We start from the raw sequence: 57,671 nt of genomic DNA on the forward strand, positions 1-57,671 counted from the left end.
TCACGCCGCCGCTTATCCTTTTCCGTTTGCACCGGACAGGGCGTTGCTGGTATCTGTACGCATAACCAGTATTCGCTCCCCATGGCCCTGTTTTCCTGTGACCCAGAATCCGCTCGACGATCCGTTCTATTACTTGAACAACTTCACGCAAGTGCTTGATTGGCTTGAGCACCGCTATGCCGATGTGCTGACGGTCGAGGAGCAAACCTTCATCCGTGAATTCAACCGGTTGCCCCGCGAGTCCAGGGCGCTGCTGGTACGGATGGTGATGCGCAAGGGGATTCATTTCCGGGCTGGCAAACTGCATTACCTCGAGATTGGCGACATCGCCAGCGCCGCCGCGCCATTACTGGAACTGGGCTGGATCGATGAGCAGGCGCCGCTCTCACTCGAAACGCTATTCGACGTATTGCTCAAGGCGGAAATCGTGCAGTGCTTCGGCACCGTCATTGATCAGCCCAAAGGAAAAAAGACCGAGTGGCTCCCGCCCCTGAGCGAGCGATTTCCCGAAGCACTCAGTTTTAGCCAATGGTGCGCCCCCCTGGAAGACCGGTTGTTCAGCCTGACCATCATGGGTCTGTGTGATCGTCTGCGCCTGATGTTCTTCGGCAATCTTTATCAGGACTGGTCGGAGTTCGTACTGGCCGACCTCGGCATCTTTACCTACGAAAAAGTCGAGTTCTGCGCGGAATCCCGAGGCTTGCGCAGTCGCGAGGACGTGGATGCCTGTTTCTTCCTTCACGAATGCCAGCAGCGATTGGAAGCGGGCGAGGCGGTGGCGGGGATTGTCGAGCAGATCAACGGGCTGACACTCACCAATCCCTGGTTGCAGAAACGGCGCGGCAAGCTGTTGTTCCAGATCGGTCAGCACTGCGAGCGCGTGGCGGATTTTGCCAATGCGCTGGGGATTTACCGCAACTGCGCGTGGCCCGGTGCGAGGGCGCGGTTGATTCGTGTGCTGGAGCGCTGTGGCGAGTATCAACTGGCCATGGAACTGGCCACAGTGGCTGGCCAATCGCCGGAAAGCGCTGCCGAACAACAGCAACTGCTGCGCGTATTGCCCCGGCTGCGTCGCAAGCTTGGCGGGCCGCCAGCAAAACGTTCGTCCCCAAGGGAAATGCTGCGCCTGGAGCTGCAACTGCCCAGAGTCGATCCAGCGCTATCGGTGGAGTTCTACGTACAGGCGCATCTGGCGGAGGATTCGGCACCGGTGCACTACGTCGAAAACAGCCTGATCAACTCGCTGTTCGGGTTGCTGTGCTGGCCGGCGATCTTCGCGCCCTTGCCCGGGGCGTTTTTCCACCCGTTCCAGCGTGGGCCGGTGGATCTGCTTAATGAAGACTTCCATGCACGACGCGCCGATCTGTTCAAGGCCTGCCTCGCCGAGCTCGATGACGGGCGTTACCTCCAGACGATCCGGGAACGGTATGCCGCCAAGTGGGGCGTGCAATCGCCGTTTGTGTTCTGGGGCGCGTTAACCGAAGACCTGCTCGACCAGGCGCTTGATTGTCTGCCGGCCGAGCACCTCAAACACTGGTTCAACCGTTTACTGCTGGACATAAAGGCCAACCGCGCCGGCATGCCGGACCTGATTCAGTTCTGGCCGCAGCACAAGACCTATCGCATGATCGAAGTCAAAGGCCCTGGCGATCGCCTGCAAGACAACCAGTTGCGCTGGCTCGAGTTCTGCCATGAACACCAGATGCCGATTGCCGTCTGCTACGTGCAATGGGCGGAGCAGAGCGCTTGAGCTACAGCATCGCAGTGCGGGCGTTGTGTGAGTTCACCGCCAAGGTCGGCGACCTCGACTTGCGCTTTACACCCTCGCCGACTGCGCTGGAAGGCATCGTCGGCCACCGGACGGTGGCGTCCCGGCGCAGCGACGGATATCAGGGTGAAGTCGCGCTTGAAGGCCAGTATCAAACGTTGAAGGTCAAGGGCAGGGCGGACGGCTACGATCCGGTGCAAAACTGCCTGGAAGAAGTGAAAACCTACCGCGGTGACCTGAGCAAACAACCGACCAACCACCGTCAGCTGCACTGGGCGCAGGCCAAGGTCTACGGCTGGTTGATGTGTCAGAAACTGGATCTGGCGCAGATCAACCTGGCGCTGGTGTACTTCGACATCGTCAGCGAAAAGGAAACCTGTCTGGTCGAAGCGTTCAGCGCTGAAGAACTGAAGGGGTTTTTCGAGCATCATTGCCAGCTGTTCCTGCGCTGGGCTGAACAGGAGATGGCCCATCGCGAAGCACGCAACGGCGCGGCTCAGCAACTGGCATTTCCCCATGCCGATTTTCGTCCGGGGCAACGGCATCTGGCGGAGTCCGTGTTCAAGGCCGTCAGCACCGGCCGTTGCCTGATGGCCCAGGCGCCGACAGGTATCGGCAAGACCGTCGGCACGCTGTTTCCAATGCTCAAGGCCCTGGCGCCGCAGCAGCTGGACAAGGTGTTTTTCCTCACGGCGAAAACCCCCGGGCGCAAACTGGCGCTCGATGCGACGCAGGTCATTCTCGACAGCGCGACTGCGCCACCGTTGCGTGTTCTGGAAATGATTGCCCGGGACAAGGCCTGCGAGCATCCGGACAAGGCCTGCCATGGCGAATCCTGCCCGTTGGCCCAGGGTTTCTATGATCGGTTGCCGGCTGCGCGCCAGGCCGCCAGCGAGCTGTCACTGTTGAATCAGAACGCCTTGCGCGACGTCGCCCTGAAACACAGTGTCTGTCCTTACTACCTGAGCCAGGAAATGGCCCGTTGGGCCGACGTGGTGGTCGCTGACTACAACTACTATTTCGATTTCAGCGCGCTGCTGTTCGGGCTGGCCCAGGCCAACAACTGGAAAGTCGCGGTACTGGTGGACGAAGCCCACAATCTGGTGGAGCGCGGGCGGCAGATGTACAGCGCCAGCCTTGACCAGTCGACGCTCAACGGTGTGCGCAAAACCGCTCCCGAGCCATTGAAGAAAGCCTTGCAACGGGTCAATCGTGAATGGAACGCCCTGCATAACCTGCAACTCGCGCCATACCAGGCCTACGACAAACCCCCGGAAAAACTGCTACAGGCATTGTCGTCATGCAGCGCGAGCATCGGCGACTATCTCAATGATCATCCCCAGGGCCTGGACAGCGCCTTGCAGAGTTTCTATTTCGACATGCTGCAGTTCTGTCGCGTCGCCGAGCTTTTCGATGAACAGTTCCTGTTCGACATCAGCAAACGCGACCTTGACCGCAAACGCAACCTGTCGCAATTGTGCCTGCGCAACGTGGTTCCCGCCGGTTTCATCCGACCCCGCCTGACGGCGGCACGCAGTACCGTGCTGTTTTCCGCGACGTTGAGCCCTCGTCATTACTATGCCGATTTGCTCGGGACGCCCGCGAGCACAGTCTGGATCGACGTCGAATCACCGTTTCACGCTGACCAGTTGAAGGTCCATATCGTCAGCCAGATTTCCACGCGGTTTGTCCATCGACAGTCTTCTCTGGCGCCGATCGTCGAGCTGATCGCCAGGCAGTTCACCCAATGCCCCGGGAACTACCTGGCGTTTTTCAGCAGCTTCGATTACTTGCAGCAAGTGGCGCAGTTGCTGGCCGAGACACATCCACACATCAATCTCTGGTCGCAATCCCGAGGCATGGGGGAAGGGCAGCGTCAAGACTTCCTCGATCAGTTCACCGCGCACAGCCAGGGCATCGGCTTCGCGGTGCTGGGCGGGGCGTTTGGTGAAGGCATCGACTTGCCCGGTGCCCGGTTGATCGGCGCCTTTATCGCCACCCTCGGACTGGCGCAACTCAACCCGGTCAATGAACAGCTGAAACATCGTATGGCGGCGATTTTCGGAGCCGGTTATGACTACACCTACCTGTTTCCCGGCGTGCAGAAAGTCGTTCAGGCAGCAGGGCGCGTCATCCGTACCCAACAGGATCAAGGGGTGGTGATGTTGATCGATGATCGCTTTGGCGACAGCAAGGTCAAACAGCTGCTGCCGCGCTGGTGGTCGGTGGCCCCGTCGATTTTGCTCTCTGTCGAGTAGGAACTTTTACCCCAAAAAACATCGACATACCTTGAAAGCTCTCACCGTTTGAACAATGGGTGAGTACACGCTTTATTGATTCGGCAAGCCATCACTTTCAAGCCCGACTTTGATAAGGAAATCAAGGCATGTCAGCAGCAAAAATGTATGAGTACACCCCCGACCAGGTCACGCAGGCATTCGATGAAATCATCGCGACGATTTTCAGCGGTATCACCGTCGAAGCTGTACCCAAAATGCTGGTCGTGGCTGGGATCGAGGCGTCAGGCAAAACGTACTTGCTGGAAAAGAGCCTGCTGCCTACTGGCCGCTATAAAAACTACGTGCGCCTGTACCTGACCGAGTACAGGAAAAAGCACCCTCAGTACGCGCAGATAATCAAAAAGGGCGTTTTGCATGCTTACGAGCACACTGAGGAGTTTGTTCGGGAAGTCTGCGCAAAGATCTTTGCGCAGGCGTTCGACAGTAAATACAACATCATCATGGAAAGCGCCTTCGACAGCCTGGATTTCGCTGCCTTTCCGCCGTTGGCGACCGCTGCCGGGTATCAGTTCGAGACTCACATTGTTGGCTGCACTCAAGAATTCGCTCATGTATCGAGCATTAAACGAGGGCTAAAGAGCCTGGAAGTGCAGGACCTGGAAAGATTTCTCACGGCGGAGAAGCTGGATATCAGCACAGGCCTTTCGCAAGCGATCATTCTGGCCTTCGAAACGGCGGCAAAAGCGGTCAGCGGTTCGCAAATGTTTGTCTATGAGCGTGGATTCGGAGCGTTGAACGAACGTATCCTTCGTGCACATAGCGCCTATATCAAAAACAATGATGGTTCCGTCACCACAACGACTACCGGGATGAATTTTACCTATAGCATCTACTCCAACATTATTCAGAACCTCGTCTTCGCAAGAAACGATCGCAACGAAATAATTAAAGAATGCCATTTGGCATTGCTCAAAGCCTCTACCCATGCCGCGGACGTCCCACAATTTGTCTATAACGACTTGTACGCCTACCTCGTCAGGTACGTGTATCGATAGCTTCGGGGAGGCAAGCGTCTTATTGCCGGCTTCTTACCATCCTGATTTGTCCCATACTCCAAAAAACATTCCTGACGTGAGGGCTCAATGAGCGAAGATCGAACCAAGGCCAGCACCATCGAGGACGGGCGTTTTCGCCTGTTGATCGACGCGGTGATTGACTACGCGATCTACATGATTGATCCCGACGGCATCATTACCAGCTGGAATGCTGGCGCCAAGCGCTTCAAGGGGTATGAGGAAGCCGAGATTCTCGGCCAGCATTTCTCGCGTTTCTACACCGAAGAGGATCGCCTCAAAGGAATGCCCCAACGGGCGCTGGACACGGCGATCCGCGAGGGACGGTTCGAGGGCGAAGGCTGGCGGGTTCGCAAGGACGGTACGCATTTCTGGTGCCATGTAGTGATCGATCCGATTTTCGATGCGGCGGGCACCTTGTTGGGATTTGCCAAGATCACCCGGGACCTGACCGACCGCAAGATGGCCGAAGAAGTCCTCAAACAAAGCGAGCAGCAGTTCCGGCTACTGGTTCAAAGCGTCACGGACTACGCCATCTACATGCTCGACGCCGATGGACGCCTGACCAACTGGAACCCTGGTGCCCAGCGCATCAAGGGGTACCTGCCCGAAGAAGTCATCGGCCAGCATTTTTCGATGTTCTACACCCCGGAAGATCGCGAAGCCGGCGAACCGAAGCGCACGCTGGACATTGCGGTACGTGAGGGGCGATTCGAAAACAAGGGCTGGCGGCTGCGCAAGGACGGCACACGGTTCCTGGCGCATGTCGTGGTCGATCCGATCTGGGGCGAAACCGGCACGTTGCTCGGTTTCGCCAAGATCACCCGTGATATCACCGAAGCGACCCACGCCCAGCAGGCCCTGGAACAAACCCGCGAGGCGCTTTTTCAGGCGCAAAAGATGCAAGCCATCGGGCAACTCAGCGGAGGCATTGCCCATGACTTCAATAACCTGCTGACAGTGATCCTCGGCAATCTGGAAATCGTCCGCAAGCGCGTGGGGGACGATCCGAAAATCACCCGGTTGCTGGACAACGCCACTCAGGGTGCCCAGCGCGGAGTTTCGCTGACCCAACGCATGCTGGCCTTTGCCAGGCGCCAGGAACTGAAGACCGAGCCTGTCGACATCCCGATGTTGGTGGAGGGCATTACCGGACTGTTGCGCAGTTCCCTCGGGCCTTCCGTGGTGCTCGAAACCCGCTTTTCGCAAGCGCTCGAACCTGTGCTGGCCGACGTCAACCAGCTCGAACTGGCGGTCCTGAACCTGGTGACCAACGCCCGGGATGCAATGCCCCACGGCGGGAAAATCCTGATCAGCGCCAAGTCTGAAGAGGCCGGGGATCACTCTTCGCTCGCGCCAAAGTCAGGCCGCTATGTCTGCCTGAGCGTCGTTGATACGGGGGAGGGCATGGATGACGCCACTCTTTCCACGGCGATGGACCCGTTCTTCACCACCAAGGGGGTGGGCAAAGGCACGGGGCTGGGATTGTCGATGGTGCATGGCTTCATCGAACAATTGGGCGGGCGATTCATTCTGAAAAGCCAAGAGGACAAGGGAACCACGGCCGAACTGTGGATACCCGTCGCCACAAACGGTTTGGCTGCCAAGCCTGCCCAGGAGGACGCCGCGCTGCCGGTGCCGCGCCTGTGCGTGCTGGTGGTGGACGACGACAATCTGGTGCTGACCAGTACGTGCCTATTGCTCGAAGATTTGGGGCATCGGGTGATCAGTGCAGTCTCCGGGGCTCAAGCGCTGAAGGTGTTCGACAGCGAGCAGACCATCGATCTGGTCATTACCGACATGGCCATGCCACAAATGGATGGCGCGCAACTGGCGCAGGCAATCCGAAGCATCAAACCGGACCTGCCGATCATCCTCGCCACGGGTTACGCGGAGCGGCTGGAAGGCTTTGCGACCAGACTCCCGCGCCTGTCGAAACCATTTACTCAGCTGAATCTGGTGGAGGTCATTGCCTCGACGATGAAATGACTCATTGTCCGGTCGCGGAGCCTGCGTTCTTTTTGAACCCGCGCAAGTTCATGGCACACAGGCAAAATTGCAACACGATCAACGCGTAGGCCTGTGTGTGATAGCCCCAGATCACCCATAAAATGTTGCTGAGGATAAAACAGATGAACCCCCAGACCCGGCGCCTGGGGTTTCGTGAACCGATCAGCCAGGCCGCCAGCACCGTGACCAGCATTGCTGGCCATTGCACCCAATCAAGATCGTCCATTGCAGACCCCTTGCAGTTTCAATCCAGCTGAACTTGTCAGTAGGCGTTTCTTCTAAAGGTTTTCCATTCTGTGTGTGACTCCCTTGCCAAGAATACTGACTGAAACCCCAGCCGAAGAAGCCTTGACCGAACACAACGCCAAGATGTTCGGCTCGCCCAAGGAACGTCTGGATTTCTACCGCCGGGAAATCCAGTACGAAACCAGCATTCTGGCCAATCGCACCGATGCCTACCTCGCGGCGCAATCGTTTCTGGTGATTGCCTTCGCATCGTGCATGTCCAACCTTAATCCCGAGTGGGGCAAACTCTTCACCCTGGTGGTGCCGCCGTTTCTGGCGCTGCTGGGGCTGCTCAGTTCACTCAACGCCTGGCCGGGCATTCGCGCGGCGTATGACATCATCGATCACTGGCACTTCAAGCAGAGTGAACTGCTGCGCAGCGAACCCCTGATGGGACTCGCTTACGACGAGTCGCCGTTGTTCAGCGAAATGGAGTCCTCCCACAAGGGCTATCGCAAGTCGCTGTTGTTCTCGGTGCGTACACCCTGGATTTTTGCCACGTTCTGGGTATTGCTGGGCAGTTACGCGGTTTTTATCCAAGTGACCAATCCTGGCGCATAAGACGCAAAAGTAAAAAGGCCCGGCAAGCGTCGGGCCTTTTTTTGCCTGTCACTTTGATCAGGCTGCCAGATTGGCTGCACTCATTTCTTTCTTGTACTGAGCCTTAAGACTCTCCATTTGCGCCCCCAATTCTTCGAGGGTGGCTTTGCCCAGCAGTTTTTTGGCCTGAGGAAACATTTCCGTTTCTTCCTCTTCGATGTGGTGCTCCAACAGCTCCTTGACCACTTTCACGCGGCCGGCGAACTCCACAGAGGACGGATCGGTGACTTTCAAGTCAGGCAGCACCAGCGAGTCAACGGTGCGGTGTTCTTCCTTGGCTTCGTAATACATGACGTCCTGTTCCTTGCCGCCCGCTTTTTTATACGCGGGGTACAAGACTTCCTCTTCGAGACGGGTATGGATAGTGATCTCCATTTCAAGCTTGGCCAGCAGCTCGGTGCGTTTCTTTATACCGCGTTCAGTGGTTTCGCTCAGTTGGGTCAGGATGCCCTTTACGCGTTCATGGTCGGCTTGCAAAAGGTCAATGGCGTTCATGGTCGATTCTCTCGAATAGTCACGGGGATGAGCGCAAACGGTCTCAAGGCCGAAGGTCGCTCATAGTCCTGGAGCATTTGTCGTGCCGACTGGCCATTGAAACAAGTGCCTTTAAAATCAATAGCTTGAAGTCGCTGATGGCGAACTGTAGTCATGCAGGCTGCATGAGTCCGGATTTTGACTCATGCAGTTCGCGGCTTTCTTTTTACAGCGCGATCCGCCCGGTTTTTTCAGTGCGACCACTGATCAGATTCGCCACTCACGCAACTGAACTCGCCGTGAACCCTCGCTCCCTTAATACAGACACCGATGCCTTTCTTTATCGAACAGCGAGGATGCAGCCCGGGTTGAAGCATTGCGATCTATGGCGCAGGACCGGTGGGTTTGTTGAGTGCAGCCTGCGCAAAAATGCTCGGTGCCGAGCAACCCGGTTCCAGTGATGTACCGCTGACCGAGAACCTGGAAACCACCCCGATACCGGCACTCTAGATTCGCCCCGTTGTGAACGCGGGTTTATGTGTCGAGGGAGCAAGCTCCCTCGCCACACCGGTTTGCTCCGACTGCTCGCTTTAGCTCAAGTCTTTTGTTTTTTGCGATGCTCGTACCACGCCAGCATCGGTTGCGTGCTGATGCCATGGATGAGGATGCTCAGCGCAACCACCGACAACGTGAGGTCAGTGCAAATAGCTGCGATTGAAGGCGCGAGCCCATGGTTAAGGGCATAGAAAAGGTAATACAGGCTGCCGATGCCGCGAATGCCGAACCAGCCGATCAACAGGCGCTGGCGCCCGTCCAGCAATCCACGCCAGGGCAGGGCGGCGACGCTCAGCGGTCGGATCAGGCAAAACAACACGCCGCCGATCAGCAGCGCTCGCCAGTCCCAGCGCCCAATCAGCACGACACCAAGCAGCGTCACCAGAAACACTTCCATGGCGCGTTCGACCAGACCGCCGAAGGCGAGCATGTCGCCCATCATGATACCGGCGGCGACCTGCGTGTCTTCAAGACCTTCGGTGTCGCCATGAACGGCCTGGTGCGGTTCGACATTCTGATGGCCGACCACCGGCTGGACTCGATGCTCGGCGGGCAGTTCGTCGTCGCCGGTGGATTGGACTTCCACATGGCGAAGCCCCAGGCCCGCGGCGAACACGGACAAAAAGCCGTAGCCATGAATCGATTCGGCAGCGACGTACGCCAGGGCGATCAGCGCGAGGGCCAGGTAGTCGTTGGGGGAAAGAGTGCTGTCGTCATTTTTGATCCGCAGTACCAACGTCAGGCGACCAATGCCGCGCCCCATCGCATAACCCGTGAGCAAGCCGGCAGGGACGGCCCAGAGCAGGCTGCGCAAAGCCCAGTCGCCCAGCCAGCCGGGGTTGCCGTCGTGTTGCAACAACAGCAACCCGAGGATCACGAACGGAAAGGCAATTCCGTCGTTGAGCCCCGCTTCACCGGAGAGGCCAAATCGCACACTGTCGTCATCCCGGGCGTCGTTGACTTGCACCAGCGCGGCGAGAACCGGGTCGGTGGGTGCCAGTATCGATCCAATCAACACGGCCGCGCCCCAAGACAATTCGAAACCGTAGTGCAGCAGCAGCGACACGCCGGTAATGGTCAACACCATCACCGGGCCAGCCAGTCCCACGGCGATGCGCCAGTTTTTGTCCTTGAAGGGCGAACGCAATTTCAGGCCGCACACAAACAACGAAAAGAGCACCGCGACTTCCGTCAGGTGCTCCATCCAGGTCGAGGCGTCGTTCATGTCCAGCTTCAACAGGCCGAGTGCTGCCGGCCCGATGGCGATTCCCAGCATCAGGCACACCGCCGAGGTGGTCACCGGCATCCAGCGCAGGTACGACGACGTCAACGCCAGTGTCAGCAGCACCGCACCCAACACCGCCACCCAGAGAATGAAGCTCATGCGCTGTACTCGCCGGACAGGTGTTGCGATGTTGGGCCGTGGGCGATCAACCGGCAGTCGCGCGCAGGTATTCAGGTGTCAGGACGTTGAACCACACCAGGATCATTTCCACCAGGACAGTGACCAGCACCAACAACCCGACACCCCACACGCAGGCGGCATTCAGCAAGCCCTGTTCCTTGCGTTCGTGCATGAAGGTCGGCATGCCGACAAACAGCAAAAACGTCGAGTAGATCGAGGCCGCCCCGAGCACGGCGATCGCCAGCCAACGACTCGGGTACAGACCGGCAAAGCCTGCAAGGAAAAACGGGGTGACGGTATACGCGGCAAAACCGATGCACTGGTTGACCGTCGGCCGGGCATCGAACGTACGGGACATCCAGCGTATGAACAGCCCCATCAGCGCCACGCCGGCGACAATGGTCACGTAAAGCAGCACGCATAATTGCAGCGCGCTACTGCTGCTGAGCTTCACCGTTTCGTTTTCGGCCAGGCTCCATCCGACGTAGGTGGTCCCGATAAACAGGCACACGGCAGGGATCAAGGCGAGCAGCAACAAATGAGCGAGGTAGTGGCGCGGGTGGGCTTCCTCTTCCTTGCGGATATCCGTCCACGCGAAATTCGGTTGGGTAAACAGTTTGACGATAGGTGCGGACATGACGACCTCCTGATCGGGGGGCGGCCCCGTGACAGGGGCCCCTAAACGTATTGAGGGGCGCGCATTGTCAGGGGTTCACTTTTTCTGGCCGCCGCAGTGGAGTGTTCCGATAGAGGGAATGTTTGCTGGCGGGGAAGGTCAACCGAGCAGCTCTGTGTCGGGAGAATTGCCATGAGCGTCAGCCAGTCCGTGGTCGAGTATTTGCGTCAGAACGATTTGCTGCTGACCACTGCAGAGTCCTGCACCGCCGGAAAAATCGTCACGCTTCTGGCGGAGGTGCCGCACAGCGGTGAGTTGATCGAGAGCGGCTACGTGGTCTATTCCCCCGAAGCGAAACAACGTTTGCTCAACGTCAGCCCTTCGACAATCGAAACGTTCAACCTGACCAGTTGTGAAGTCGCCCGGGAAATGGCAGAAGGGGCACTGCGCGACAGCACCGCCAATGTTGCCGTGGCGACCACCGGCATCCTTGGTCCGGAAGACGTCGATGGCATACCGGCCGGCACCATTTGTTTTGCCTGGGCCTATCAGACCCGTCATGGGCGCAGTGTCTTCAGTCAGCAGGAGCGGTTTTTCGGCACTCGGACTCAGGTGCAACTGATGGCCGCAGAACATGCCCTGAAGCTGCTGCCGGACTTCCATCGGCGTGCGTTGGCCGGTGAGCGAGGCGCAGGAGAAAGTTGTGGGCGATGAGTGTTCCCTGGCCAATTCGATGCCGGTCATCGTCACGTTGATTGCGATTGATGCTGAGCTGTCGCGCCCTGAGCCGCTTCTGTGGCGAGGGGGCTTGCTCCCGCTGGGCTGCGAAGCAGCCCCCAAATCCGACATCCAATGCCATTTTTGTAAGCGCAGCGCACTCAAGCGCGAGCAAGCACCATGTTGTTCCTTCAAAGCATCGGTTTGCCACCGGTAATCCCATAGCGCTGACCGGTGATGTAGCTGGCCTCATCCGACGCCAGCAGCACATAAATCGGCGCCACTTCTACCGGTTGTCCCGGCCGTCCCAGGGGTGTCTGCCCGCCAAAATTCTGCACTTCCTCATCCGGCATGGTCGAGACGATCAACGGTGTCCAGATGGGCCCCGGCGCCACGCAGTTCACCCGGATGTTTTTCGGCCCCAGCATTTGCGCCAGGCCGGCTGTGAAATTGGCAATCGCGCCCTTGGTCGTGGCGTAGGGAAGGAGCGTCGGCTTGGGCATGTCCGAATTGACCGAGCTGGTGTTGATGATCGAACTGCCGGGTTTCATGTGCTTCAGCGCCGCCTGGCAGATCCGGAAGATGGCGGTGATGTTGACGTCGAAGGTCATCACCCATTCTTCGTCCGGGATGTCCTCGAAGTTTTCGTGGGTCATCTGGAACGCGGCGTTGTTGACCAGAATGTCGATACGGCCAAAACGCTCGACGGTTTTGTCGACCAGCGCCTGGCATTGCGCTTTGTGCGCGATGTCGCCGGGCAGCAACACGCACTGACGCCCGGCCTGTTCGACCCAGCGCGCGGTTTCCTGCGCATCTTCATGTTCGTTGAGGTAGGCCACGGCGACGTCCGCGCCTTCACGGGCGAAGGCGATCGCGACTGCGCGGCCGATCCCGCTGTCGGCGCCGGTGATCAGGGCAATTTTGCCGTCCAGGCGGCCGGAGCCTTTGTAGCTCTGCTCGCCACAATCCGGATACGGGTCCATTTTCTTCTGGGAGCCGGGGACCGGCTGGCCCTGTTTCTTGAAAGGTGGTTTTGGATAGTCAGTCATCGGAAATCTCCGTTCTCAAGGCAGAAGAGTCAAAGGGTGGACCCCGCTCTTTTGTCTTGAGTTCGGTTGGATTTCGGACGGTTGCTGAAACCTTCAAATCAACCCGACCTCCTGTGGGGCTAGCCTGCTAGCGATGGCGTCGGATCAGTCAGCGTCTATGTCGACTGACACTCCGCCATCGCTAGCAGGCTAGCTCCCACGGGGGGGATTGTCTTTACCTTCAGATGGAATCAGGCCTTGAGATTGATCAGGCTGCGCTCCATCCGCGCAATCCCTTCTTCCAGCAACGCGCGCGGACAACCGAAATTCAGGCGGACGAACTGTTTGCAGTCATCGCCAAAATCCAGGCCTGGGCTGAGCCCGACCTTCGCCTGTTCAAGGAAGAACTGCTGCGGATTCTCCAGACCCAGCGCCGAGCAATCGAGCCACGCCAGATAAGTGCTCTGCGGTACGTTAATGGTGACGCCCGGCAGCCGGGTGCGAACGGCATCGACCAGGTAATCGCGGTTGGCTTGCAGGTAACCCACCAGCTCGGTCAGCCACGGCCCGGCTTCGGTATAAGCCACGCGTGTCGCTTCCATACCCAGCGGGTTGACGCTATCGACCATGCCGCAACGGGCGTGGTTGACTCGCTCACGCAAAGCCCGGTCCTGAATGATCATGAACGAGGTCTTCAGGCCGGCGATGTTGTAGGCCTTGCTCGCCGACATCAGCGTAATGGTGCGCCGGGCGATTTCAGGGCTCAACGACGCGGTGGGAACATGTTTGCGCCCGTCGAAGCACAGTTCGGCGTGGATTTCGTCGGAGATGATCCAGGCGTCCTGTTCGCGGCAGATGTCTGCCACCGCTTGCAGTTCGTTCCGTGGGAACGCCTTGCCCAGCGGGTTGTGCGGATTGCTCAGCAGCAACGCGCCGCCACCGGCCAGCGACTGGCGCAAGGTATCGAGCGGCGTGATGTAGGTGCCGTCAGCCTGTGTGTCGAAATTCAGTTCAACCTTGTTCAGGCCCCAATGGCCGGGGGCATGCCGCAGCGGCGGGTAGTTCGGAACCTGGACCACGACGTTCTGTTGCGGTTGCACCAGTGCGTTCAAGGCCATGTTGAAACCCGACTCCACACCCGGCAGGAAAATCAGTTCCTGCGGCTCGACGCGCCAGGTGTATTTGTTCCAGAGGTCGGCAACGATGGCGTCGCGCAAGTCGTCCTGCGCCACGCTGTAGCCGAGCAATGGATGCTCCAGACGTTTTTGCAGGGCCTGGATAATCACCGGCGGCGCGGCGAAGTCCATGTCGGCGACCCACATCGGCAGAACCTCGGCCGGGTAGCGGCTCCACTTGGTGCTGCCGGTGTTGTGGCGGTCGAACACCTGATCAAAATCGAAAGTCATGCTCATCTCATAAAGGCCGGGATTAATTCGGCAGACATGATAAGGCCAAGCCCCTGTGGGAGCGAGCCGAGTGGAGAGGGGATTTGTGGTGAGGTTTTTTGTGGCGAGGGGATTTATCCCCGTTCGGCGGCGAAGCCGTCGTAGATCCTGTCAACCCGGTATGACCGAAAGAATGCAGGGGGCTGCTTCGCAGCCCAACGGGGATAAACTCCTCGCCACAAAGGCTCTCCCACGGCGGAAAAACCTGGGCCGGCGGTCGGTTTTCACACAGTCTTCGACTGCATTGTCTAGAGTTTGAAGTGTCGGTAGCTACGCTGCCGCCGCCGTGATTGCCCCGAAAAACCCGGCACAAGTACCGGGTCTTCACCTGATCAGGAGTGCACGATGGATCTCAACCGTCGTCAGTTCTTCAAGGTCGCCGGTATCGGCCTTGCAGGCTCGAGCCTGGGCGCGCTGGGCATGGCCCCGGCGCCGGCCTTCGCCGAGCAGGTGCGCCACTTCAAGCTCGCCCACACCCATGAAACCCGCAACACCTGCCCGTACTGCTCGGTAGGCTGCGGCTTGATCATGTACAGCCAGGGCGATGCCGCCAAGAATGTCGCGCAAAACATCATCCACATCGAAGGCGATGCCGACCATCCGGTCAATCGCGGCACGCTGTGCCCGAAAGGCGCGGGCCTGCTGGATTTCATTCACAGCCCCGGCCGCCTGCAGTATCCGCAGGTGCGCAAGCCGGGCAGCACGGAGTGGACGCGCATTTCCTGGGATGAAGCGCTGGATCGCGTCGCCGACCTGATGAAGGCCGACCGCGACGCCAACTTCATCGAGAAAAACGCCCAGGGTCAAACGGTGAACCGCTGGCTGACCACTGGTTTTCTTGCGGCTTCGGCGGCGTCCAACGAAGCGGGTTACATCACCCACAAGGTCATTCGCAGTCTCGGCATGCTGGGGTTTGATAACCAGGCGCGTGTCTGACACGGCCCGACGGTGGCAAGTCTTGCCCCGACGTACGGCCGTGGTGCCATGACCAATACCTGGACCGATATCGCCAACGCGAATCTGATCCTGGTGATGGGCGGCAACGCAGCAGAAGCGCACCCATGCGGTTTCAAATGGGTGACCGAAGCCAAGGCGCACAATGCCGCGCGGCTGATCGTGGTCGACCCGCGATTCACCCGCACTGCGTCCGTGGCCGACTATTACGCGCCGATTCGCACCGGCACCGACATCGCCTTCATGGGCGGGCTGATCAATTATCTGCTGACCGAGGACAAGATCCAGCACGAGTACGTGCGCAATTACACCGACGTGTCATTCATCGTCAAAGCCGGGTATGGCTTCGAGGACGGAATCTTCAGCGGGTACGACGTGACCAAACGCGCGTACACCGACAAGTCCGGCTGGGGTTATGAACTCGGTGAAGACGGCTTCGTCAAGGTCGACCCGACCCTGCAAGACCCGCACTGCGTCTATCAATTGATGAAGCAGCATTACAGCCGCTACAACATCGAGCTGGCCAGTCAGATTTGCGGCATGCCCGTGGACGCCATGCAAAAGATCTGGGAAGAGATCGCCACCTGCTCGCAACCGGGCAAGACCATGACGATCCTCTATGCCTTGGGCTGGACGCAGCACTCGATCGGTTCGCAAATCATTCGCAGCGCCGCCATGGTGCAGTTGCTGCTGGGCAACGTCGGCATGCCGGGCGGGGGCGTCAATGCCTTGCGCGGGCACTCCAATATCCAGGGGTTGACGGACCTCGGGCTGCTGTCCAATGCGCTGCCGGGCTATCTGACGTTGCCGCAGGACGCGGAGCAGGACTACAACGCCTACATCACCAAACGCACGCAAAAACCATTGCGGCCGGGGCAGCTGTCCTACTGGCAGAACTACAGCAAATTCCACGTCAGCCTGATGAAAGCCTGGTACGCCGGCAACGCTACGGCCGAGAACAATTGGGCGTACGACTATTTGCCGAAACTCGACATCCCCAACTACGACATCCTCAAGGTGTTCGACCTGATGGGGCAGGGCAAGGTCAACGGTTACATGTGCCAGGGCTTCAACCCGATTGCCGCGTTGCCCGACAAAAACCGGGTGATGGCGGCGCTGGCCAGGTTGAAATGGCTGGTGGTGATGGACCCGCTGTCCACCGAGACCTCGGAATTCTGGCGCAACGTCGGGCCGTATAACGATGTGGAAACCGCCGGCATCCAGACCGAAGTGATTCGCCTGCCTACCACCTGTTTCGCCGAGGAAGACGGCTCTCTGGTCAACAGCAGTCGCTGGCTGCAATGGCACTGGAAAGGCGCCGACGGCCCTGGCGAAGCGCGCACCGACGTGCAGATCATGAGCGAGCTGTTCCTGCGCCTGCGTCAACGCTATCAAGCCCATGGCGGCACTTATCCCGACCCGATCCTCAAACTGTCGTGGCCCTACAGGATTGCCGACGAACCGGCGCCGGAAGAGCTGGCCAGGGAGATCAACGGCTACGCCACCACCGACTTCACCGATGCGACGGGTGTGGCGATCAAGGGCAAGGCGCAACTGGCCGGCTTTGGTCAACTCAAGGACGACGGCAGCACCGCGTCAGGCTGCTGGATCTTTTGCGGCAGCTGGACCGAGGCCGGTAACCAGATGGCCCGGCGCGACAACAGCGATCCGTATGGCATGAAACAGCACCAGGGCTGGGCCTGGGCCTGGCCGGCGAACCGGCGGATTCTCTACAACCGCGCCTCCTCCGACCCGCTAGGCAAACCGTGGGACGAGAAAAAACGCCTGGTGTGGTGGAACGGTAAAGTCTGGGGCGGCACCGACGTGCCGGACTTCAAGGCCGACTCGCCACCGGAAGCCGGGATGAATCCGTTCATCATGAACCCTGAAGGCGTGGCGCGGTTCTTTGCCGTCGACAAGATGAACGAAGGTCCGTTCCCGGAACACTACGAGCCGTTCGAGACGCCCATCGGCATCAACCCGCTGCACCCGGAAAACAAGAAAGCCACCAGTAACCCGGCGGCGCGGATCTTCGATTCGGTATGGGATTCCCTCGGCGTGGCCAAGGATTACCCGTACGCCGCCACTAGCTACCGGCTGACCGAGCATTTCCACTTCTGGAGCAAGCATTGCAAGCTCAACGCCATTTCCCAGCCGGAGCAGTTCGTCGAGATCGGCGAGGTGCTGGCCAAGGAAAAAGGCATCGTTGCCGGTGACCGGGTGCGGGTCAGCAGCAAACGCGGGCATATCGAAGCGGTGGCGGTGGTGACCAAGCGGATACGCCCGCTGCAGGTCAACAATCAGGTGGTGCACCAGATCGGCATCCCGTTGCACTGGGGATTTACCGGGCTCACGCGTCACGGTTACCTGACCAATACCCTGGTGCCGTTCCTCGGCGATGGCAACACCCAGACCCCGGAATCCAAGTCATTCCTGGTCAACGTGGAGAAAGTCTGAATGGCCAGCCAAGACATCATTGCCCGCTCGGCCACCACGACGGTTTCGCCGTCTGTGCGCAATCAGGAGGAAGTGGCCAAGCTGATCGACACCACCAAGTGCATCGGCTGCAAGGCCTGCCAGGTCGCCTGTTCGGAATGGAACGAACTGCGCGACGACGTCGGTCACAACCTCGGCACCTACGACAATCCCCAGGACCTGAGCGCGGAAACCTGGACCCTGATGCGCTTCACCGAGCACGAAACCGACGCTGGCAACCTCGAATGGCTGATCCGCAAGGACGGCTGCATGCATTGCGCCGAGCCAGGCTGCCTGGCGGCGTGCCCGAGTCCGGGGGCGATTATCAAGCACGCCAACGGTATCGTCGATTTCGATCAGGACCACTGTATCGGCTGCGGTTATTGCATCACCGGTTGCCCGTTCAACATCCCGCGGATCTCGCAAAAGGATCACAAGGCCTACAAGTGCACGTTGTGCTCGGACCGGGTCGCTGTAGGCCTGGAACCGGCCTGCGTGAAAACCTGTCCGACCGGGGCGATTGTGTTCGGCACCAAGGACGACATGAAGGAACACGCCGCCGAACGCATCGTCGATCTCAAGAGCCGCGGCTTCGCCAACGCCGGGCTGTACGATCCCAAGGGCGTGGGCGGCACCCACGTCATGTATGTGTTGCATCACGCCGACACGCCGGTGCTCTATGCCGGTCTGCCGAATAGCCCGACGATCAGTCCGCTGGTGGAATTGTGGAAAGGCGTGAGCAAACCGTTGGGCTTGCTGGCCATGGGGCTGGCGGTGTTGGCCGGGTTCTTCCACTACGTGCGCGTTGGCCCGCAGATCGTCGAGGAAGACGAACTTCCGGTCCTCAAAGACCCTGCGGTGCATGAAGTCGATCCGGCGGTGCACACCTTCGATCCGCGCGGGGAGGACAGACCATGATCCGCAGACAGATCCTGCGCTACACCTCGAACCAGCGCACCAATCACTGGCTGGTGGCGATCTTTTTCTTCATGGCGGCGTTGTCGGGGCTGGCGTTGTTTCATCCAGCGTTGTTCTGGCTCAGTCACCTGTTCGGCGGCGGGCCATGGACGCGCATCCTGCATCCGTTCATGGGTGTGGTGATGTTCGTGCTGTTCCTGGGGCTGGTGATTCAGTTCTTTCGGGCGAACTTCTTTATCAGCAATGACCGCTTGTGGCTGCGCCGCGTCGGGCGAGTGATCCAGAACGAGGAGGAGGGCGTGCCGCCGATCGGCAAGTACAACCCGGGGCAGAAGCTGCTGTTCTGGACCTTGCTGCTGTGCATGCTCGTGCTGCTGTTCAGCGGGCTGGTGATCTGGCGGGCATATTTCAGCGAGTATTTCGGCATCACCTCGATTCGCTGGGCGATGTTGCTGCATGCCTTGGCGGGATTTGTATTGGTGTTGAGCATCATCGTGCACATCTACGCCGGTATCTGGATCAAGGGCTCGGTCAGCGCCATGGTGCATGGCTGGGTCAGCCGTGCCTGGGCAAGGAAACACCATGAGCTCTGGTACCGGGAAGTCACGCGCGATGAACACCCCGAACGGCCGGTCAGCAAAAAAGGATAAGCCCCTTGGCGACAATTCTTCAGCCTGGCGAGATTGAAGCGGCGGCGAGTTCTCCGCCGTTCCTGCACTTGCCGCCGAACAACCTGTTCGCGTTGCGAGCACAGCGACTGGAACGGTTGGCTGAGGGGCATCCTTTGGCCGATTACCTGCTTCTGGTGGCTGGCCTGTGTGGTGTTCAGCAGCAGTTGATGGACGATCCCCCCGTCGCTACGTTGCCGGACCCCGAACGTCTGCGGGTTTGCCAGCAGCATGGCTTGCCGCCGTTCGCTGCCGACGGTCTGGTGCGCGAGGACGATTGGTTGCCTTGGCTGCATGCGCTGTTGCAGCGTTATCGGCCACCGTCGCAAATGGAAGTCGAGAGCACGATAACCCGTTTGCGAAATGCCAGCGTCGGCCAACTCAAAGCCTGGGCAATTGCTTTGGTCAGCGGCCAGTTTGCGTTGCTGCCGGCGGAGTTGGTGCCATTTCTGGGCGCCGCGTTGCAGGCCGCCTGGAGCCATTGGTTGCTCAGCACGCCTGATCTGGCCTTGAAACCCGGCGACAGTCTCAGCCAGTGTCCGGCCTGCGGTTCTCCGGCGATGGCCGGGGTGATTCGGCATCGCGGCAAGCACAACGGCTTGCGCTATCTGGTGTGTTCGCTGTGTGCCTGTGAATGGCATGTGGTGCGGGTCAAATGCGTGTATTGCGAGCAGAGCAAGGGTCTGGAATATGTCAGTCTTGATGATGATCGCCATGCTGCCAATCAGGCGCCGTTGCGCGCCGAGGTTTGTCCCGGTTGTCGCAGTTATCTGAAATTGTTGTATCTGGAAAATGATGCTGAAGCTGAAGCGCTGTCGGGGGATTTGACCAGTCTGATGCTGGACATGCGCCTGGAGCAGGAAGGGTATCAGCGGGTGGCGCCGAATCTTTTGTTTGCGCCTGGGGGGGATTGAAGCTTTCTTGCTGGGGCCTCTCGGCGACATCTCCATTTCTTCGGTAACGGCCGCCTATGGTTCCGCTCTTACAGCGGGTTACTTGGAAAAGCGCCAACTAACCAAGCGCTATTGCCCCGTTCGTTCGGAACCCGATCTCCTGTGGGAGCTAGCCTGCTAGCGATGATCGTTAACGATAAAGCGGGCGATCTGAATCAACGCGGTGTCTGGACGTCCATCGCTAGCAGGCTAGCTGTGTAAACCCACCACGTTGTTCACGGATGCTATTCGGCTAATTGGTGGCAAATAACTCAGGCTGGCATGCGGGCGATGCCAGTTGTACTCGTGCAACCACGACGTCAGGTAGGTCGCACGTTGGTCTGAGCTTTCGTAACTTCTGGCGTAGGCCCATTCGCGCAGAGCGGTTTGGATAAATCGCTCTGCCTTGCCATTCGTTCGTGGTGTGTAAGGTTTGGTATAGATGTGTTTAAGCCCCAGCCGTCGACATAGACGCTTGAAACGTCCGGACTTGTAGCAAGGGCCGTTATCGGTCATTACCCGCTCGAAGCAAACGCCAAGGCTTGCGTAGTAGCGCAGGGCCCGGATCAGCGCGAGGCAGGCGCTACGCCCACTTTGGTCTGCGTACAAACCGCTGTGTGCCACTCGACTGTTATCGTCGATGGCAACATGGGCGTATTCCCAACCGACATGGTAAGAGCGGCCTTTTAGGCGGTCTCGTGTCACTCGATGACCTGGTTTGTTAAAACGCCCCAGCTTCTTGATGTCCAGGTGAAGCAGACCTCCGGGCTGAGAATATTCGTAGCGAATCACTGGCGGTGGCGGCTCCAGGTATGCCAAACGGTTGAGGCCGTTACGGCTCAATAACCTGCCCACAGTGCTGTGTCCCACCTTCAAGTCCTGGCTGATTTGGCGATAGGTTTTTCGCTGGCGACGTAGCTCAAGCACTTGTTCCTGGCGCATCTCAGGAAGCGCATGCGGACAGAACTTGGGCCGGGACGAACGATCCTGCAGTCCTTCCTCGCCTTCAGCACGATAGCGATTAAGCCACTTGTAGGCAGTGCGAACACTGACTCCTTGAGACTGAGCTACCTCAACAGGTCTCAGGCCTTCCTTAAGGATTCGTTGAACAAGAAGGGCTCGACCGGAAACGGTTAATCGGGCATTTTTATGAGCGTTCACTCGGGGCCTCCGGGTGCTTGGTTTGGTTCGCACCTCCAATTTCCCGGAAAAGCCCCGAGTGAACAACCTACAGAGAGATCACAGCTAGCTCCCACAGGGGATTGTTGGCGGGCATGACACGGGTGTTTCCCACCAATGATCCTGACAAACTTCAGGCCGGCTATCAGGCCGCCTCGCTTTTGCTTTTGATCTTGATCTGCCCCGTCGGAAGGCCGAGCGCAGGTTCTGCGCTCAGTCCAAAAAAAAGGTCGGCTGTCAGGTCGCCATCGTACGAGCGCCAGGCATACGCAAATTCATTGCGGGAGCGAGCCCGCTCGCAAAGAGTCCCAGCGACTACACTCAGGCGGTCAGCCGTTTACGGGAGCCCCTGATGCCCTCCAGATCCGCCAACCCGGCCTTGCGATTGCCTTCCATCGACAGTTTGCTGCGCCATCCGGCATGCCAGCCACTGTCCGAGCGCTATGGGCGCGAAGCGCTGCTGGGCAGTTTACGGCAACTGCTGGATGACCTGCGTGAACCGGTCATTTCAGGGCAACTCGACGCCATCGAAATCACCCCCGACACGTTGGCGGGCAGGGCTGGCGAACGCCTTGCCCGGCAGCATCGCAGCCATGTCCGTCGCGTATTCAATCTCACCGGCACCGTGTTGCACACCAACCTCGGTCGCGCGTTACTGCCGCAGGAAGCGATTGACGCGGTGCAGATGGCCGCCCGCTATCCGCTCAACCTGGAATTCGACCTGCACAGCGGCAAGCGCGGCGACCGCGACGACCTGATCGAAGGCCTGATCCGCGAACTGACCGGTGCCGAAGCGGTCACCGTGGTCAACAATAACGCCGCCGCCGTGCTGCTGACGCTCAACAGCCTGGGCGCGCGCAAGGAAGGGATCATTTCCCGGGGCGAACTGATCGAAATCGGCGGTGCGTTCCGCATTCCCGACATCATGGCCCGGGCCGGGGTGAAGCTGCATGAAGTCGGCACCACCAATCGCACCCACGCCAAGGATTACGAAGCCGCCATCGGCCCGCGCAGTGGATTGGTGATGCGCGTGCATGCCAGCAACTACAGCATTCAAGGCTTCACCACGAGCGTGCCAACTGCCGAATTGGCGGAGCTGGCGCACAAACACGGTTTGCCGCTGCTCGAAGACCTCGGCAGCGGCAGCCTGCTGGACTTGACTCGCTGGGGCTTGCCCGCCGAACCGACGGTGCGCCAGGCACTGCTCGACGGTGCAGACATTGTTACCTTCAGCGGCGACAAACTGCTCGGTGGCCCGCAGGCCGGGCTGATCGTGGGTCGCAAAGACCTGATCGCGAAGATCAAGAAGAACCCCCTGAAAAGGGCGTTGCGCGTCGACAAACTGACCCTGGCCGCCCTCGAAGCCGTGCTGGGGCTTTACCGCGATCCGGATCGCCTGGCGGAACGCCTGCCGAGTTTGCGTCTACTCATCCGCCCGCAGACAGACATCTTCGCCCAGGCCGAGCGCCTGCAACCATCGCTGGCCAGGGTGTTGGGCGAGGGCTGGCGCGTCAGCGCAGTGCCATCGCTGGGCATGATCGGCAGTGGCAGCCAACCCGTGGCGCGCCTGCCGAGCGCGGCACTGTGCCTGCGACCGGAGGTCAGCAAGCGCCTGCGCGGTCGACGGTTGCTTGAGCTGGAGGCTGCCTTCAGAAAGCTGGCCATTCCCGTGCTCGGTCGCCTCGATGATGACGCGCTGTGGCTGGATCTGCGGCAACTGGACGACGAGCCGGCATGGCTGGCGCAGCTCGATCAACTGCAGGTGACCGGGTGATCGTCGGCACCGCAGGGCATATCGATCACGGCAAGACGTCCTTGCTGCAGGCCTTGACCGGTCAGGCGGGCGACCGTCGCCGGGAAGAGCGTGACCGAGGCATGACCATCGACCTCGGTTATCTGTATTCGGCGCTCGAACCCGGCGCGGCCCTGACCGGTTTTATCGACGTGCCCGGTCATGAACGCTTCACCCACAACATGCTGGCTGGAGCGCAAGGCATTGATCTGGCGCTGCTGGTGGTGGCCGCCGATGACGGCGTCATGCCCCAGACCCGGGAACACCTGGCCATCGTCGAACTGTTGGGCATTCCCCGGGCGCTGATTGCGATCACCAAATGCGACCGGGTCGATACTTTTAGAGTGCAGGCCGTGCGCGAACAGATCGCCGCTTTGCTCGCGCCCGGACCTTATGCCGGCGCACCACAGATTGCGCTGTCGAACACGACTGGCGAGGGTATCGAAACGCTGCGCCAGGCCTTGCTGGATGCGCAAAAAGAAGTGCTCCTGCGCAGTACCCACGGCGGATTTCGCCTGGCAATTGATCGGGCTTTCAGCGTCGCTGGTGCGGGAATTGTGGTGACCGGCACGGCGTTGTCCGGGCAGGTGGCGGTCGGCGACACACTATCGCTCGGTCCACAGGGCAAACCGGTGCGGGTGCGTGGCCTGCATGCGCAGAATCAGGCAGCCGACAGCGCCACGGCGGGCCAGCGAGTGGCGTTGAACCTGAGCGCCGAGCGCCTGTCACTGGAGCAGATTCACCGAGGGCACTGGCTGCTGGCCGAGTGGCTGTATGCGCCGACCCAGCGGCTGGACATCGACCTGCATCTGTTGATCAGCGAAGCCAGGACGTTCGAACATTTTCAGCCTGTGCACGTGCACCTCGGGACTCAGGACGTAACGGGGCGAGTGGCGTTACTGGAGGGTTCCAGCCTGGCGCCGGGTGAGCGCATGTTCGCGCAACTCCTGCTCAATGCCCCCGTGCAGGCGGTGCACGACGACCCTTTGATCCTGCGTGACCAAAGCGCTCAGCGCACCCTCGGCGGTGGCCGGGTGCTGGACCCGTTCGCGCCATCGCGACAGCGCCGAAGCCCAGAGCGACTGGCGCAATTGCAGGCGCTGGCCTCGACGACACATCTGGAAGAGGTCTTGCCGGCGTTGCTGGCCAACAGCGACACCGGGCTAGACCCGCAGCGTCTGGAACGTCAGTTCAACCGCCCGCGCAGCACCTGGCATTTACCCGAGGATGTCCGCCTGATCGATACGCGCCAGGGACAACTGTTGTTCCGCACACTGCGCTGGGAAACGCAAAAAGCATTGCTGCTGGAACATCTGGCGCGCTTTCATCAACTGGAACCGGATCAAATGGGCCCGGACCGGGATCGCCTGCGCCGGTTCGCCGGCACGGCGCTGGACCGTGCGACGTTCGTCAGTCTGATCGACGAACTGCTGGCCGCTGGCACTCTCGCTGCCAGCGGACCGTGGCTGCACTTGCCCGGTCATCAAGTACGCTTGAGCGCGGAGGACGAAGCCCTGTGGCAACACTTGCAACCGTTGTTCGAACAGGCCGGATTCGATCCCCCGTGGGTGCGTGACCTGGGTTTCGATGAGGTGACGGTGCGCTTGCTGCTGCGCAAGATGGCGCGCCTGAGCCTGGTGCATCAAGTGGTCCGCGACCTGTTTTATACAGACGCAATGCTGCGTCGTATGGCGGCTATGCTCTTGCAACTGGCGGCGCAAAACGAGGTGATTCAAGTCACGGCGTTTCGCGATGCGGTGGGCCTGGGGCGCAAGCGCAGTATCCAGATTCTCGAATACTTCGACCGGCTGGGCCTGACCCGACGCTTTGGCGACAAACGTCATATCCGCCTCGACAATGCCCTGGCGCAACGAGCAGAAAACTGACTTCAAGGAAGGCAATCGCGCCCGGTGGCGCGGCCGGGCTTCAAACCCGGTTGGGGACGGCATCCGTTCCCGGGCAGGTTCGACTCCGGCTGCCTTCCGCCAATTTCCCTTCACAGATGCCCGAAGTTCAGCGGGTACTGGATGACCACGTACACCCGGTCGATGTCATCGCCTGCCTGGGCGGTGTTGGCTCGATGGGACACATGGGACAATTGCAGGGACAATCCTTTGGCCGTGCCGGACTGCACGACGTAGCGCAGGTCTATGTCGCGCTCCCAATGCCGGCCGCCATCGCCTTGTTGCGGCATGTAGTCACCGACGGACTCATCAAAAGGGTTGTAGGCGCCGCCCTTGGGCGCATGGGTGCCGTCGATCTGGCTGCCCATGACGTAACGCGTCATGAAATTCAGGCCGGGAATCCCTAAGGTGCCCAAATCGAGGTCGTAACGTGCCTGCCATGAGCGTTCATTGGCGCCGTTGAAGTCGGCGTACTTGATCGAGTTGGCCAGGTAGATCGAATCGCCGCCGACAAAATCGAATGGCGTGTCGCCCGTGATTTTTTGATACGCCAGCGTGAAGGCATGTGCAGCGACGGTGTACTTGCCCGAGAGACTGAACGCGGTGTTATCGATGGCGCCGGCCAGCGCTTTGCCGGTGTCCTGCGTATGGTAGAGATTGGCGTCGAGGAATACCCCGGGCTGCTTCAGGTGCAGGTTGGCGTAATACTGACGCCAGGTGTCGCTGAGTTCGGAGGCGTAAAGCGCACCGCCGACGGGGCGTTGGGTGAACAGGTCGGTGCCGAGAAATGTAATGCCGCCAGCCTCTGTGTTGGCGCCATAGCCATAGAAGTCGCCTTTGCCCGACGAACTGTCCTGGTTCTTGAACGCCGTGAAATGACCGGCCACCAGATTCAGGTCGTCGATTTCGCGGCTGTTCAGCAGCAAGCCTGTGGCGTACTCCGGTTGCAGGCGTTTGTCCGCGGTGTCGAATACCGGGGTTTCGACCATCATTTCACCGAAGGCCAAGGTGGTTCGGGAGGCTCTGATTTTCAGCGCGCCACCGCCACTGGAGTAGTTGCCTTCGCTACGACCGTCATCATTTACGGGCAGCAATCCGGTCCCGGAATGCCCCTTGCCGCCATCCAGTTTCAATCCCACAAAGGCATGAGCATCCAGGCCAAACCCAAGCGTACCGGGTGTGAAACCGGATTCAAAAGCGCCGATAAAGCCTTGAGCCCATTCCGCTTTATAGCTTTTGCCTGTCGGCGAAGGGGATCGGTAATCGCTATTGAGGTAAAAGTTGCGGCTGAGCACGTCAAGCGTCGCGCCGTCCAGAAACCCTTGTGCGGGTTCATCAGCCAGGGCTGTTCCGGCGAACAGCATCGATAACCAGAAGGGCAACCCGGCGCGAAGATCTTGCTTGCGAAACTTCATCGTCAATGACCACGCACCAGCGACTGCGGAATGTCCACAGTCGCTTGCTATTAAAAGGAAACCGCTTAGTGGCCTTCCGAAGCCCCGAACATGGTCTTGGCGTAAATCAGCCCCAGACCGTAGGAACCACCGTTGGCAATCGAGGTTTTTACGGTTTCGTCATAGGTCTCGGTACGTGCCCAGTCGCGCTGCAGTTCAAGCAGGTATTGCAGCGAGGTCATCGGCCGCGCGCCGATCTGGATCATGCGCTGCATGGCCATTTCATGAGCTTCGGTGCTGACGTCGCCACAGGCATCGGCAATCACATAGACCTCGAAACCCTGGTCGATGGCCGACAGCGCCGGGCCGACGATGCACACGGAGGTCCACAGGCCGGCGAGGACGATTTTCTGTTTGCCGATCTTGTTGACTTCGACGGCGATGCGTTCGTCTTCCCAGGTGTTCATGCTGGTACGGTCGATGACGTTGTGTTCCGGGAATACCGATTTGATTTCGTCGAAGATCGGGCCTGAGAAGCTCTTCTCGGCAACCGTGGTGAGGATGGTCGAGACCTTGAAGCCACGTGCAGCCTTGGCCACCAGCGCGGCGTTGTTGCGCAGGGTCACGGCGTCGATCGACTTGGTCGCAAAGGACATCTGCGACTGGTGGTCGATCATGATCAGTGTGTGGTCGGTCGGGGTCAGCAGGGTTTTGCCGGGAACTGCTTTTGCGATAGCCATGGCGAGGTCCTTACGGGTGAGTGAGGAGGCCATGGTTGCGTAAATTCATTCGGGGATATTGAACCGGTGTGCTGTGTTTTGACTTTCTTGCGGGGCGGGATCACCGCGCCGCCCCGCGCAATAAAAGCTATCGCACGGGACAGTCCATCATTGCTTCACGTACCGACCGGGGGCCGATTCAAGTGCAGGATACTGCGCATTGCCGCTGTGCGGCGCCGAAGGCTGGCGTTCGCCGCCGTGTTCGGCGAGCCAGGCGAACCAGTCGCTCCACCAGCTGCCGGGATGTTGCTCGGCATTCTTGAACCAGGTATCGGGGTTTTTCGTGACCCGGTTATTGGTCCAGTAATGGCGCTTCTCCTTGGCGGGCGGGTTGATGACCCCGGCAATATGCCCCGAAGCACCCAGCACGAAGCGCTTGGTGCCGGACAGCAGTTCGGTGCTGGCGTAGGCGCTTCGCCAAGGCACGATGTGATCGTCATGGGTAGCGAGGATGTACGCCGGCGCGTCGATGGCGCGCAGATCGAGCCTGGCGCCGCAGCAGTCCAGCTCGCCGGATTTCAGATCGTTCTGCAAATAGGTGTGGCGCAAATACCAGCAATACATCGGGCCGGGAAGGTTGGTGCTGTCGTTGTTCCAGAACAGCAAATCGAGAGGGATCGGCTTCTGGCCCTTGAGGTACTTGTCGACGTTGTAGTTCCACCACAAATCATTGGGGCGCAACAGCGAGAAGGTGTTGCCCATGTCCTCGCCCTTGAACAGGCCGATGGGGCCGTCAACGCCACCGATGGTGCGCTCGCGGTAAGCCACCAGTTGCTCGTCGACGAAGATGTCGATAGGGCCGGTGTCGAGGTAGTCCAGGAACGTGGTCAACAGGCTCACGCTGCCGATTTCGCGATCACCGCGGGCCGCCAGCACCGCCAGCGCGGTGCTCAGCAGCGTGCCGCCGATGCAGAAACCGACGCAATTGGGCCGTTGCTCGCCGCTGATTTCACGGGTCACTTGCAGGCCTTTGATGATGCCGGTTTCGATCAGGTCGTCCCACGTGGTGCCTGCATGTGCCTTATCGAAGTTGCGCCATGACATCAGAAACACTGGATGACCTTGTTGCAACAGGTGGCGAACCATCGAGTTGTCCGGGCGCAGGTCAAGGATGTAGTACTTGTTGATCGACGGCGGGACGATGAATACCGGTCGCCGGTATTGGGTGTCGCTTTGCGGGTAGTACTGAATCAACTGGAAGAGGTCGTTCTCGAATACCACTTCGCCGGGCGTGCTGGCCAGGTCGACGCCGACCTTGAAGGCGCCGCTGTCGCACTGGCGCATCTTGCCTTCCTGCAGGTCGCTGGCCAGGTGCAACAGGCCCGTGAGCAGGCTGGCGCCTTGAGTGTCCGCGGCCCGCTGCAGGGCATCGGGATTGCTCACCAGAAAATTGCTCGGCGCACCCGCGGCGATGGCTTGCTCTACGAGGTACAGCAGGCGCTGGCGGGGTTTCTTGTCTTTGATCGGAAGTTTGTCGAGCAGTTTGAGCAGGAACCCGGCGTTCAGCAGGTAAAACGCGGCGAGGGAGCCGAACAGCGGCTCGCGCCAGTTGCCACTGGCAAAACGTCGATCCTCAAAGGTGAAGGGCTGGCCGCTCATCAGGCGGTGCCCGAGGTCCGCCCATTGCAGCTGATAGTCCGACTGGAGGCTGTCCAGGGTGTCGCGCGGCAAGTCGAACCACTCGTTGTATTCCTGCCCGGTAAACCACGGATTGGTGCTGACCCATAAACGTAATTGTTGCACTGCAAAGGAGGCAATGAACGGTACCTGGCCGGACCAGAAGGTATTGAAGGTGTGCGCGTTATTGTCCATGGAACTCCTTGCCCACATCAGTAAACCGGGCAGAAAAAAACCGCGGTGCCGGAATTCGGCACCGCGTCAGCAGTCAAGCAAGCAGTCCTGTGTTTCTTCTTATCGTTCGATGACCAGACTGACGCCTTGGCCGCCGCCAATGCACAACGTGGCCAGGCCCTTTTTGCCGTCACGGCGAATCAGTTCGTGCACCAGCGACACCAGAATCCGCGCGCCCGACGCGCCGATCGGATGGCCCAGTGCAATCGCGCCACCGTTGACGTTGACCTTGCGGGTGTCCCAGCCCAGTTCCTTGCCAACTGCCAGTGATTGCGCGGCGAACGCTTCGTTGGCTTCGATCAGGTCGAGGTCGTCCAGGCTCCAGCCGGCTTTCTCCAGCACCAGACGGGTGGCCGGAACCGGGCCGATGCCCATGATCGACGGGTCGACGCCTGCGCTGGCGTAAGCCTTGATGCGTGCCAGCACCGGCAAGCCGAGGGCCTGGGCCGTGGTGGCGCTGGCCAGCAGCAACACGGCGGCGCCATCGTTGAGGGTCGACGAGTTACCGGCGGTCACGCTGCCGTCTTTCTGGAACGCCGGTTTCAGATTGCTCAAGGCTTGCAGCGTGCTGCCCGGGCGCGGTTGTTCATCCGTATCGAACACCAGCGGATCGCCCTTGCGCTGAGGGATCAGGATCGGCGTGATTTCACGCTTGAAGTAGCCTGCTTCGACGGCGGCAGCCGCTTTCTGTTGCGAGGCGGCGGCGAAGGCGTCCTGGTCTTCGCGGGTGAGGCTGTACCGCGTGGCCAGATTTTCAGCGGTGATGCCCATGTGGTAGTCGTTGAAAACGTCCCACAAACCGTCCTGAATCACGCTGTCTTGCAATTGCGCATGACCCAGACGCAGCCCGGTGCGTGCCTTGGGCAGCACATAGGGCGCCAGGCTCATGTTTTCCTGGCCGCCGGCAATCACCAGTTCGGCGTCGCCGCAACGGATCGCTTGAACAGCCAGTTGCACGGCCTTGAGGCCCGAGCCGCAGACCTTGTTCAGGGTCAGGGCCGGGGTAGTAAAGGGCAGGCCGGCCTTGATCGCCGTCTGGCGTGCCGGGTTTTGTCCCGAGCCTGCGGTGAGGACCTGGCCGAGGATCACTTCATCGATCTGCGCGCCGTCCAGACCGGTTTCTTCCAGCAGACGGCGAATCACTGTGGCACCCAGCTCGGTGGCTGGAATCGCGGACAAGGCACCCTGAAAACTGCCAATGGCGGTACGAGTAGCGGCAACGATTACGACTTCGTTCATGCATGACCTCATTAAAATTTTGTCCTGCGGGAGCAGGGCGTCCGTGCCCTGATCGGTCTACTGCATGTTCATGCCGCCGTTCACCGAGAAGTCGGCGCCGGTGCTGTAGCCCGATTCATCGGAAGCCAGCCAGGCCACGATCGAAGCGATTTCTTCGGGTTGGCCGAGGCGCCCGACCGGGGTGGCCGCAATCATGGTGTCGAGGATGTCCGGGCGGATGGCGGCGGTCATGCTGGTCTGGATGTAACCCGGCGAGACGGTGTTGACGGTGACGCCCTTGCCGGACACTTCCCGCGCCAGTGCCATGGTGAAACCGTGGATGCCGGCTTTGGCCGCGCTGTAATTGGTCTGGCCGAACTGGCCGCGTTGACCGTTGATCGAAGAAATGTTGATGACCCGTCCCCAGCCCTTGGTCAGCATGCCTTCGATCACCTGTTTGGTGGTGTTGAACAGGCCGCTGAGGTTGGTGCCGATCACCGCGTTCCAGTCTTCGGGGGTCAGTTTGCGAAAGGACGCATCGCGGGTAATGCCGGCGTTGTTGACCAGCACGTCCACCGCTCCGAATTGTTCGTGGGCCGTCTCGAAAGCCTTGCGCGTCGACTCCCAGTCGGTGATGTCGCCGTAGATGCACTCGAACTGGTAACCCGCTGCCAGCTGGGTGGCAATCCAGTCGTTCTTGCGGGCGGAATCGGCGCTGCAACCGACGATGACCTTGAATCCTTCCTTGTACAGGCGCTGGCTTATGGCCGTGCCAATCCCACCCATACCACCCGTGACCAACGCAATACGACCAAGCGACTTCATAAGCTCCAATCCTTTTTTGTTTTTGCGCTGCAAGATGGGCGATTGTTCGGTATTGGCAGGGGATGCGGAAGTGTTGGGAGGTGACGGTGTGGTGTCCAACGGTGCCATGCGCGGTTTGGCGACTCCGATGCGACGAATGGCCTGAAACAGTGGCTAAAGGTGAGGACTACCTATACTGGGATCAATATTGGCAACGACATCACCCGTTAGAATTTTGATTCATCGCAGATCAGTCATGGCTCCGGACAGGATGTCCGGCTCCACAGGTCATTGAGGACGCCATGTATAAAATGAGTTCAGGCTATGCCAGCGTGCTGGTAAATACGCTCTCGGCTCAAGGACTGGATGTTGCCAGTCTGTGTCGGGAGGCTGGACTAGACATTGATCTCGCCAATAAACCCGGAGCGTTTTGCGAGCGAAAGGCCATCTATCGACTCTGGGAACTGGCCACTGAGGCCTCGGGCGATCCGGACATTGGCCTACGGGCCTATGGCAGTTTCCACCCCGGCAGCTTTCAGATCGTGGGCTACACCATGATGTCCAGCCTGAATCTGAAAAAAGCCCTTGAACGCCTGGTCCGTTTCAGTCCGTTGATTGGCACCGGGTTCAGCCTTTTCTTTACTTCGGAACAGCAACATTACCGTCTGTCCGGGCTCGACCATCAACAGCAGGGGTCGGTCAAGCCGCGGCAATACACCGATGCCGGGCTGGCATCATTGCTGGGTTTCTGTCGCAAGCTGTCGGGCGGCAACGCACCGCAACCCTTGAGCGTTGAGTTCACTTATCCCGAGCCCGAAGACATCTCCGAGCATCAGCGGCTGTTTGGCTGCAATCTGCAGTTCGACGCGGCTTACGACAGCATTTTGTTTGACCGGGAGGAGCTGATGCGGCCTTTGAGCATGGCCAACGAAGCGTTGGCGGTGCTGCATGACAGCTTCGCCGAGGCGCAGCTGGACCTGCTGTTCGGTTTTTGCATTGTCGGCCGGATTCGCGCGCTGATTACCGAGCGCTTGAGTCAGGGGCAGGGGCAGTGCGACATGGAATCGATCGCGGCGGCGTTGAACATCAGCAAACGAACACTGCAACGTGCGCTGGAAAAGGAAGGGACACAATTCAGGGACGTGCTGAACGCGGTGCGTCGACAACTGGCGGATTTCTACCTGCGTCATTCTCACTTCAACATGAAGCATGTCGCGTATCTCCTTGGTTTTCATGATCACAGCAGCTTCAACAAAGCCTGCAGCCGCTGGTTTGGCATGACGCCGGGGCAGTACCGGTCCGATGAATCGTTTGAGATCGAGGAAGCCGCGCCGGTGTGACTTTCCCTGCGGGAGCGGGGTTGTGTGGCGAGGGAGCTTGCTCCCGCTCGGCTGCGAAGCAGTCGCAAGGATTTTGGGGCCGCTTCGCGACCCAGCGGGAGCAAGCTCCCTCGCCACACACAGGCCCGCTCCCACAGGTTGCTCATCAGGGTGCGGGAGGTTTCTTCGCGCCTTTTTTGCCCTTTGCGGGTTTGTGCGTTTTTGCCGGCGTTACTGGCGCGATCGGTTCAGGGCTAACCACTGGAACCGGATCGGCTTCGTCGGGTGAGCGGGTCAGGCTGAACCCCGGCAGCGGCACATCGAGCAGCGTGTGCAGCTCGCACCAGAACGGGTTGTCCGCACCGTTGGTCTGCAGTTCCGGCAGCAAATTGGCGACAGCCGCCAGCACTTGTTGGCGTTCTTCGACCGCACCCAGCATCAGGGGCAGGCTGTCCAGGCTTTCCTGAGGGTGGGTGGCAACCAGCAGTTTTTGCAGACGAAGGGTTTCACGCAGGTCCAGCGGCTCGGCGCTGTAGTCCTGCAGCAGCACTTGCAGTTGCAGGATCAGTTTCTCGACGCTTTGCTTGCCCGGTTCATCGCCGTCGCGGCCCAACAGGAACAGGATCCGGATCAAGGCTTCCATCAAACCACCAAGGGGCAGGGCGTCCTGAAGGCGTTCGGTCAGGGCTTTATCATGCTGCCTGGCATGCGCCTGGAGATCTCGCCCCGGGGTATTGCCGGCGAGGCTATTGAGGACGCCATACACGCCATAAAAACTCATCTCCTGAGCGGCATCACGCAGGTCCCGATAGCCGTTCAAGGCGTCCTGTATCTGGTTGGAAAACAGTTCCTGCCAGGCCAGCAACGGATTGGACGGGCTGGCGGGATGTCGATCCTTGTTCACTTGAGCGGCACTGCCCGCCAGCCACCAGAGCGCCGGGTTCAAACTGTTCCACATCACCTGTTGCTGGTGAAACGGGTGGGCCTTGCGCATCAGTTCGGCGGTCGGCTCGTTGATCAACTGACGCAACCACGGCCGTACAAATCCGTCATAAAGCGTGTTGTTGAAATCAGAGGCACGTTCGACCAGTGCGAACTCGCGATCGTCGTCGCGGGGCGGCTGCACTTTACCGTGGATGTCGGCGATACGCCTTCGCTCGAAACGCACGGCGTACGGCGTATCCGAGTTTTCCGGCAGGTCATCGATGAGCATTTCATAGAGTCCGCCCGGCAACTCATTGATCGCGTCGACCGCGCCCAGCAACTCACGGTGTTCACGCCGCGCCACTTCACCCGACACGAAGATGCCCAGGTGACCGATGCTCGCGTGCCGCAGGTAAACGATTGTGCGACCGGCATTTTGCAGGGCGAGATCGCTGGGATAGACGTCGGTGATCCAGTCCAGCGCCTGTTGTGGCGATGTGATGTTGTCGCCATAGGAGCAGAACACTACCACCGGCACTTCGATGCGTTTGAGGTCGAGCCCGCTGCTCTTGCGCCCGAGGCCGCCGGACAGCTGATTGCCGATGAATAGGTCGTCGACAATCATTTCGATCTCTTCGCCATTGAGCAGGGTCGGGCTGCCCCACCAGCGTTCGAAGTCCAGAAAGCGCGGGGCTTCGCTGTCGACTTCGCTGAACAGGTGGTAGTACTTGCCCCACCAGGTGTTGGCCGGGTCGAGGCTTTCGAAATTGCTCACCAGCCAGGTGCCGTCGAAACGGTCATTGCCCAGGTCGCTGCCCAGGCGCGCCATCCAGCCGCCACCCAGCAAACCGCCGGTGTAGCGCATCGGATTGCGCCCGTTGACGCCGGCCCAGTACGACAAAGGTGCACCATTGACGATGATCAGTCCTGGCAGTTCCGGGCGGGTCGCCGCCAGGCCCATCAATGCCCAGCCGGCCTGGCAGTTGCCGATCACCACGGGTTTTGCGCTGGCGGGATGTCGCGCGCTGACTTCTTCGAGGAACCGCGCCTGGGCTTCAACGATGTCCGCCAGGGTCTGCCCGGGGCATGGCGAATGGCGGAACGAGATGAAGTAGGTCGGATGGCCGGCGCGCAGGCTTTCGCCGATGACTGAATCCTGCTTGAAACCGCCAATCCCCGAGCCGTGACCGCCGCGTGGGTCAATGATGATCACCGGCTGTTTTTTGCTGTCGAGCCGTTGCCCTGGCCCTGCGAGGATCTGCAGCAACGAGTAGTTGACCGGGCGAAGCAGGTCTTCGCCGGCGATCAGGGTTTCATGATCGAACTTGAGCAGCAGCGGATACCCGGCGCGTTCGTGGGCCAGGGTGTTGTCGCCACGCTGACGCAAGGTGTCCCAGAACAGCACGCTGCGTTGGCCCAGGTCGGTGAGGTATTCCTGCCAGTCAGCGGCGTTCGGCTGGGTGAGTAGCCCAAGGCTGGAAGGCGCGTAGGTTTTGGCCTGGCGCTGTTGCACGGCGTCGAGAACGTTGAGGGTGTTGAGGCGCTGGAGATGGTTCAGGTGCTCGAACAACCCGGACGGGGCTGAAAGCCCTTCATCTTGCAGCGCAATATTTTCTTCCTGACCCATCGTGAACTCCTGACGCCATGCGTGGGAATGTTGCCCTGACTAATAGAAGCCAAGCCGGCCATTCGATTTTCACGAGTGTATAGGGAATATCAGTCGAGGAAGCGAACTTTATTGTGCACTGCACAAAATAGCCATTGCCAAATGGTTTTGTGCGCTGCAATATCAATCCGGCGCGATGACTGGCAGGATCGCTATCGCGTCCTCAGGCCCATCCGGGCCTTCCCGTACCAGGAGATCCAAGCATGTCTTTTTTCAACCCGGAAAATCTGCAAACCGCTCAGAAAGCCAACCTCGACCTGCTGCAACAAATCAGCGGCAAAGTGTTCGCCAGCGTTGAACAGCTGAGCCAGCTGCAGTTCAAGGCACTGCGCGACTCCACCGAAGAACATTTCGAAGGCGTTCGCAAATTGCTCGCCGTGCGCGATGCCCAAGGCTTTGCTGACTTGCAGGCATCGTTCACCCAGCCGAGCGCGCAAAGCGAACGCCTGGCCGAGTTCAATCGTCAGGTTCAGGCGCTGATCGTGGGTACGCAGTCGGACATCGCCAAACTGACGTCGAGTCAGGTCGAGGCTGGTACCCAGCAGGTGAATGAGTTTGTTGAGTCGATCAGCAAGCATGCACCGGCCGGCTCCGAGCCTGTAGTGGCTGCATTCAAGTCGGGCCTGGCGAATGCCGGTACGGTGTTTGAAAGCGCACAGAAAGCCGTGAAACAGGCTTCCGATGTGGCTCAGAGCAATTTTGACGCCGCCACTGCCGCTGCCGCCAAAGCGGCGCCAGAAGCCAGCGCCAAGACCACCAGCGGTAACAAGTAAGTCAAATCAGGCCGGCGGCACAAGAAATGGCGATGGGTTTATTCCCCATCGCCATTTTTTTTCGGCCCGCTATCGGTGCCGGGCTTGGCGCCAAACATGCCGAACAGGTTCTGGGTATTGAGGTACAAGGCCTTGGACTGGTCGACATACTGGCGCATCAGGTCCTGCATGACCGGTGCCTGTTGGTGCATGAAGTCGCTCCACGCTTCGGACGATTGCGCGCCGGTCTGGGACTGGATGTCGATGACGGTCTGGATACTTTTGTCCAGGTAGCTGCCCAGTACACCCTGATATGGACCGTAGAACTGGATAATCCCCATCAGCATGTCGCTGGTGAATATCGGCTCACCGCCGCTTTCGGCTTCCAGAATCACTTGCAGCAGGATGCTGCGCGTCAGATCCTCGCCAGACTTGGCATCGACCACCTGAAACGCAATCTTGTCGACGACCAACTGGCGTATGTCCGCCAGGGTCAGGTGACTGCTGGTGTGGGTGTCATACAGTCGGCGATTGGGATACTTCTTGATCAGGCGGGGGGTGTTCCGACTGTTATCTGGCATGCGGGGCGTCTCGTGGCGAGCCTGGTTTTCAGGCATCTTAACCTACAATGGCTGCGGCCGCGGGATGGTGTCGGGGGAGGGATGCCAGGCTCAACATCTTCAGTGCTCCTGAAGCCGTCTTCGCGAGCAAGCCCGCTCCCACAGGGGACTTGCGAACACCGAAGATCCAATGTGTGTGCGGGCTTGCTCGCGAAGAGGCCCGCAATCACAGCGAAAATCCGAAAAAAAAAGAGGACTGCGCCGCCAAGCGAGTCCCCTTTGTGAAACCTGAATCGGTTACCAGATCGGCAACGTGTAGCTGACAATCAAACGGTTTTCATCAAGATCGCTGCCAAAATTGGTCGAGCGAACGGTCGCATTACGCCATTTCACCCCGACGTTCTTCAACGGCCCGCTTTGCACGACATACCCGATATCGGTATCACGCTCCCATTCCTTGCCTTCCGGGCGGTTGCCGCCCAGGTCGATATTGTCACCGGTGATATAGCGGGTCATGAACGTCAGGCCGGGCATTCCGAGGGCGGCAAAGTTGTAGTCGTAACGGGCCTGCCAGGATTTTTCGTCCTTGCTGGCGAAGTCGCCGATCTGCACGAAGTTCACCAGGAACGCATCGGTGCCATTGACGTAGGCATACCCGGTGTCACCACTCATGCCCTGATAACCCAGGCCGAACGCATGCCCGCCGAGGCTGTAAGTGAACATCGCACCGATGGCGTTGTTATCGACATTGCTGCCGCCATCATCGGTGGAGCGGGCGAAGCGCAGGTCGGTCTTCAACGACTGGCCGGTGGTGACCGGCAACACATAGGTCAGGTTGACCAGGTGCTGGCTGTAGAAATTGTCGAGGTGACCGTAGCTGTAGCCGGTGGCGAGGTTACTGGTCCATTTGTAGTTGAGGCTGGCGAAATCGAAGCTGTCGCTATCCAGATGGCGGCTGGTGATGCCCTTGGCGCCGGTACGGGTGATGCCCATGTCCTCGTAGTCCGAGGAGTCGCGCTGGTTGACCTGCGTCAGTCGACCGGCATCCACGCTCAGGCCTTCGATTTCCAGGGAGGTCAACTGACCGCCCTTGAAGGTTTGCGGCAACAACCGTGAATCGTTAGCCAGCACCGTCGGCAGCTTGGGCAGCAGCGTGCCGAGTTTCAGCGTGCTTTTCGAGGCGCGCACTTTGGCGGTCAGGCCCAGTTCACCGTACTCGTCCTGAGCGCCTTTGCGCGTATCGCGATGACGCTGGAGCACACCGGAACCGGCGCGATCCGGGCTGGAGTCGAGTTTGACGCCCAGCAGGCCGATCGTATCGAAACCAAACCCGATCATCCCCTCGGTAAAGCCGGATTCGTAGCGCAGCAGGAAACCCTGCGCCCATTCCTCCTGTTTCGATTGCGCCGCGTTGGCCTGACGGTAATCACGGTTGAAGTAGAAGTTACGCAGCTCGAGGCTGGCCTTGCTGTCCTTGATAAAGTCAGCAGCGGCGGGGGCCGAGAGGCTGATGACGCCACCGGCCAGCAACAGTCGGGTAGCGAGAATGCGGGTGTTGCGATCCATGTGAAGCCCCTTTGTTTTTATTATGGAATGACGGCTTGTGCGACCCTCGCCAACCGGGCGAGGGCTTATCAATAAAAAACGCGGACACCGAAAAGAGAGGAGCGTGGCGCCGCGTGCGGTTCAATCGTTAGAACTGCTCGGCACTCAGACCGAACAACGAGGCGCTGCCGGCGCGAATCGACTGCTCGAGGCTCAAAATGCGTGGCAGCAAGCGGTGGATGTAGAAGTCGGCGGTGGCGATCTTCGCCCCGTAGAACCCTTCGTCTTCGCCGCGTTTTTGCTGGGCCACCTGTGCCATGCGCGCCCACAGCCAGGCGTAAGCGACATAACCGAACAGGTGCAGATATTCCACGGAAGCGGCGCCAACTTCGTTGCGGTTGGTCGCCGCCCGGTCCTGTAACCAGTCGCTGAGGTCTTCCAGGCGCTGCACGGCATCGAACAGTTGCGCGGAGTAGGGCGCGTCAGGCTGGTGGGCAAAATGGCGGATCTCTCCGGTGAACTGACGCAACGCGGCACCGTTGTCAGCCAGCACCTTGCGCCCGAGCAGGTCCAGCGCCTGGATGCCGTTGGTGCCTTCGTAGATCTGGGCGATGCGCACGTCGCGGACCAATTGTTCCTGGCCCCATTCGCGGATGTAGCCATGGCCGCCGAACACTTGCTGGCCGTTGATGCAGCTTTCCAGACCGGTGTCGGTGAAGAAGGCCTTGGCAATCGGTGTCAGCAGGGCGACCAGGGTTTGCGCGGTGTCGCGTTCTTGCGCGTCATCGGAAAATTTCGCCAGATCGAGCTGCTGTCCGACATAACTGGCGAACGCGCGGCCACCTTCGGTCATGGCTTTCATGCTGAGCAGCATGCGGCGCACGTCGGGGTGAACGATGATCGGATCGGCGACTTTGTCCGGGGCCATGGCGCCGGTCGGGGCGCGGCTCTGGATACGTTCACGGGCGTAGGCCACGGCGCTCTGGTAGGACGCTTCGGCGCAGCCAATGCCCTGAATGCCGATGGACAGGCGTTCGTAGTTCATCATGGTGAACATCGCCGCGAGGCCTTTGTTGGCTTCGCCCACCAGCCAGCCGCTGGCACCGTCGAAATTCATCACGCAAGTGGCCGAGGCCTTGATGCCCATCTTGTGTTCGATCGAACCGCAACTCACGGCGTTGGCGTCACCGAGGGAACCGTCGGCATTGACCAGCACTTTGGGCACCACAAACAGCGAGATGCCTTTTGGCCCGGCCGGTGCGTCGGGCAGTTTGGCCAGCACCAGATGGACGATGTTTTCGGTCAGGTCCTGATCGCCACCGGTGATGAAGATCTTGCTGCCGGTGATGCTGTAACTTCCGTCGGCCCGAGGTTCGGCGCGGGTGCGGATGAGCCCCAGGTCGGTGCCGGCATGGGCTTCGGTCAGGCACATGGAACCGGCCCAGCGACCTTCGTACATCGGCGGCAGGTACAGCTCTTTCAAGCTGTCGCTGGCGTGGGCATCCAGTGCCAGGCAGGCACCGGAGCTCAATGCCGAGTACAACGCGAAGCTTGAATTGGCGCCGTAAAGCATCTCTTCAAACTGCACCGCCAGCATCTTCGGCATGCCCATGCCGCCGTATTCGGCGTTACCGGACAAACCGACCCAGCCACCTTCGATGTAAGTCGCATAAGCCTGTTTGAAGCCGATCGGCGTCGTGACCTGGCCTTCATGCCACTGCGCGCCTTCTTCGTCGCCGCTGCGGTTCAAGGGTGCAATCAGGTGCGCGGTGACTTTCCCCGCTTCCTCAAGGATTGCGTCGGCGATGTCGGCATCGATGTTGTCAGCCAAGGCAGGCAGGCGCGCCCACAGGGCAGGGGCGTCGAACACTTCATGCAGGACGAAGCGCAGGTCGCGCAGAGGGGCTTTGAATTCGGGCATAACGTGAACCTCGACAGGACGGTTGTGCACGGCGCCGCAACCGGGCGCCGTGCCTTTCAATCAATGACTGGAAGCGGCGGCAGCACCAAGACCGGTCTGGGCGCGCACGAACTGGTCGGCGTAGGCATCGCGTTCCTTGTCGGCCCGCACGCTGCGGTCGAGGCGGGACACGACGACGATCACCAGGAACGCCAACGGCATGGAGAACAGCGCCGGGTGGTCGTAAGGGAAAATCGCGTGAGCATGACCGAGCACGGTCACCCACACGGCCGGGGACAGGATCACCAGCACCAGGGCGCAGATCAGGCCGGCGAAACCGCCGATGATCGCGCCTTTGGTGGTCAGGCCTTTCCAGTACATGGCCATGATCAGTACCGGGAAGTTGGTCGAGGCGGCGATGCCAAAGGTCAGGCCCACCAGGAACGCGACGTTCATCTTCTCGAACAGAATGCCCAGCAGAATCGCGATGACGCCCAGGCCCACGGTGGCCATGCGGGTCACGCGCATTTCCTGTTTCTGAGTGGCTTTGCCTTTCTTGAACACGGTGGCGTAAAGATCGTGAGAAATCGCCGACGCACCGGCCAGGGCCAACCCGGAGACCACTGCAAGAATGGTGGCGAAGGCCACGGCCGAGAGGAACCCGAAGAACAGGTTGCCGCCCACCGCTTTGGCCAGATGCATCGCGACCATGTTGCCGCCGCCGATCAAGGCACCGCCGACTTCGCCGTTGACGTAGTACTGCGGATCGGTACCGATGATCACCATCGCGGCGAAGCCCAGGGTGCACACCACCAGGAAGAAGAAGCCGATGAACCCTGTGGCGTAGAACACCGATTTACGCGCTTCCTTGGCGTTGGGCACAGTGAAGAAACGCATCAGGATGTGCGGCAGGCCGGCGATACCAAACACCAGTCCGAGGGACATCGAAGCGGTGTTGATCGGGTCGGAGAGCATTGAACCGGGGCCCATGATGTTCCAGCCGCTGGCATGCGCCTCGACCGCTTTGGTGGCGAGAGTTTCGTAGCTGAAGCCGAACTGCGACATGGCCATGACCGCGAGGGTCGTGCCGCCGGCCAGCAGCAGCACGGCTTTGATGATCTGTACCCAGGTGGTGGCGATCATCCCGCCGAAAATCACATACACCAGCATCAACGCGCCGACGATCATCACGGCTACCGGGTAGTCGAGACCGAACAGCAATTTGATCAACTGGCCGGCACCGACCATCTGCACGATCAGGTAGCAGCACACCACCGTCAACGAACCGAACGCGGCGAAGATCCGTACTTTGTTCTGGTCCAGACGATAGGAAACGATGTCGGCAAAGGTGTAGCGCCCCAGATTGCGCAAGCGTTCGGCCATCAGGAAGGTGATGATCGGCCAGCCGACAAAGAAGCCGATGGTGTAGATGAAACCGTCGTACCCCTTGGCGAACACCAGGCTGGACAGCCCCAGCAATGTGGCGGCGGACATGTAGTCACCGGCAATCGCCAGGCCGTTTTGAAACCCGGTGATACCACCGCCGGCGGTGTAGAAGTCCGACGTGGATTTGGTCTGGCGTGCAGCCCACCAGGTGATCGCCAGCGTGCCGAGGACGAACAGGAAGAACATGCCGATGGCATGCAGGTTCAGCGGTTGTTTTTCTATGGTGCCCAACGCGGGTGCGGCGAGCACAGCGGAAGCCGGCAACAGGCACGCTGCGGCGAGGATGAGTTTACGCATCACTTGCTCTCCTCAAGAATGGCGGCGCCCAGCGCGTCGAAGCGCGTGTTGGCGCTGTAGACATACCAGCCTGTCAACAGCCAGGAAAAAATGATGATCGCCGCGCCAACCGGCATGCCCAGGGTCAACATCCGATGCTCGCCAAGCGGTGCGTGCAGCCACTGCGGGGCAAACGCCACCACGAGCATGAACAGGTAATAAGTGCCCAGCACGGCAGCACTCAACGACCAGGCCAGGCGCGAACGGCTGCTGACCAATTGAAGGAATTTCGGGTTGGTCCGAATACGTTCACAGCGTTGGGTATCGGTTGCATGGATGTCGATCATGGTGCGCTCCACATTGTTGTTGTTATCGGTGTGAGGTGGCCGGCCGTACAGGCCGAATCCGGCGTGCACGAGCCCGAAGCGGCAGGTAAGGCACCTGCCGCCTGATAGGTGAAACGTGGGTGAGGGTTAGAGAGCCTTGGCCCTGTCGCGCAGCACGTACTTCTGGATCTTGCCGGTAGAAGTCTTCGGCAGCAGGGTGAAAATCACCGTGCGCGGGACTTTGAAACCGGCGAGGTGTTCGCGGCAGAAACCGATGATGTCGGCTTCGCGAACGTCCTGGTGATCAGCCTTCAAGGTGATGAAGGCGCAGGGCGTTTCGCCCCATTTTTCATCGGGACGGGCGACTACTGCGGCCTCCATCACACCTGGATGGCGGTAGAGCACGCCTTCGAGTTCGATGGTGGAAATGTTCTCGCCACCGGAAATGATGATGTCTTTGAGGCGATCCTTGATTTCGACATAACCGTCGGGATGACACACCGCCAGGTCGCCGGTATGGAACCAGCCACCCTCGAACGCTTCAGCGGTGGCCGTCGGGTTTTTCAGGTAGCCCTTCATCACGGTGTTACCGCGCATGAACACTTCGCCGATGGTCTGACCGTCGCGCGGGGTCGGCTCCAGCGTCTTCGAGTCGCCGACCATCACGCCTTCGAGCGTCGGGTAGCGCACACCCTGGCGGGATTTGATCTGCGCCCGTTCTTCCAGCGGCAGTTCATCCCATTCGGAATGCCAGGCGCACAGCGTCACCGGGCCATAGGTTTCGGTCAGGCCGTAGACGTGGGTGACCTTGATGCCCATTTCTTCCACGGCGCCAATGACTTTGGCCGGCGGTGCAGCACCGGCGACCATGGCGTTGACCGGGTGATCGATGGCGGCCTTCGCCGATTCCGGCATGTTGACCAGCGCATTGAGCACGATTGGCGCGCCGCACAGATGGGTGATCTGGTGTTCACGGATCAGCGTGAGGATTTTCTGTGGATCGACCCGGCGCAGGAACACATGCACACCGGCCAGCGCAGTGATGGTCCACGGGTAGCACCAGCCGTTGCAATGGAACATCGGCAGGGTCCAGAGGTACACCGGGTGATTGCCCATGGCCCAGGTCATCTGGTTGCCCAAGGCATTCAGATAAGCGCCGCGGTGGTGATAGACCACGCCTTTCGGATTGCCGGTGGTGCCGGAGGTGTAGTTCAACGAGATGGCTTGCCACTCGTCCACTGGCCATTGCCAGGCGAATGCCGGATCGCCCTCGGCCAGCAGGGCTTCATAGTCCAGATCGCTGACGGCCTGACCTTCGCCGTACTCCGGGTCGTTGACGTCGATCACCAGCGGCGGGTGATCCAGCATGCCGATGGCGGCATGAATCACATTATGGAACTCGCGGTCGGTGATCAGCACCTTGGCCTCGCCGTGCTGGAGCATGAAGGCAATGGCTTCGGCATCCAGGCGTACGTTGAGCGGGTTAAGCACGGCGCCGATCATCGGTACGCCAAAATGCACTTCGAGCATTTCGGGGATGTTGGGCAGCATCACCGCCACGGTGTCGTTCTTGCCGATGCCGCGACCGGCCAGCGCCGAGGCCAGGCGTCGGCAACGGGTGTAGGTCTGCGCCCAGGTACGGCGAATGGAGCCGTGGATGACGGCGGGGTAGTCTGGGTAAACGTTGGCCGTACGCTCAAGAAAACTGAGCGGAGACAGGGCGATGTGATTGACAGCCGAAGGGCTTAGCCCCTGTTCATAGATCGACATGTGCGGGTACTCGGTGGCTGATTGTTAGCTCTATCGGTGGCCCTTCAGCGTAGCCGCTGAGGTCACCTTTTATGTCCGGCCTGCTTTATATAACAATCCACCACAAATATGGAAGTACAACCTATAGCTTATAGTACATATACTATATTTGATTCTTGCTGATCTAAATGACTGCAGTCATATCGCCAAGGCCGGTATATCCTTGGCTTCCCCCACCAAGCGGACCCGTGATGACCCTGACTCCCGTTCGATTGCACAGCTGGTTGCGCCTGCAGCGCGAGGGCGTTTCTCTGGCCGCCCGGGCCGATGCGTTGTGCCGTGCGTTGCAGGATTGCCCCGAGGTGCGTCGCGCGGTTTACCTGAGCTGGCAACCCCAGGCGCGGATCTACAGCCACGAAGGCGCGGCCCAGCATTTTCCACCGGGCCAGGGCGACCCTTCGCAGGCCAGCGATCAGTTGTTGTTCGATCGGCTGCTGGAAGCGGGGCGCCTTGATCTCGCGCAAGTACGGCGACTGGATTGCTGGTTGGCCGGCCGACTGCGCCGCGCCGCGATCAGCCATGGTCAGGTATTTGATCTGGCGTTGACGCCTGGGCAGGCGGGCCTGTTGCTGGTGGAAGTGTGCGAGGGCGTGAGTTTCGATTGGCTGGGTTGGGTGCAGGATTTGCTGACGACCTTGCTCAGTAGCGTCAACGGCATGCTGCGCGGCTCGCCGTTGTTGGGCCACGATCCACAGCCGAGCCTGTTACTCGATGCGCAGGGGCGGCCGCAGGAATTCAACGCGGCGTTGCTGGCGCTACTGGCCGAAAAGCCGCTGACCGACGTGCTGGGATTTCTGCCGGTCAATCATCGGGTGCTGGTACGTGCCTGTCTGGACCAGCAACGGGCCATTGAAGGGGTCGAAGCACAGTTCGAGGCGCAGATCCTGATCTGGACGTTCATTCCCGATCCCCAGGACAACCGCGTGCTCGCCCGTTGTCGCGACGCCACCACGCAAGTGCTGGCCGAACGCGAAGCAGCCCAGGCGCGGCGGCTGTACCGGTTGATCATCGAGAACACCACCGACCTGATTTCCCGGCACACACCGGACGGCTGTTTTCTCGATGCCTCGCCCGCCTCCTGGACATTGCTCGGTTACTGGCCGGAAGAATTGCGCGGAAAAATGGCCCAGGGCCTGTTCCATGGCCAGGAACTGGCCAGCCTGATGCAGCGCGCCCGCGATGCGCTTGAGCAGGATGGTTATCACACGATGACGTACCGCATTCGCCATCGGGACGGGCATTACCTGTGGTTCGAAACCGCCAGCCGGGCGATTCGTGAAACCTACACTGGCACGGTGGTCGAGGTGGTCAGCGTGTCCCGGGACATTACCGCCCGGGTGCAGGCCGAAGAGAACAAACGGCGCCTGGCCGAAGTCGTCGAGGCCAACATTGACCCGGTGCTGTTTATCGCCCCCGAAGGGCAAGTTACCTACCTCAACCCGGCGGCACGACGCATTCTCGGGATTGGCGAGCAACAGCCGATGCCGACCCTGGCTGAACTGTTCGCCAGCGCTGACCTGACACGCCTGCAACGTGACGGCTGGAGCGGCGCCGAACGCGACGGCGTCTGGAGCACCGATGCGCGTTTGCAACCACCGGGTGGCGGCGCGTCGGTGCCAGTGTCGCTGGTGCTGTTGGCGCACCGTTCAGCAGGTGGCGAGCGTTACTATTCCCTGGTCGCTCGGGACATGACCGAACGTGAATTGCGCGAAGTGCAACAACGTCGCCATCAGGATGAACTGGCGCACACCGCGCGCCTGGTCACCCTCGGTGAACTGGCTTCGGGTATCGCTCATGAAATCAACCAGCCGCTGGCCGCCGTGGTCAATTACGCCAATGCCAGCCAGCGCTATTTGCAGACTGTGGATTCCAATCCCCAGGCCGCCGCCCGGGTGGCACAAGGCCTGGAGCGCATCACCCACCACGCCACTCATGCTTCGGAAGTGATCCGACGTCTGCGGGCATTTTTGCGCAAAGGCCAGCGTCGCATGCAGGCGCTGAATGTCACCGATGTCGCCCGCGAAGCCGTGCGTTTGTGCGACTGGGAGGCGAGCAATTGCCAAGTGACAATCGAGGATCGACTGCCGGATAATCTGCCGCCGGTTTATGCCGACCGGGTGTTGCTGGAACAAGTCCTGCTCAATCTGCTGCGCAATGCCATCGATGCCAACCGCGAACAACATCCCGGCCAGCCTTCGTTGATCGTGATGACGGCGGGGCAGGGCAGTGCTGCCAGTGTGGATATCAATGTGCAAGACCAGGGCCCTGGCGTGAGCGAGCCGGAACTGGAGCAGATCTTTACCCCGTTCTATACCAGCAAGGCCGATGGCCTGGGGCTCGGCTTGTCCATGAGTCGCAGCATCATTGAAGGTTTCGGCGGCGAATTGCAGGCCCGGCGCCAACCGGTCGGGCTGCTGATGTGCTGTCGCTTGCCGCTTGCCGGCCCAACAAAACAACAACAGGAATAATGCAATGGCAGGTGTGGCGGAGCACGTGGTGTATGTGGTCGATGACGATCAAGGCATGCTCGATTCGACGGTCTGGTTATTGGAGTCGGTCGGCCTCAAGGCGTTGCCGTTCACCAGTGGCGTCGAGTTCCTCAATGCCTGCGACGCCAGTCTGGCGGCCTGTGTCCTGCTGGATGTGCGCATGCCTGGCATGGGCGGCTTGAACGTGCAGGAAGAAATGCGTTTGCGCGAACTGAACCTGCCGATCATCTTCGTCAGCGGTCACGCCGATGTCCCGATCGTGGTACGTGCGTTCAAGGCTGGCGCTCACGACTTCATAGAAAAGCCCTACAACGAACAATTGCTGCTGGACAGCGTGCAACAGGCCCTCAGCAATTGCGCGACCCACCGTTCGGGCAATCAAGGGCATGAAGCATTGCAGGCGCGCTTGCTCACGCTGACCCCACGGGAGCGGGACGTCTTGCTGCCGCTGGTGCAGGGTTACACCACCCGGGAAATCGCCGAACAATTGGAGGTCAGCGCGAAAACGGTCGACCTCTACCGCTCACGCGTGATGAAGCGCATGCAGGCCAATACCCTGCCGGACCTGGTCGGCATGGCCATTGCCGCCGGACTGGTTGATCCATTGAAACTGCGTTGAACCCTCGCGTTTTCCACCGAACGTCTATGCTGGGCTAACCGATCCTGTACCGTTGCAGTGATCAGGGAGGCTGCCATGGAACCCACGTCCTTATCCGAAACAAAGCTGACGCGCACGCTGCTCGATGTGTTTATCCGGGCCGGGCTGATCGCCGTTCTGGTGCTGTTCTGCTTCCAGATCTTCAGCCCGTTCCGCGACCTGATGCTGTGGTCGCTGATCCTGGCGATCACCCTTTACCCACTGCAAGAGCGGCTGAAGGGGCCGCTGGGGCAAAAGGAAGGGCGCATTGCGACGCTGATCATACTGGTCGCCATCCTTATCCTGATGGTGCCGATCTATCTGATGGGCATCTCGATTGCCGACTCGGTCGAGCACGCCATCAGCGTGATCAAGAACGGTGGTTTCCACATTCCGCCGCCCGCCGATTCAGTCGCCGAATGGCCATTGGTGGGCAAGCCACTGTCGGCCCTTTGGCTACAGGCTTACACCGATCTTCCGAGCCTGACAGAGAAATACATTCCGCAAATCAAAGGCATCAGCCTCACCCTGTTGGGCAAACTCGCCGGTGTCGGCATGGGTTTCCTGATGTTCATTTTCGCCTTGATCATCGCCGGGATCTTCATGGCCTATGGTGAAAACGGTTACCGCAGCTCGGTCCAGATAGCCTCCCGCATCATCGGCCCGGAAAAAGGGGCGAAGATCGCCGGGCTTTGCACCGCAACGATTCGTGCGGTCGCACTGGGGGTGGTCGGCATCGCCTTCATCCAGATGCTGCTGGTAGGCCTGGGTTTCGTGTTCAAGGGGGTTCCCGGTGCCGGGTTGCTCGCACTGGGGGTGCTGCTGCTCGGAATCATGCAGTTGCCGGCAACCTTGATTACGCTCCCCGTGATTGCCTTTGTGTTCGCCACGGAAGGTGCCAGCACGGCGACGATTGTCTTTGCAATCTATGTCTTCGTTGCCGGCCTGGTGGATAACGTACTCAAACCCTTGCTGCTGGGGCGCGGTGTCGATGTGCCGATGCCGGTGATTCTGATCGGCGCCCTGGGTGGCATGGTCACTGGCGGGATTCTCGGGCTGTTCATCGGCCCGGTAGTGCTGGCGGTCGCGTATCAATTATTCTGGCAATGGGTACGGGATCGGCCAGGGCCGCAAGCATGAATGCGCAGGGTGATGATCTGCTGAGATCAGGTACTGACCGCCCACGGAGGGCTGGAGCGCTGGAACAGCTTCAGCCAGGTGCGCCACCCTCGTGACCGGTGGCTCGCTCTGGGCAATGAAAGGGCTGACTCAACCTTTCCCGAGAACATCGCCACGCATTGCGCGGTGCAGGATTTCTACTTCGGTAAAGACTTTCTGCTACGTCGACACGACTACAACGTGGAGGTCAGCGGTGACCTGCCTGCCGCCCAGTACGTTCATGGCTATGTCGAAGCCGACATCGACTATTCGTAATGCATTGCGGAGGAATGAATCATGACCGCGCATTCCTGGGAAAAACTCTACCTCGATGACCTGAGCCTGGGTCAGGAATTTGAAAGCGACCCTGTTCGCGTCCACCGGGAAGCGATGCTGGCCTTTGCTCGCGAGTACGACCCGCAACCCTTTCACCTGAGCGCCGAAGAGGGCGGGTTGAGCCTGTTCGGCGGCCTGGCAGCGAGCGGCTGGAACACCGCTGCCCTGACCATGAAAATGCTGGTGGCCAGCGTGCCTCTGGCGGACGGCATCATTGGCCTGGGCATCGAGCTGAGTTGGCCGACGCCGACTTATCCGGACGACGTGCTGCGCCTGTTCAGCACCGTGCAGGCCATCGAACCGTCCGCCACCAAACCGGATCGGGGCGTGGTGACGCTGTTCATGGAAACGTTGAACCAGAACGACAAGGTGGTACAGCGCGCCACCGGGAAGTTGCTGGTGTTCAGAAGACCGGCAGAGGATTGAAGTGGCACTCCGAAGGATTGGCAGTTGCACTTACCGGTCAGTCAGTAATCCGGGAAGCTAACGACACGGGGCAAGCAAATACAAGACCTTGGAAAATGCTCATTACCGCCCCCGTCATAGCTATCAAACTGCCGTTGATGGTTTGACGGGGGTCAGGTCTTTCAGAAACTGAACCGCTGCAAAATAACGCCCAGTCCGTCGGACATTGCCTTGAGTTCCTGGGTCGTTCGAACGATCCCGCCTTGGGCTGTGGCGTTCTCTTCCACACTTTGCGCCACTCTTTCGACGTTGCAGGCGACCTGTTCACTGGCGGCGCGTTGTTCCTGGAGCGACAACGAAATGAAACTGACGGCCGCAAGGGATTCGTCCAGTGCACCCTTGATCCTGCCCATGGAAAGGCCCGCGCTTTCGACCAGTTTCTGGCCATGGGTTACGCGCTCACAGCCAGCGGCCATGCTGTCTTTGGCTTTGACCATGCCGTTTTGTATGGCGTTGACCAAGGCCACGATTTCCGTGGTGGATTGGGCTGTGCGTGCGGCCAGGCTGCGCACTTCATCGGCGACCACGGCGAAGCCGCGACCTTGTTCGCCCGCGCGTGCCGCTTCGATGGCGGCATTGAGGGCCAGGAGATTGGTCTGTTCGGCGATGCCCCGAATCACCCCGACAATCAGACTGATGTCGTTAGACTGAACCGCCAGTTGATCGATGTCAGATGAGCTTTGTGCAACCAGATCGGCAATCTGATCCATTTCCTGGATGGATGCTTGCATGACCTCCATGCCTTCGCTGGTGATTTCGCCCGCTTTCTGCGCGGTGCTCTGTGCCTGTCGGGCATTGTCGGCAATGTGCGTGATGCTGACGGAAAGCTCTTCCACTGTGGCCGCCATGGAGGAAGCTGTCTCGCTTTGCAGGGCGGCGCTGCTCAATCCTTGTTCGGAAGATGCAGACAGTTGCAGTGTGGCACTCTCGATCTGCTCGGAGGCCTGGCTGATCTTGCCGATCATGTCGCTCAAGCTGTGGCGCATCGCCTGGACGGAGTGCAGCACCCCCGTCGACTGCTGTTGGAGATCAAACTGTGTAGCGGCCAGTTGCCCCTGGGCGATGTTCGAACTGATGACGGCAAGTTCTGCCGGTTCGGCACCGAGCTGGCGACTCAACAGTCGGGAGAACAAAAACGTGTAGGCCACGCCCGCGATCAGCGCCAATGCCAGAATCAACAGGCTGAACCGGAGACTGGAGGTATAGGCGATCTGGTTCAGCTCGAACTGGTTCTTGGCCTCCACCAGCTGAACCTCGATCAACTCGGAAAACTTGGCTGACAAGGGATCGATCAGTGGATACAACTGCTCTGTTGCGAAACGTGCAAGCCCGGCGTTGTCGTTCTGGCGCAGCATGCCCTGCAAGTTTTGCAATGGCCCGTGGGTGGCTTCCATTAGCGGATTGATTTGCGCGATTAAACGGGTTTCCGCGGGAATCAGTGTTGTCGATTTGTATGCTTGCCACGTCTGATCGATTTCCCTCTGCGCTTGCTCTATCCGGGTCAATGATTCAGCGTAGGTAAAGTTTCCATTACGTGCCTTGTGGGTGGCATCGACGATGTCCACGGCGTACAGGTCAGCGATTTTTTTCAAGTCGCGCAGGGGCACGACTCGATCGAGATACACGGTCTCCAGACTGTGTACAGCGGATTGCATTCCCAAGAGTCCGAGCCCGCCGACACACAATAGACCCAGCAGCAAAGTGCTGGTGAGCACAAGCAGGTGAGTCCTGATCTTCCAGCTTTCCATAGTCCATAATTCCTGAGTCAGCTAAGCGATAGAGATCGAGAAGGTCAGCATCAGTTGCAATGAGGGCACATTGACATCATCCGCTGAGGCTCAGGAGAAGAACATCGTTTGACCGGCGTACATTTATGAATTTGCGACGTTTGAACACCCTAAGTCTCGAGCTTGTTCCACACCTGCCGCACGCGATTTGTTAACCCTGAGGGCTAAAGTCCCATGAGCGATTCGGATGCTCTGCCTCCCGGTCCTGAACCGGGTCGGATTACACGCAAGCACACTGGCGATCAAACCACCTGGCGCCGTTGGCTGCCGGGGCTGCAGACGTTGGGTCGCTATAAGATGGCATGGCTGCAGCACGACATTGTGGCCGGACTCGTGCTCACTACCATGCTGGTGCCCGTCGGTATCGCCTACGCGGTGGCATCGGGGGTGCCCGGCATTTATGGCCTTTACGCGACCATTGTTCCATTGCTCGCTTATGCGTTGTTTGGCCCGAGCCGAATCCTGGTGCTGGGGCCCGATTCCTCATTGGCTGCCGTCATTCTCGCGGTAGTACTGCCGTTGTCCGGCGGCGACCCGCATCGCGCGATTGCCCTTGCCGGCATGATGGCGATCGTCTCGGGGACCGTGTGCATCCTGGCGGGTATAGCGCGGCTGGGTTTCGTCACCGAGCTGCTTTCCAAACCGATCCGCTATGGCTACATGAACGGCATTGCACTGACGGTATTGATCAGCCAACTACCCAGGCTTTTCGGCTTTTCGATCGAAACCGACGGACCGTTGCGCAACCTGTGGGCCATTGCCACCTCGGTGATGGATGGAAAAACCAACTGGACCACCTTCATGATCGGCGCGGCCACCATGGCGGTCATCTTGTTGCTCAAGGACAAAAAACGCGTGCCGGGGATTCTGATCGCCGTGGCAGGAGCCACCGTTGCCGTTGGCGTGCTGGATCTTGCATCCTACGATGTGGCGGTCCTCGGTTCTCTGCCCCAAGGCCTGCCGGGGTTTGCCATCCCCTGGATCAGCAGTGCCGATATCGTTCCTGTGCTGATCGGGGGGTGCGCCGTTGCGCTTGTCTCGTTCGCCGACACCAGTGTGCTCTCGCGTGTCTATGCGGCGCGAACCCAGACCTATGTCGACCCAAACCAGGAGATGGTAGGACTCGGCGTCGCCAACCTTGCCAGCGGTTTGTTCCAGGGCTTTCCGATCAGCAGCAGTTCTTCACGGACTCCCGTGGCCGAGGCTGCGGGCGCCCGAACACAACTTGCCGGCGTGGTGGGAGCACTGGCTGTTGCTTTATTGCTGGTGTTTGCCCCGGATTTGCTGAAGAACCTGCCCACCAGCGCACTGGCGGCGGTGGTCATCGCATCGGCGATCGGCCTGATCGAAATCACCGACTTGCGACGGATTTATCGTATCCAGCGCTGGGAGTTCTGGTTATCGATCGTTTGTACGGCAGGTGTGGCCGTATTCGGCGCCATCGAAGGCATTGGCCTGGCCATCGTCGTAGCGGTGATCGAGTTTCTATGGGATGCCTGGCGCCCGTATTCTGCGGTCTTGGGGCGCGCCAAAGGCGTCCAGGGCTATCACGACATCACGCGTTATCCGCAGGCGAATCTTATTCCCGGTCTGGTGCTGTTTCGCTGGGATGCCCCGTTGTTTTTTGCCAACGCAGAACTGTTCCATGACCGAGTGCTGGACGCCGTGGCGACATCGCCCACGCCGGTTCGTTGGCTGGTGGTAGCAGCGGAGCCGGTCACCAGCGTGGATGTGACTTCCGCCGACATGCTGGCCGAACTGGATGAAACCTTGAACGCAGCTGGCATCACGCTCTGCGTGGCGGAGATGAAGGACCCCGTCAAAGACAAGCTGAAGCGCTTCGGGCTTTTCGAGCGGTTTGGTGAAGCTGCGTTCTTTCCGACATTAGGCGTCGCGGTCAACAGCTACCTCAAGGTCCATTCGGAGGACGGGAAGGAAGGGCAGGGCGAGGATCGCGAGTAAATGATCGTGCGTGCACGCTATCGGGGCCGGTGCGGTAGTCCGGCCCCGACGTAATCGGGCTGGCGATCCCGGTTACTTACGCACGTTCTGGTACAGCATCAACCTTGAAGTTTCATGCAGGCCGCGGGTCAGCTGCACCAGGCGCTCGAACTCTCCGGGGTTTTGCCCGGCCACGTTGTCCAGCGGCGTCGGTGAGGCCAGGTCGTGCAACGTCGGCGAGCTGCCATCGTGCTGCATCTGCACCATGTAGTGTTGCGTGACGCCCGCAATCAACGGGAACGTACCTTCACGCAGCACCAGTGGCACCACGCGTTCCCCCTCTGGCGCAGGCTGCTGGATATCACGCCCCAGGCCGCTGTTGCGAAACTCGAGGCCGGCCATGCCGGCCACGGTTGGCAGCAAGTCCACCAGGCCGACGGCTTCCTTGACGGTCCGCGTGCCGAGCAGGCCCGGTGCGTGGATGATCATGGGCACCGCGTTACTTTCCAGACCCAGTTGCTCATAAGCCGGTGCCAGGAAAGGGATCTGGGCGATACGGGTGTTGTGGTCGCCAAACAGCACGAAAATGGTGTTGTCGTAGTAGCCACCTTCCTTGGCGATTTCCATCAAGCGCCCAATGTTGAAGTCCAGCAAGCGCACGGCGTTGTACTGCTCGACACTGCGCGATCCTGCGGCCTGAACTTCCGCCAGGGTAGGGTGCTTGACCTCGAATCCGTCATTACTCTTGGGAATCGTAAAGGGGCGATGGTTGCCGGCCGTCTGCACATAGGCAAAGAACGGTTTGTCCTTGGGCAATGCCTGCAGGATCTTGTCGGTTTCCTTGAACAGATCCAGATCAGAAATCCCCCAGACATCCACGACCGGGGATTCCCAGTCCCGCTCCTCAAGCAAACGAACCCCGTCGATACTTTGCCGGATCAAGGCGTTCATGTTGGCCCAACCGGAGTTGCCGCCAATGGTGTAGATCTTCTCGTAACCGGTGAAGGCATTGATCAATGTGTGCTGTTTGGTGATCAGCGGATTACGCGTCGCGGTTTCCTGCCGAGTGACGTCTGGAACCCCGCTGATGCTGGCCCAAACGGTTTTTGCGGTCCCGGTGACCGGTACGTAGAAGTGCTCGAAGAACCAGCTCTGAGTGGCCAGGCGATCGATATTGGGCGTCGGATTGATCGGGTTGCCATAGGCCCCGACGGCACTCGTGCCCAGCGACTCAAGCATCACAAACATCACGTTCGGCGGCCGTGTGCTGGATACTTTGTAGGGTTGTGGCGCTTGATGACGGACGAAATTCAGGGTTTGCGGGTCGGGCTGGTCGACCCCCAGGTACTTGGCAATCACGGCGTAGTGTTCACGCACCTGCGCTTCGTCATAGCGCGACTGGCCGACCTTGACCGTGTCATAGAGGAAAATCACCGGGTTCAGACCCAGCGCAGCGACCTGGTTATTGCCAGAGAAGAACGCGTCGCTCCAGCGCAACGGGACAGGGTTTTCAAGGTTCATGTTCTCGACACGCCCCAAAATGCCCAACAGCACCAACACGAACATCAACGCACCACCCCAGGTGGCGGAGAGCGGGTGAATGGCTTTGCGTGGGCGGTCCAGTGTCACGCGTTCCAGGCGCACCAGGGCCAGCGTCACCAATGCAACTGTTGCCAGCCACCCCAATGAAATCCAGATGACCGGGTAGGTTTGCCAGACCATGTCTCGGGATATTTGCGCATCTTCGATGAAGCGCAGCACGGTGGCGTTGATCCTCACGCCCAGGTAGGCGTAATGGCCAAAATCGACGATATAGATCAGCAGCAGGGCGCCCATGGCGACTGGCACATACACGCGTGCCAATTGGCGAAGCAGGCGGCTGCTGACGAGATTCCAACGCGGAATCCAGGCCAGCAACGCCAGTGGCAACATGACCAGGATGGCCAGGCGCAGATCGAAACGAAAGCCGATGCCCAGCGTTTCCAGGACTGCATGGTCGTCGCTCAATGCTTTGGCGTCGAAACCGGAAAAACCGAAAAAGAACACCACCCGTAGCAATGCAAACAGCACAAATACAATGGCTGTTGCGCCTAGCCAATAATGCAAACGTCTCGATTGCAGCCAACCCATCCCTGTTCCCCTGTTAAAAATGTCGTTGAATCTCAAACGGATCCGGACTCTTTCACTGAGCCACGCAGCGTGCTCAACCTGCCATACGACCAGCGCACCGCCAGCATCAGCAGTGCCGCGCAGCAATACAGGCCCAGCAGCGGATCAACCAGGTAATCCCAATAGTTATGCGAAGGTTTTACCCCGACGATGAAGGCCAGGGTCGCACTCGCGAGCATCACGACGGCCAGGTAGCTGCGCAGGTAAAACAGACCTGCCGTGAGCAGTGCGACGAAGATCAGCAACGGACGCGGGCTGAAGCCAAACCGGTAAGGGTCCAGATAACTCAACCCCAGCGTTGCCGGGTAGAGCACCAGCGCCATCGCAGCGAAGACGATCAATACGCTGGTCGTGCTTTGCTGCGCAGGCGGCAGGAAACCGAGTCTCCGCAAACACCCCCACGCCATGAACACCAATGTCGTGACCGCCAGGTCATCAATGTGGCTGCGCAAGTACGCAGCCAACGACAAGCCACCCAGCGGTATGAAGCTGGCTGCCAGCAAGGCGATCAACAGCGTGATCCTCGCGGTCGTCTTTAAACCGAAGGAAGGCAGCAACAGAAAGATGATCAGGGTGAAGCTGATATGGGCTTGCCACAGGTTGATCATTTGGCACGCTCCGACAACCATGCATCGTTGAAGGTGACGTGCTTGATGAAAGTGTTGTTCCAGGAATAAACCAGGTGATACATACCGTCGGGACTTCGGATGAAGTACGGGTATTCATATTCGAAACTGCAGCCTTGCGCCTTACAGACCCGGGTGTCGAGGTTGTTCAGGAACTGCGCCTCCAGCGGTTGGCGAAGTGCGCCACTGGATCCGCGAAACTCTCTGCCGATGATTTCCTTGTACGCCTCGGGTGAAAACGTATCGCCCTCCGGATCGGGTGATTTGTCGAGATCCCGCAGCGAGCGCCAATCGTCCATTTTTGCGTCGGTACCATAAAGACTCAGTTTGAAGCGGCCCTCCTGCAAATCATTGAGCGCCACCAGCAACCCGTGTTTGGGCGTTGCGATGGCGGCCAACGAGGAGTTCGGATTGGAGGGGTCGAGCGGATAAGGATCGCTCCAGGATTGCCCGGCGTCTTCAGTGCGGGCCGCCAGCACACGGTGATGGGTGTTTCCGGCATAGCGCAACAAGGCGATACCGCGCTGTCCATCCAGCGGAACGACCGTGGGTTGCAATGAGTTGTTGCCATGGCTGATGCGGAATTTATCGATCACATCACCGTCTGCGCTCAGGTACAGGTACTCGGCAAACTTGCCCAGAAATTCGTGATAGACCGGCAAGCCGATGGAACCGTCGGCATGAAACACCGGGGCGGAACGTACCAGGGTGCTGATATTCAGAAAGGGCGAGGTGATCAATTGGCGCGGCGCGGACCACTGGCGACCATAATCGTCAGAGACCATCACATTGACCGCACTACCGGCCCAGCCCCCCATGGACACCGACACGTAGAACAGCCAGAGGCGGTTGTCCGGTGCGAGCGCAATGACCGGGTTGCCCAGTTTGCGGATGTATTTTCCTGTGCCCTGTTGGGTCGAATCCCGCGTCGCCAATACCTGTTCCGCCCCCCATTCGCCAGTTACCGCGTCGAAGCGGGCAGAGCGCACCTGAACGTCGGATGCGCCTTCGCGGGTACCCGCGAACCAGACCGACATCAGACTGCCGTCAGGCAAGGCGGTTACCGCCGAGGAATGCACGAAGTCCACCAGGCCGGATGAGGCAAAACGACTGGTATAGATGGGTTTGGCAACTTGATCAGTCACCGCTCTTACGGGACTCATCAAGGCAAAGGATGAGTGCACCGGAGCAGGATGGGTGAACCATGCGACCGAAAACAGGCAGGAAAGGGCTAAATAGGCCCCGAAGGCAGGGAGGGTGGGTAGGTGGATGCGCATGATTAAGGCTGTGCATCTCATGGCCAATTCAGGCCGCTCAACCTATCACTTGTAGTTACAGGTTCGATGTTTTGCGAGCTGCTATTTTGTAAGCAAATAATTGTAGCGCGGATGCGTAGTCGAGAGCCTATATCTATCAATAGGTTACAACCGAGATTGGGTATCGGACCGTTAATCGTATTCCTGAACTGGACGGCGGATGGCGTCATGGCGTCATGGCAAAGGTGTCCCCTCTGCGGCCGAAGGTCAGGAATGTGCTCGATGAGCCGATCAAGCTTGAGCATTGGCAGTTTTGAGACCCGTTAGCCAGAAACCAAGTTAGAGTGTTCATCAAAGTCCGTTCATAAGGTCCCTCCACTCGATTCGCGTAGTCGCGCCAAGCGCTTCCAGCGAACGAACCGGGCAAAAAAACCGAATCTCAATCGTTATGTGAAGAATGAATCGTCCGCTGTTTGTTTCTCTGGATGGGCCCAAGGGAGCCGGCAAAACCACACTGTTGGAAGCCGTGACGAAAGTACTGAGGGCCGACAACAAAAAGGTGATCCGACTTTGCGAGAAAAAAAGCGATCCCTATCGGGGGGAAACAATGACCCTCGTTAACAAGCTCGTCAGAAATCCCACTCGGGATCTGGAGTTGAGGGTTTGTGAGCGCTTTGCGGATAGCCGTACCTGGATTTCCCGGCACGTGCTGACTAAACAGCCACCAGACAGCATCATCCTGATCGATCGGTGGTACCCGTCAGATGCGGCGTTTCGCCGGTTAGTCCCGTTTGCAGAAATTCTACAGTTGAACATTGACCGAAACGTGCGAGTGCCAGACCTGCATGTCGGGGTCGTCACCACTCCTGACATTTCGTGGGCGAGGGCGGCGGCACGAGGGCGCGGGCTGGGCAGTACCGTGATTCATAAGCTGGAAGAACATGTCGCTTGTACAGAGGCGTTCGAGCGAGCAATTGCCGATCACGGCTGGGTGTTGTGCCGTAACGAAGGATCGATCGAAGACGCAACGATGCAGGTGGTTTCCGAGATCTATAAAGTGCTTCGTCGCAGGGATTGCCCAAGTGATACATCCATCGAGTTGTCGCGTGACCCTTTCTGAAGGATGAGCTCGATTCGCAATGGCCTATGCCGAAGTGGCGCCTGAAAAAATCCGGCTAATTGCGAAGCAACCGAGCCGTA

Annotated in this window: 45 protein-coding genes, 1 tRNA gene and 1 pseudogene (1 of these 47 only partly in view); 23 read left to right on the forward strand and 24 right to left on the reverse strand. The window is 59.6% G+C overall.

Annotated features, from left to right (window positions below):
- Window positions 1-97: 97 nt before the first annotated feature.
- From ACM1ZW_RS24540 to ACM1ZW_RS24555, 4 genes are all read left to right on the forward strand, one after another.
- A complete protein-coding gene (locus tag ACM1ZW_RS24540; RefSeq protein ID WP_416739542.1) occupies window positions 98-1,750 on the forward strand; it encodes a VRR-NUC domain-containing protein in 1,653 nt (550 codons plus the stop codon).
- Window positions 1,747-4,026, forward strand: a complete 2,280-nt coding sequence (locus ACM1ZW_RS24545) for an ATP-dependent DNA helicase (protein ID WP_416739543.1) — start codon at window positions 1,747-1,749, stop codon at window positions 4,024-4,026. Before ACM1ZW_RS24540 ends, ACM1ZW_RS24545 begins: the two co-directional genes overlap by 4 nt.
- 128 nt (window positions 4,027-4,154) lie before the next feature.
- The gene (locus tag ACM1ZW_RS24550) at window positions 4,155-5,063 is read left to right on the forward strand and encodes a zeta toxin family protein (protein ID WP_416739544.1); all 909 of its coding nucleotides are present in this window, start codon (window positions 4,155-4,157) and stop codon (window positions 5,061-5,063) included.
- Between the two features lie 87 nt (window positions 5,064-5,150).
- Window positions 5,151-7,070: a hybrid sensor histidine kinase/response regulator gene (locus tag ACM1ZW_RS24555; RefSeq protein ID WP_017338776.1), complete on the forward strand. Its 1,920-nt coding sequence runs from the start codon at window positions 5,151-5,153 to the stop codon at window positions 7,068-7,070.
- Between the two features lies 1 nt (window position 7,071).
- Here ACM1ZW_RS24555 and ACM1ZW_RS24560 read toward each other — a convergent pair whose 3' ends face one another.
- Complete coding sequence (locus ACM1ZW_RS24560) at window positions 7,072-7,317, reverse strand: hypothetical protein (RefSeq protein WP_414880483.1); 246 nt, start codon at window positions 7,315-7,317, stop codon at window positions 7,072-7,074.
- An 83-nt stretch (window positions 7,318-7,400) separates the two neighbouring features.
- On the opposite strand from ACM1ZW_RS24560, the gene ACM1ZW_RS24565 reads away from it, so the two are divergent.
- Window positions 7,401-7,937, forward strand: a complete 537-nt coding sequence (locus tag ACM1ZW_RS24565; protein ID WP_017338778.1) for a hypothetical protein — start codon at window positions 7,401-7,403, stop codon at window positions 7,935-7,937.
- Window positions 7,938-7,994: 57 nt separating this feature from the next.
- Here the strand turns inward: ACM1ZW_RS24565 and ACM1ZW_RS24570 are convergent, their stop codons facing one another.
- Window positions 7,995-8,471 carry a hemerythrin domain-containing protein gene (locus ACM1ZW_RS24570; protein WP_017338779.1) on the reverse strand — a complete coding sequence of 159 codons (477 nt, stop codon included), beginning with the start codon at window positions 8,469-8,471 and terminating at the stop codon, window positions 7,995-7,997.
- Between the two features lie 351 nt (window positions 8,472-8,822).
- On the opposite strand from ACM1ZW_RS24570, the pseudogene ACM1ZW_RS24575 reads away from it, so the two are divergent.
- Window positions 8,823-8,897: pseudogene (locus ACM1ZW_RS24575) on the forward strand (hypothetical protein); the annotation flags it as partial.
- Window positions 8,898-9,045: 148 nt separating this feature from the next.
- On the opposite strand, the gene ACM1ZW_RS24580 reads toward ACM1ZW_RS24575, so the two are convergent.
- Both ACM1ZW_RS24580 and ACM1ZW_RS24585 read right to left on the reverse strand, forming a co-directional pair.
- Complete coding sequence (locus ACM1ZW_RS24580; RefSeq protein ID WP_416739545.1) at window positions 9,046-10,389, reverse strand: cation:proton antiporter; 1,344 nt, start codon at window positions 10,387-10,389, stop codon at window positions 9,046-9,048.
- A gap of 46 nt (window positions 10,390-10,435) precedes the next feature.
- Window positions 10,436-11,047: a Yip1 family protein gene (locus tag ACM1ZW_RS24585; protein WP_416739546.1), complete on the reverse strand. Its 612-nt coding sequence runs from the start codon at window positions 11,045-11,047 to the stop codon at window positions 10,436-10,438.
- Between the two features lie 171 nt (window positions 11,048-11,218).
- Between ACM1ZW_RS24585 and ACM1ZW_RS24590 the strand changes: the two genes are divergently transcribed.
- A complete protein-coding gene (locus tag ACM1ZW_RS24590; RefSeq protein ID WP_416739547.1) occupies window positions 11,219-11,740 on the forward strand; it encodes a CinA family protein in 522 nt (173 codons plus the stop codon).
- A gap of 194 nt (window positions 11,741-11,934) precedes the next feature.
- On the opposite strand, the gene ACM1ZW_RS24595 is transcribed toward ACM1ZW_RS24590, so the two are convergent.
- Both ACM1ZW_RS24595 and ACM1ZW_RS24600 read right to left on the reverse strand, forming a co-directional pair.
- Window positions 11,935-12,792, reverse strand: a complete 858-nt coding sequence (locus tag ACM1ZW_RS24595) for an SDR family oxidoreductase (protein ID WP_017338784.1) — start codon at window positions 12,790-12,792, stop codon at window positions 11,935-11,937.
- Window positions 12,793-13,022: 230 nt separating this feature from the next.
- Window positions 13,023-14,177, reverse strand: coding sequence for a MalY/PatB family protein (locus ACM1ZW_RS24600; protein WP_416739548.1), 1,155 nt, complete (start codon window positions 14,175-14,177; stop codon window positions 13,023-13,025).
- Window positions 14,178-14,561: 384 nt separating this feature from the next.
- On the opposite strand from ACM1ZW_RS24600, the gene fdnG reads away from it, so the two are divergent.
- The 4 genes from fdnG to fdhE are packed head-to-tail and all read left to right on the forward strand — an operon-like array spanning window position 14,562 to window position 20,145.
- Complete coding sequence (fdnG, locus tag ACM1ZW_RS24605; RefSeq protein ID WP_144425259.1) at window positions 14,562-17,627, forward strand: formate dehydrogenase-N subunit alpha; 3,066 nt, start codon at window positions 14,562-14,564, stop codon at window positions 17,625-17,627.
- Window positions 17,628-18,563, forward strand: coding sequence for a formate dehydrogenase subunit beta (fdxH, locus tag ACM1ZW_RS24610; protein ID WP_416739549.1), 936 nt, complete (start codon window positions 17,628-17,630; stop codon window positions 18,561-18,563).
- Window positions 18,560-19,213, forward strand: coding sequence for a formate dehydrogenase subunit gamma (locus ACM1ZW_RS24615; RefSeq protein WP_017338789.1), 654 nt, complete (start codon window positions 18,560-18,562; stop codon window positions 19,211-19,213). Before fdxH ends, ACM1ZW_RS24615 begins: the two co-directional genes overlap by 4 nt.
- A 5-nt stretch (window positions 19,214-19,218) precedes the next feature.
- On the forward strand, window positions 19,219-20,145 hold the full coding sequence (fdhE, locus tag ACM1ZW_RS24620) for a formate dehydrogenase accessory protein FdhE (RefSeq protein WP_416739550.1): 927 nt from the start codon (window positions 19,219-19,221) through the stop codon (window positions 20,143-20,145).
- A 228-nt stretch (window positions 20,146-20,373) separates the two neighbouring features.
- Here the strand turns inward: fdhE and ACM1ZW_RS24625 are convergent, their stop codons facing one another.
- Window positions 20,374-21,324 (reverse strand): IS481 family transposase, encoded by a 951-nt coding sequence (locus tag ACM1ZW_RS24625; RefSeq protein WP_080995117.1) that lies wholly within the window; start codon window positions 21,322-21,324, stop codon window positions 20,374-20,376.
- Window positions 21,325-21,694: 370 nt separating this feature from the next.
- Here ACM1ZW_RS24625 and selA point away from each other — a divergent pair, with 370 nt between their 5' ends.
- From selA to ACM1ZW_RS24640, 3 genes are all read left to right on the forward strand, one after another.
- The gene (selA, locus tag ACM1ZW_RS24630) at window positions 21,695-23,116 is read left to right on the forward strand and encodes an L-seryl-tRNA(Sec) selenium transferase (protein WP_017338791.1); all 1,422 of its coding nucleotides are present in this window, start codon (window positions 21,695-21,697) and stop codon (window positions 23,114-23,116) included.
- A complete protein-coding gene (selB, locus tag ACM1ZW_RS24635) occupies window positions 23,113-25,020 on the forward strand; it encodes a selenocysteine-specific translation elongation factor (protein WP_416740838.1) in 1,908 nt (635 codons plus the stop codon). Before selA ends, selB begins: the two co-directional genes overlap by 4 nt.
- Window positions 25,021-25,026: 6 nt before the next feature.
- A tRNA-Sec gene (locus ACM1ZW_RS24640) sits at window positions 25,027-25,122 on the forward strand.
- 8 nt (window positions 25,123-25,130) lie between these two features.
- On the opposite strand, the gene ACM1ZW_RS24645 is transcribed toward ACM1ZW_RS24640, so the two are convergent.
- From ACM1ZW_RS24645 to phbB, 5 genes are all read right to left on the reverse strand, one after another.
- On the reverse strand, window positions 25,131-26,453 hold the full coding sequence (locus ACM1ZW_RS24645) for an OprD family porin (RefSeq protein ID WP_414880475.1): 1,323 nt from the start codon (window positions 26,451-26,453) through the stop codon (window positions 25,131-25,133).
- Window positions 26,454-26,518: 65 nt separating this feature from the next.
- On the reverse strand, window positions 26,519-27,172 hold the full coding sequence (locus tag ACM1ZW_RS24650; RefSeq protein WP_017338794.1) for a hydrolase: 654 nt from the start codon (window positions 27,170-27,172) through the stop codon (window positions 26,519-26,521).
- A 147-nt stretch (window positions 27,173-27,319) separates the two neighbouring features.
- Window positions 27,320-29,023: a class I poly(R)-hydroxyalkanoic acid synthase gene (gene phaC, locus ACM1ZW_RS24655; protein WP_416739551.1), complete on the reverse strand. Its 1,704-nt coding sequence runs from the start codon at window positions 29,021-29,023 to the stop codon at window positions 27,320-27,322.
- Between the two features lie 99 nt (window positions 29,024-29,122).
- Window positions 29,123-30,301 (reverse strand): acetyl-CoA C-acetyltransferase, encoded by a 1,179-nt coding sequence (locus ACM1ZW_RS24660; RefSeq protein WP_416739552.1) that lies wholly within the window; start codon window positions 30,299-30,301, stop codon window positions 29,123-29,125.
- A 57-nt stretch (window positions 30,302-30,358) separates the two neighbouring features.
- The gene (gene phbB / locus ACM1ZW_RS24665) at window positions 30,359-31,105 is read right to left on the reverse strand and encodes an acetoacetyl-CoA reductase (RefSeq protein WP_416739553.1); all 747 of its coding nucleotides are present in this window, start codon (window positions 31,103-31,105) and stop codon (window positions 30,359-30,361) included.
- A 281-nt stretch (window positions 31,106-31,386) separates the two neighbouring features.
- Here phbB and ACM1ZW_RS24670 point away from each other — a divergent pair, with 281 nt between their 5' ends.
- The gene (locus tag ACM1ZW_RS24670; protein WP_416739554.1) at window positions 31,387-32,424 is read left to right on the forward strand and encodes an AraC family transcriptional regulator; all 1,038 of its coding nucleotides are present in this window, start codon (window positions 31,387-31,389) and stop codon (window positions 32,422-32,424) included.
- A 145-nt stretch (window positions 32,425-32,569) separates the two neighbouring features.
- Here the strand turns inward: ACM1ZW_RS24670 and ACM1ZW_RS24675 are convergent, their stop codons facing one another.
- The gene (locus tag ACM1ZW_RS24675) at window positions 32,570-34,954 is read right to left on the reverse strand and encodes a DUF3141 domain-containing protein (RefSeq protein WP_416739555.1); all 2,385 of its coding nucleotides are present in this window, start codon (window positions 34,952-34,954) and stop codon (window positions 32,570-32,572) included.
- 242 nt (window positions 34,955-35,196) lie between these two features.
- On the opposite strand from ACM1ZW_RS24675, the gene phaP reads away from it, so the two are divergent.
- A complete protein-coding gene (gene phaP, locus ACM1ZW_RS24680) occupies window positions 35,197-35,766 on the forward strand; it encodes a TIGR01841 family phasin (protein WP_017338800.1) in 570 nt (189 codons plus the stop codon).
- Window positions 35,767-35,804: 38 nt separating this feature from the next.
- Here the strand turns inward: phaP and phaR are convergent, their stop codons facing one another.
- The 6 genes from phaR to ACM1ZW_RS24710 form a co-directional block, all read right to left on the reverse strand.
- Window positions 35,805-36,326, reverse strand: coding sequence for a polyhydroxyalkanoate synthesis repressor PhaR (phaR, locus tag ACM1ZW_RS24685; protein WP_017338801.1), 522 nt, complete (start codon window positions 36,324-36,326; stop codon window positions 35,805-35,807).
- 276 nt (window positions 36,327-36,602) lie between these two features.
- On the reverse strand, window positions 36,603-37,871 hold the full coding sequence (locus ACM1ZW_RS24690; RefSeq protein ID WP_414880468.1) for an OprD family porin: 1,269 nt from the start codon (window positions 37,869-37,871) through the stop codon (window positions 36,603-36,605).
- A gap of 127 nt (window positions 37,872-37,998) precedes the next feature.
- Window positions 37,999-39,771: an acyl-CoA dehydrogenase C-terminal domain-containing protein gene (locus ACM1ZW_RS24695; protein WP_416739556.1), complete on the reverse strand. Its 1,773-nt coding sequence runs from the start codon at window positions 39,769-39,771 to the stop codon at window positions 37,999-38,001.
- Between the two features lie 60 nt (window positions 39,772-39,831).
- Window positions 39,832-41,493, reverse strand: a complete 1,662-nt coding sequence (locus ACM1ZW_RS24700) for a cation acetate symporter (RefSeq protein WP_017338804.1) — start codon at window positions 41,491-41,493, stop codon at window positions 39,832-39,834.
- Window positions 41,493-41,819: a DUF485 domain-containing protein gene (locus ACM1ZW_RS24705; protein WP_031318916.1), complete on the reverse strand. Its 327-nt coding sequence runs from the start codon at window positions 41,817-41,819 to the stop codon at window positions 41,493-41,495. Before ACM1ZW_RS24705 ends, ACM1ZW_RS24700 begins: the two co-directional genes overlap by 1 nt.
- A 126-nt stretch (window positions 41,820-41,945) precedes the next feature.
- On the reverse strand, window positions 41,946-43,568 hold the full coding sequence (locus ACM1ZW_RS24710) for an acyl-CoA synthetase (protein ID WP_017338806.1): 1,623 nt from the start codon (window positions 43,566-43,568) through the stop codon (window positions 41,946-41,948).
- Window positions 43,569-43,798: 230 nt separating this feature from the next.
- Here ACM1ZW_RS24710 and ACM1ZW_RS24715 point away from each other — a divergent pair, with 230 nt between their 5' ends.
- The 5 genes from ACM1ZW_RS24715 to ACM1ZW_RS24735 all read left to right on the forward strand — a co-directional run bounded on the left by ACM1ZW_RS24715 (window position 43,799) and on the right by ACM1ZW_RS24735 (window position 48,653).
- Window positions 43,799-46,075, forward strand: coding sequence for a PAS domain-containing sensor histidine kinase (locus tag ACM1ZW_RS24715; protein ID WP_017338807.1), 2,277 nt, complete (start codon window positions 43,799-43,801; stop codon window positions 46,073-46,075).
- A gap of 4 nt (window positions 46,076-46,079) precedes the next feature.
- Window positions 46,080-46,715 (forward strand): response regulator transcription factor, encoded by a 636-nt coding sequence (locus ACM1ZW_RS24720; RefSeq protein WP_414880464.1) that lies wholly within the window; start codon window positions 46,080-46,082, stop codon window positions 46,713-46,715.
- A 75-nt stretch (window positions 46,716-46,790) separates the two neighbouring features.
- Entirely contained in the window at window positions 46,791-47,873 is a 1,083-nt protein-coding gene (locus ACM1ZW_RS24725) for an AI-2E family transporter (protein WP_414880463.1), read from the forward strand.
- A gap of 78 nt (window positions 47,874-47,951) precedes the next feature.
- Window positions 47,952-48,167 (forward strand): hypothetical protein, encoded by a 216-nt coding sequence (locus ACM1ZW_RS24730; protein WP_416739557.1) that lies wholly within the window; start codon window positions 47,952-47,954, stop codon window positions 48,165-48,167.
- Window positions 48,168-48,188: 21 nt separating this feature from the next.
- Window positions 48,189-48,653, forward strand: coding sequence for a MaoC family dehydratase (locus ACM1ZW_RS24735; protein ID WP_414883825.1), 465 nt, complete (start codon window positions 48,189-48,191; stop codon window positions 48,651-48,653).
- A gap of 161 nt (window positions 48,654-48,814) precedes the next feature.
- On the opposite strand, the gene ACM1ZW_RS24740 is transcribed toward ACM1ZW_RS24735, so the two are convergent.
- Complete coding sequence (locus ACM1ZW_RS24740; RefSeq protein WP_416739558.1) at window positions 48,815-50,440, reverse strand: methyl-accepting chemotaxis protein; 1,626 nt, start codon at window positions 50,438-50,440, stop codon at window positions 48,815-48,817.
- A 213-nt stretch (window positions 50,441-50,653) separates the two neighbouring features.
- Here ACM1ZW_RS24740 and ACM1ZW_RS24745 point away from each other — a divergent pair, with 213 nt between their 5' ends.
- Window positions 50,654-52,441, forward strand: coding sequence for a SulP family inorganic anion transporter (locus ACM1ZW_RS24745; RefSeq protein WP_414880460.1), 1,788 nt, complete (start codon window positions 50,654-50,656; stop codon window positions 52,439-52,441).
- 72 nt (window positions 52,442-52,513) lie between these two features.
- On the opposite strand, the gene ACM1ZW_RS24750 is transcribed toward ACM1ZW_RS24745, so the two are convergent.
- The 3 genes from ACM1ZW_RS24750 to ACM1ZW_RS24760 are packed head-to-tail and all read right to left on the reverse strand — an operon-like array spanning window position 52,514 to window position 56,492.
- Window positions 52,514-54,550, reverse strand: a complete 2,037-nt coding sequence (locus tag ACM1ZW_RS24750) for an LTA synthase family protein (protein ID WP_416739559.1) — start codon at window positions 54,548-54,550, stop codon at window positions 52,514-52,516.
- A gap of 32 nt (window positions 54,551-54,582) precedes the next feature.
- Window positions 54,583-55,197, reverse strand: coding sequence for a hypothetical protein (locus ACM1ZW_RS24755; protein ID WP_416739560.1), 615 nt, complete (start codon window positions 55,195-55,197; stop codon window positions 54,583-54,585).
- A complete protein-coding gene (locus ACM1ZW_RS24760; RefSeq protein ID WP_031318917.1) occupies window positions 55,194-56,492 on the reverse strand; it encodes a sialidase family protein in 1,299 nt (432 codons plus the stop codon). Before ACM1ZW_RS24760 ends, ACM1ZW_RS24755 begins: the two co-directional genes overlap by 4 nt.
- A gap of 436 nt (window positions 56,493-56,928) precedes the next feature.
- Between ACM1ZW_RS24760 and ACM1ZW_RS24765 the strand changes: the two genes are divergently transcribed.
- Window positions 56,929-57,591 (forward strand): dTMP kinase, encoded by a 663-nt coding sequence (locus ACM1ZW_RS24765; protein ID WP_017338817.1) that lies wholly within the window; start codon window positions 56,929-56,931, stop codon window positions 57,589-57,591.
- Window positions 57,592-57,646: 55 nt separating this feature from the next.
- Here the strand turns inward: ACM1ZW_RS24765 and ACM1ZW_RS24770 are convergent, their stop codons facing one another.
- Window positions 57,647-57,671, reverse strand: the 3' end of a protein-coding gene (locus ACM1ZW_RS24770; protein WP_416739561.1) for an MFS transporter. Its footprint extends 1,127 nt past the window's final position; 25 of the gene's 1,152 nt are visible here — the last part of the coding sequence; its start codon lies off the right edge, out of view; its stop codon occupies window positions 57,647-57,649.

This window comes from Pseudomonas sp. NFX71 (genome assembly GCF_048079215.1).
Lineage (GTDB): Bacteria > Pseudomonadota > Gammaproteobacteria > Pseudomonadales > Pseudomonadaceae > Aquipseudomonas > Aquipseudomonas fluorescens_B.

Excerpts from the sequence above, each read along its gene's own strand:
- ACM1ZW_RS24700 (WP_017338804.1), bottom strand. The coding sequence starts at position 41,493 with ATGCGTAAACTCATCCTCGCCGCAGCGTGCCTGTTGCCGGCTTCCGCT.
- phbB (WP_416739553.1), bottom strand. The coding sequence starts at position 31,105 with ATGAAGTCGCTTGGTCGTATTGCGTTGGTCACGGGTGGTATGGGTGGG.
- ACM1ZW_RS24560 (WP_414880483.1), bottom strand. The coding sequence starts at position 7,317 with ATGGACGATCTTGATTGGGTGCAATGGCCAGCAATGCTGGTCACGGTG.
- ACM1ZW_RS24650 (WP_017338794.1), bottom strand. The coding sequence starts at position 27,172 with ATGGCTATCGCAAAAGCAGTTCCCGGCAAAACCCTGCTGACCCCGACC.
- ACM1ZW_RS24690 (WP_414880468.1), bottom strand. The coding sequence starts at position 37,871 with ATGGATCGCAACACCCGCATTCTCGCTACCCGACTGTTGCTGGCCGGT.
- ACM1ZW_RS24715 (WP_017338807.1), top strand. The coding sequence starts at position 43,799 with ATGACCCTGACTCCCGTTCGATTGCACAGCTGGTTGCGCCTGCAGCGC.
- ACM1ZW_RS24570 (WP_017338779.1), bottom strand. The coding sequence starts at position 8,471 with ATGAACGCCATTGACCTTTTGCAAGCCGACCATGAACGCGTAAAGGGC.
- ACM1ZW_RS24580 (WP_416739545.1), bottom strand. The coding sequence starts at position 10,389 with ATGAGCTTCATTCTCTGGGTGGCGGTGTTGGGTGCGGTGCTGCTGACA.
- ACM1ZW_RS24675 (WP_416739555.1), bottom strand. The coding sequence starts at position 34,954 with ATGGGTCAGGAAGAAAATATTGCGCTGCAAGATGAAGGGCTTTCAGCC.
- ACM1ZW_RS24725 (WP_414880463.1), top strand. The coding sequence starts at position 46,791 with ATGGAACCCACGTCCTTATCCGAAACAAAGCTGACGCGCACGCTGCTC.
- ACM1ZW_RS24740 (WP_416739558.1), bottom strand. The coding sequence starts at position 50,440 with ATGGAAAGCTGGAAGATCAGGACTCACCTGCTTGTGCTCACCAGCACT.
- ACM1ZW_RS24585 (WP_416739546.1), bottom strand. The coding sequence starts at position 11,047 with ATGTCCGCACCTATCGTCAAACTGTTTACCCAACCGAATTTCGCGTGG.
- ACM1ZW_RS24765 (WP_017338817.1), top strand. The coding sequence starts at position 56,929 with ATGAATCGTCCGCTGTTTGTTTCTCTGGATGGGCCCAAGGGAGCCGGC.
- ACM1ZW_RS24550 (WP_416739544.1), top strand. The coding sequence starts at position 4,155 with ATGTCAGCAGCAAAAATGTATGAGTACACCCCCGACCAGGTCACGCAG.
- ACM1ZW_RS24670 (WP_416739554.1), top strand. The coding sequence starts at position 31,387 with ATGTATAAAATGAGTTCAGGCTATGCCAGCGTGCTGGTAAATACGCTC.
- ACM1ZW_RS24735 (WP_414883825.1), top strand. The coding sequence starts at position 48,189 with ATGACCGCGCATTCCTGGGAAAAACTCTACCTCGATGACCTGAGCCTG.
- ACM1ZW_RS24555 (WP_017338776.1), top strand. The coding sequence starts at position 5,151 with ATGAGCGAAGATCGAACCAAGGCCAGCACCATCGAGGACGGGCGTTTT.
- ACM1ZW_RS24595 (WP_017338784.1), bottom strand. The coding sequence starts at position 12,792 with ATGACTGACTATCCAAAACCACCTTTCAAGAAACAGGGCCAGCCGGTC.
- ACM1ZW_RS24590 (WP_416739547.1), top strand. The coding sequence starts at position 11,219 with ATGAGCGTCAGCCAGTCCGTGGTCGAGTATTTGCGTCAGAACGATTTG.
- ACM1ZW_RS24750 (WP_416739559.1), bottom strand. The coding sequence starts at position 54,550 with ATGGGTTGGCTGCAATCGAGACGTTTGCATTATTGGCTAGGCGCAACA.
- fdxH (WP_416739549.1), top strand. The coding sequence starts at position 17,628 with ATGGCCAGCCAAGACATCATTGCCCGCTCGGCCACCACGACGGTTTCG.
- ACM1ZW_RS24720 (WP_414880464.1), top strand. The coding sequence starts at position 46,080 with ATGGCAGGTGTGGCGGAGCACGTGGTGTATGTGGTCGATGACGATCAA.
- ACM1ZW_RS24660 (WP_416739552.1), bottom strand. The coding sequence starts at position 30,301 with ATGAACGAAGTCGTAATCGTTGCCGCTACTCGTACCGCCATTGGCAGT.
- phaC (WP_416739551.1), bottom strand. The coding sequence starts at position 29,023 with ATGGACAATAACGCGCACACCTTCAATACCTTCTGGTCCGGCCAGGTA.
- ACM1ZW_RS24615 (WP_017338789.1), top strand. The coding sequence starts at position 18,560 with ATGATCCGCAGACAGATCCTGCGCTACACCTCGAACCAGCGCACCAAT.
- ACM1ZW_RS24755 (WP_416739560.1), bottom strand. The coding sequence starts at position 55,197 with ATGATCAACCTGTGGCAAGCCCATATCAGCTTCACCCTGATCATCTTT.
- ACM1ZW_RS24645 (WP_414880475.1), bottom strand. The coding sequence starts at position 26,453 with ATGAAGTTTCGCAAGCAAGATCTTCGCGCCGGGTTGCCCTTCTGGTTA.
- ACM1ZW_RS24600 (WP_416739548.1), bottom strand. The coding sequence starts at position 14,177 with ATGACTTTCGATTTTGATCAGGTGTTCGACCGCCACAACACCGGCAGC.
- ACM1ZW_RS24695 (WP_416739556.1), bottom strand. The coding sequence starts at position 39,771 with ATGCCCGAATTCAAAGCCCCTCTGCGCGACCTGCGCTTCGTCCTGCAT.
- ACM1ZW_RS24745 (WP_414880460.1), top strand. The coding sequence starts at position 50,654 with ATGAGCGATTCGGATGCTCTGCCTCCCGGTCCTGAACCGGGTCGGATT.
- ACM1ZW_RS24705 (WP_031318916.1), bottom strand. The coding sequence starts at position 41,819 with ATGATCGACATCCATGCAACCGATACCCAACGCTGTGAACGTATTCGG.
- ACM1ZW_RS24760 (WP_031318917.1), bottom strand. The coding sequence starts at position 56,492 with ATGCGCATCCACCTACCCACCCTCCCTGCCTTCGGGGCCTATTTAGCC.
- phaR (WP_017338801.1), bottom strand. The coding sequence starts at position 36,326 with ATGCCAGATAACAGTCGGAACACCCCCCGCCTGATCAAGAAGTATCCC.
- selA (WP_017338791.1), top strand. The coding sequence starts at position 21,695 with ATGCCCTCCAGATCCGCCAACCCGGCCTTGCGATTGCCTTCCATCGAC.
- ACM1ZW_RS24710 (WP_017338806.1), bottom strand. The coding sequence starts at position 43,568 with ATGTCGATCTATGAACAGGGGCTAAGCCCTTCGGCTGTCAATCACATC.
- phaP (WP_017338800.1), top strand. The coding sequence starts at position 35,197 with ATGTCTTTTTTCAACCCGGAAAATCTGCAAACCGCTCAGAAAGCCAAC.